The organism is Chryseobacterium tongliaonense, from assembly GCF_041224435.1.
GTDB classification, from domain to species: domain Bacteria; phylum Bacteroidota; class Bacteroidia; order Flavobacteriales; family Weeksellaceae; genus Chryseobacterium; species Chryseobacterium tongliaoense.
The window spans coordinates 115344-173014 of record NZ_JBGFFD010000007.1; the positions used below are offsets into that span (position 1 = coordinate 115344).

The following is a 57671-nucleotide window of genomic DNA, read 5'->3' on the forward strand; positions in this document are numbered from 1 at the left end:
TTCTGATAGATAAAGAATTTATCTTTGTAAGCTTGTATATCCTGTCGGTTCTGCGGAAATACAGAAGAAAATGCAATTAAAAAAACCAATACCGTTATTCTTTTCCACATCTGTTTTTCAGGCTAAAATTAACATTCTAATATACTTTAAACTTTTACAAAAATCAACAAAAAAATCCAACATCTGTTGAAAAGATAAAGAAACAAAAAAACCGCTTTTCAGCGGTTTTTTTAATATTAAATTTTGCTTTTTATAATTCTAAGAAACTGTGAGCCACTGCAGCACTTTTTACTCCTGAACCGGTAACAGTATCTGTTTTGGCAACTTCTCCGTCTATCCAGATCGTAACGATCAATTCAGAATCAGCATTTGGAAGTTCTGCATTCGCTGCAAGATTCAACTGAGACTGGCTTGAGTTAACGAAAAACTCTCCACTTGTCCAAGGATAAGTTATTGGCGTCTGAGGAGTGTTATACATTGTACTCTGGCTGGTTCCAACCTGGGTTACGATGGTTTTAGGAACTACATTCTGAGAACCTTTCACCTCAAATTGTACCATATGATCTGTAAATTCTTCCTCATCGTCATCCTTACAAGAATTAACTACAGAAATTACTGAAAATAATACGATGAATAAAAAAGAAAGTCTTAGTAAACTTTTAGATTTGTAAAATTGCTTCATTTCTCCAAATAGATTTTTAATGTTTCAAATATAGGTTTTTTATCAATATAAAAATAACTTTTATGAAAAATTTCCAACAAAAAATTCCAAATAATATCAAATCAACAAAACGCATATATTCCGGTTTTTATGAAAATAATATTTTGGTTAACCGGCTTATTTAGGGGAGATTAAAAACATTCATCTCCATTTCTTATTATAAAAAAATATTCGGATTTCTGAGATTTTAGAACCTGATTATTATTTATCTTTGCTCTATGAATTTAGATTATTTAGTCCGGGAACCCGAAAATATTACACCCGATACTCCTATACTTTTTATGCTTCACGGATACGGAAGTAATGAGCAGGACCTTTTCAGTTTCAGAGAAACACTTCCTGCCGACTGGATCCTTGTAAGTTTCAGAGCTCCGAGAGATACTCAATTTGAAGGCTATTCCTGGTTTGATATCGATTTCAATAATCCTGAAAAATTTATTGATATTGATCAGGCAAATGCATCTTTGAACGCCGTTCTGGAAAATATATTGAAAATCATTAATCATTACGGTTTAACGAATAGCAAGACCCATCTGTGCGGATTCAGCCAGGGCGGAATTCTGTGCTATGCACTCGCGTTGAAATATCCTGAATTATTCAATTATGTAGCGTGTTTAAGCAGTTATCCCGAACAAAAGATTCTGGGTGATATTGTGAAAGATAAAAAGAAACTGGAAAGACTTCGCTTTTTTGTCTCCCACGGAACAGATGATGCCGTTATCCCTTTAGAATGGGGAAGAAAGGCTGCTGACTTGCTATACGATCTGAGTTGTTACTTCACTTTCAGAGAGTATATGAGCGGACACGGAGTGAATCAAAAAAATTATATTGATCTGATGGAGTTTTTCGCGAAATAATCAAATTACGAAAAATAAAACATTAAAGCAAATTCTTTGTAAAATATTTAAACATTCTCAAATCAGAGAATGTTTTTTATTTTCCGTAACAATAATTTTACTAAATTCAGTAAATGAAATTAAGGTATTTTATAGGGTTTTTATTTTTAAGCATTTTTTTCAATGCCCAAAATTCCTTTGAAATAAAAGATGCTAAAAAAACAGTAATTCCCTTCAAATTTATCAACAACCTTATTTTCATTCCCGTGAATGTAAATGGTGCAGATTTAACCTTTTTGCTGGATACGGGTGTTGCAGAAACTTCAATTTTCAGTTTGGAGGATAAGGAAGTAAAGCTAAGCAACCTTGAAAAAATAAAATTTTCGGGCTTAGGAGGAAATGCCAGTATTGATGGTTTCCGTTCGGACAATAATATCGGGAAGATCGGAAAAGATTTCACCAACACATCATTCAGCATTTTTATTATCGTCAATCAGGAATTTAATATTTCTTCTCACGTTGGAATTCCTGTTAACGGAATTATCGGGTATCATTTTTTTAAAAATCATCCGGTAATCATTGATTATCTTTCAAAACGGATTACCATTTATAATGATACTGAATTATTCAGAAAAAAAATAAAAAAGTTTGAAGAGTTTCCCATATCCATTGAAAGAAATAAGCCTTATATGTATGCTGATGTAGAAATGACGAATGAAAAGAAAAGCTCAAAGCTACTGATAGATCTTGGAAACAGTGATCCTATCTGGCTCTTCCCTACTCTTATCAAAAACTTTGTATACAACCGCCCCAATATCGATGATTTTTTAGGAAGAGGTTTTAATGGTGATGTTTATGGTAAAAGGAGCAGGATTCATAATTTTTATATCGGGGACTTTAAGTTTGAAAAACCTCTTACGGCAATGCCTGATGAATTTTCCATTCAGCATGTCACGATTGTTGATGGCAGAAAAGGCTCTGTGGGTGGTGAGATTATGCGCCGGTTTACAGTAGCATTTGATTATCAGAATCAGAAGTTATATTTAAGAAAAAATAAAAACTATGATGATCCTTTCCATTTTAATATGAGCGGCCTCGATTTTAAGCAGGATGGTTTACAATGGGAAAAAGACGTATTCAGCATATCAACGGCTAAAAGTACGAATAAAGCTTCGGGTGAAGTAGAGGTTCTTAATAATAACCTGCAGTATAAGTTTGTGCTGAAACCCATATTTTCTATCGCAGGAGTGAGAAAAGATTCGCCGGCCGATAAAGCAGGCTTAAAAAAAGACGATCAGATCATTACCATCAACGGAAGAAAGACTTCCGATATGACGCTGGAACGCATCCTTGAATTGATGAAATCATCCGAAGGCAGAACCATTACAATGGTTGTTCACAGAAAAACCCAGGAATTAACATTAAGCTTTACATTAGAAGATCCAATCCCTTATCAGGAATAATATGCAAACCGAAGAAACCACATTAGACAAAATAAGAACGCGACCGAGATTTAAGATGTTTACCCATCTCACCAAGGAAGAGTATGCCGAAAATTTGAAGATTTATCTTAAAGAGCATAAAGATGAATTTTCCGGGAATATCAATAAAGAAGTCGCTACCATTTGTGTAGAAACAAAATATGATACTTACTGGAAACCCAGATTATCTTTACGCACCGAAGAGGAAGATGATCAGATTGTTATAAGAGGTGTATTCGGTCCCAGCTCAGCAGTATGGACTTTCTTTATGTTTTTGTACTTCTCTTTTTCTATTTTGTGGATGACTTTCTTCACTATGTATTATGTGGAAAAACAAATAAAAAGCAATGATTTCCCATGGGCTTTAAGCGCTTCATTTGTAATGATAGCCTGCATAGCAGCAACGTATGCAGCAGCAAGATTCGGGCAAAGCAAAGCCAAAGGAGAAATGCAAAAGCTAAGAAGATTCGCTGAAGAATCTACCTTACAGTTTGAAAAGAAAAATTAAGGAGCCGGAACTTCAGGCTTAATAGCCGGTTCCTGAATTTCCACTGCTTTTGCAGCTTTGATGGAATCTGCTACTTTATCTCTGTTATCCTGTTCTTTTAATATCTTTTCAATATTCGGTTCAATAAGCTTAGTCATTTCTTCTACAGAAATATTGTTTGCATTCGGATCATCCAGAAGTTTTCTCCAGGGTTTTCTACCACCCCATTTATAGTCTCCGAAAACCATTACCGGTGTTCCTTTTGCTTTTGTAGTTGCTCCACCCGGATTTAAAATCCATGTATCGGCATAAGAATAAAGCCACTGGGCATCTTTCATTAATAATCTTAGACATGAATGTGATGCAGGATAGCCCGGAAGGTCATACTGGTGCCATCCTATTCCGCCGCTGTTAAAAATATTGAAGTTATACGGCAGTTTCCATTCACTGCTTACCGTAGAAATCGATAATTTCTTTTTCCAGTTGGCAAATGTTAAGCCACGTGTTGTCTGTGCCGCTTTTTTCCCCATACTTGTTGGTCCCCATTTTACAAGGCTCCCGTTTGAATATACACCGTAAGCCTGAATAGGATATGAAAAGATTACAAACTTCTTCACCCCGCTTAGTACATCCAACTGCATCGGGAAAGGTGAATAAGACATCAGTGTAGTATCTATTTTAGCAGGAACCACCAAAGTGTCTGAGTTCCATTTATTTTTTGAATCCAGTCTGTTCAAAGCCAAGATTGCGTAACGTTCTTTTTCAGAATATTTTTTGCTGAACACCCCGTATAATGAATCTCTGAGTTTTTTATCCTTTGGAAGAACAAAAGCATTGTAAAAACCATTTTCCTGCATAGCCGGAGGTACAGATTCTTTTTTCACAACAGAATCTTTTTTGATAGAGTCAGTTTTGGTCGTTTCAGTCTCAGTTTGAGTAGGATCATTGTTTAAAGTATCATTTATTTTCTCAATCTCCTTCTTACATGAAACTAAAAATAATGCGATAATAAGAGTAAATAAAAAGTTTTTTCTCACAAGTATGTTATTCATAAATAAATTGGGCCATTTCGTTTGATTTGACAGTACAAATATCAGACCTAAAAATGAATAATAAAAGTGTTTAAGAAAAATACCGTGAAAATACGGTGGCATTAATTATTTATAGTAGTACTACCATATTACAAGAAATTATAAATAACATGATCAGTTTCGTAGTAAAAAACAATTGTTGGGTAAAAAATGGATTGAACAGAAATTTAACCGAAACTATCCTTTGACAGCAACAAAAAACCTCCAGTAATATTGAAGGGCTTAAAGTTTTGCGATCCGAGACTCAATCTTTTATAGAAAAAAAACCTATCCGTAAGCTTTATACTATTCTCTTGTTTTTCACGTCACCGAATAGGTCACTTTTTAAAACAAGATGCAAATGTATTAATTTTTCACAAAAACATGATATATTTATAAAAAAGTAATATAAATTGAAAATAAATTAAAGCGAATTATTCAGAGTAATTTAAGACCGCTCTTAATATAATCCATAAGTACATTACCTCCAATTAATTTTGATATATTACGTATTAATTATAAAGCAATTCTAATAGCTTAATAGTTAGTTGTTTCAATAGCAGCTGGATGTAAGTTTGTACTTCTAATATTTTTAGCTCAATTGTATAAAATTCTACAAAAAGAACTTTATACGGGATATGCAAAATCAAATACTTTAGTTATTTCATTGTCTTTTTAATAAAATTTTCCTATAAATTTCTTCTCGTAGGTCTAATAATTTCTCGAATAGAATGCATTTTGATTATATTTGTTACTTTAATAAACGATTATTCTCAATGATACGACATTTACTCCTAGTAATTTTCATCATCCAAACCTCCCAGGTAATATATTCGCAACAAATCGATGACAGCACTTGTTGGGAGTATTTTAAAATCACAGAAAGATTAAGAAGAGACGAACCGATTGATATAACTGAGTGGAAACATTTTATAGGAAGTAAAGCAATACAAGTTTATCTAAAAGATCAGGGGGTCGATAGTGTTTATGTAGATAATTATAGAAAGATAATGGAAACGGTCTACATGCCTAAAAATGACTCTACACTTCAAAAAAGGTTAAAAGATCCTTATAATAACTGGTGGACTTATATAATCAATGAGTATAAGATCAATGAGAATAATATGAAGGTATATCTTAAAGGTCTTGAACAAGAACCGGAGAAATACCTTGATCTTTCGTACCGTTACACGTATCAGATGCTCCCTACAAAGGAACACAAAAGAGCGCTGGAAAATAAAATCACGATTATACCAATTCATAACGATGCACACGTAGAAAATGGATGGATGATTTTCACTCTAATGGCTGCTTATTTTAATGACTACAATAAAAATGGTGTATTGGGTGGTCACGAATTTCATCATGTGTTGCGACCAAGGATGGATTTCGAGGTGAATAACGATGACATGGTAATCGTTAGCATGTTGCAAAGAATTTTAAATGAGGGTTCAGCAGACCTTATTGATAAGAGATATCAGGGTGAAGATGCTAAAAAACTACTGGAATTTCAACGCGGATATCCAGAAACTTTTCTTGCTGACGGTTACAAGACATTGAAAAATATTGACTCTCTGCTTTCAATTAAGCCTTTAGATCGATCGAAGCTCAAATTAAACAAATTATTTAAGGGATGGAATACAAGTGGACATATTCCTGGTTATTACATGGCCAACATCATTGAAAAAGGAGGATATAAGAAAAAACTGATCAGACATATAGAAGATCCATTTTACTTTGTTTATCTATATAATAGAGCAGCAAGAAAAGATCCGTCAGCCTATATAATTTCGGATTCTACCATTGGTATTATAGAAGAAATTGACAGAAAATACAGAAAGAACTCTCACGTGATCAGACATCAGTAAATATTCTGTCAATAATTTTTAATTTTCTCATAATTGCTTCCATAATGCAAAGTTCATTTTTTGTACGTTTTACATAATACTTTTTTATGGACCAAGCTACAGCTCCTGACTGTACTTCTTTTTTATGATGCCACGTCTATTGGTAAAGATTAATCAATTTTAGATAGTGAAGAATAATGTACTGTGATAAGTGATATTTAAGTAATTTTTTGATTTGATAAAAATAGCGTATTGTTAAGTCTTGATCTTGAGGATAATCGCTGAATTGACTAGCCTTTGTTTTTTCAAGACTATATTTCAAGTACATATCGATTGTAAATTTATTTTGGAGTAACTTTTCTCTGAAGTAATTATTAATGTAAGCCTATTTACATATTTGAGAATCCATTATTTAAATAGACTTTCTGCAATTTTAATACTGTTTTCATTTTAATTTTATTTATTAGTGACAGACATACAAGTTGATTTCAGGATTATATGTAAATCAAAACATCTTCGGCATCAATTAACCACGACTGCTATTCATTATTTCATTTCTCGAAATATCTACCAACACAACTGATAAGGAGAACTATAAATTATTTAAATCTTGATCAATAATATACATACTGATTCATATCCACAGTTATATATAATTAACGGAAAAGTGTATTTATAGTCAAAAATAACTTAACCTTTTTTTATATTTCTACCAATCATTTATTTTAGGTCACCAAATAGGTCATTTTTATTTTGTTAATTATTAGCCCTATTGAACCCACAGATATAAAACAAAAAAAGCTTTAAAACATACGTTTTAAAGCTTTATGAACTATTTTAATGTAATAGTTGCGATCCGGACGGGACTCGAACCCGCGACCTCCGCCGTGACAGGGCGGCATTCTAACCAGCTGAACTACCGGATCAGTAGTCCTGAAGTTTTCAATCAAATTTGATATGCGATCCGGACGGGACTCGAACCCGCGACCTCCGCCGTGACAGGGCGGCATTCTAACCAGCTGAACTACCGGATCAGTAGTCCTGAAGTTTTCAATCAAATTTGATATGCGATCCGGACGGGACTCGAACCCGCGACCTCCGCCGTGACAGGGCGGCATTCTAACCAGCTGAACTACCGGATCAGTAGTTCTGAAATTTCAAATAAAATTTGATTGCGATCCGGACGGGACTCGAACCCGCGACCTCCGCCGTGACAGGGCGGCATTCTAACCAACTGAACTACCGGATCAAATTTGTTAAAGAACTCGTTTCTTTTTTGTGTTTGCAAAATTACACCTTTTTTAATTCCCTGCAAATTATTTTATAAAAAAATGCCTCCCAAAGCTGGAAGGCATTCATTATCAAACTTGTTTTTTTATAAGTGAGCGCTTAATTTCTCGGCAATCACTTCTTTTGGAGCTACACCAACTAATTTATCAACCACTTCACCGTTCTTGAAAATAAGAACTGTAGGGATATTTCTGATACCATACTGCATAGAAATCTCCTGGTTGTTGTCTACGTCAACTTTTCCTACCAAAGCTTTTCCTTCAAAATCTGAAGCAACCTCTTCGATGATCGGTCCTAATGTTCTACAAGGTCCGCACCATACTGCCCAAAAGTCTACCAATACAGGTTTATCAGATTTTAAAACTGTGTCCTGAAATGAGCTATCCGTAATTTCTAAAGCCATTTTTATTTTTTTTATTTATTAATATTCTTTTTATTTTCAATCCTTAATTGAATATTCAAAATTACTACTTTTCAGTAATAAGACTATCTATGCTCAACATTTGTTTTTTCTATAACGAAATCTGCCGAAATTTCTTTCAGAGCATTGACTAAAGCATCGATATCCGCCTTAGTTGTCATATGACTGAATGAAATACGCAGCGGAGTACAATGATCCATTTCATCTTCAGATAAAACCATCATCATCACCATAGAAGGTTTTGAAGCTCCCGAAGAGCATGCGCTTCCCTGAGAGATTGCAATTCCTTTCATGTCAAGCTGCAATCCGATTAAAGGATTTTTATAAGGTAATAAAGCACTTAGTACCGTATAAAGACTTTCTTTCTCAGCACTTCTTCCGTTGAATTTAACCCCTGAAATTTCCGCTGACAGTCTTTCAATCGCATAATCTTTAATTTCCTGCATATGACCGGAATAGTCTGCCATATGATCAAGAGAAAGCTCCAACGCTTTACCAAGACCAACAATCCCTGCAACATTCTCAGTTCCCGCTCTGAGGCTTCTCTCCTGAGGTCCGCCGGTAATAATTCCTTTTAAGCCTGTGGCTTTTCTGATAAAAGCAAAACCTACTCCTTTCGGACCATGGAATTTATGGGCACTGCAAGATGCAAAATCTACACGGATGTCAGAAAAATCAAGATTCATATGAGCCATTGTCTGCACCGTATCCGAATGGAAAAGGGCATTGTGGGCTTTGCATAATTCTGCAATCTTTTTAATGTCTACGATATTTCCGATTTCATTATTGGCATGCATTAAGCTCACCAAAGTTTTTTTATCTGAAGCTTTTAAAAGCTCTTCAAGTTTATTAAGGTCGATATCCCCTTTTTCATTGGGGCGTATATAAGCCACTTCTACTCCTTTTCTGGCTTTCATATCCAGGATACTTTCGGAAACACATTTGTGCTCTAATGGAGAGCTGATGATTCTTTCTACTCCAAGATGCTCTACACTTGATTTGATAATCATGTTGTTAGATTCTGTTCCGCAAGAAGTAAAAATAATTTCAGCAGGAGTAACATGAAGATAATCAGCAACCTGTCTTCTTACATTTTCAATAAGAATTTTAGCTTCCTGTCCGAAGCTGTGTGTGGAAGAAGGGTTCCCGAAATTCATTTTCATCGTACCTACCATTGCATCAATTACTTCTTCTGAAAGAGGCGTTGTTGCTGCATTATCTAAATATACTTTATTCATTTTATTTTGAATATTTTAATTCTACTGAATTGAACTGATAGTTTGAAGGGGCTGTAAAGATCAGCCACGGGTGTGATATTACCTGTATTTCCATTCCTCCGGATTCTTTCAGGGGAACTTCTACATACAGTACATTGTCTTTTACTGAAAGACTTTTAATTTGAGTGATTGCATGATTCCCGGATCTGAATGTTCCGAGATTGTATAAGATTACTTTTCTATTTTTGGGAAATTGAGGATAGGTGACCGGTGGTATATCTTTACCCAAATCGATCAGTCCGGAATTTCCTTTGATTACTTTTTGAAGTTCTGCTTCATCTTTTATGATGGTAAATCCGGCTGTCTCTGTTCCTCCATGGGATTCAGACGCAAGAATATCACCGCTGTTTCCGGCGTTCTGAGAGGATTGTGAAGGTGTGGATGTACAACTCATGATGATTGCAAAAAGCAAAACAAACAGTTTATTCATTCTTACATTTTTATCACCCAAAATTAGTGAAAAAATTGGTAATGACCTTCATTTGCCCATTTCAGCATATACTTATCTCCGGAAGTATCCCCGAAAGCTATTATTTTATCGTATTTGGAGTTGGCAATTTCTTCTTTTATTCGCTCCAGTTTCTCTTTTCCGTTACAGTTTTTACCGATGAAATTTCCTGTAAAAATCCCGTTCTTAAACTCGGCACGTGTGGAAACAAGCTGCATCTGCAGTTCTTTGGCAAAAGGTTTTACCCAGATATCCAGTGAAGCGGTTACGAGCAGACTTTGTGTATTGTTTCTATCTATATTATTGATAAAATCTAAAGCATTTTCCCTTACGATTTTCGGGTAATGGTGATCAAAAAACTGCTGTGCCTTTCTTTCTATCTTTTCCTGTGACTGCCCTTTGAGTATGGATCCTATAAAGCTTTTCTTTACTTTTTCGGTTTCAGCCAATTTCAGTTTCAGTAAAACAAAAAGCGGAACATGTTTTAAAAATTGTATCCGGAATTTAATGGGATCGTAAAATTTAAGATACATAAACATTGTATCTTTATAGGTGATTGTACCATCAAAATCAAAACAATACAATTTTTTCATTTTACTAAAGCTTTAATTTTTTAAATATAAATTCAGGAATATTCCTGATAATCATCATAATAATCCCCCAAACAGGTAAAACATAAGCTACATTTTTCCCGTTTTTGTAGGCTTTATAAATGCAGGCAGCAGCCTGTTTCGGTGTTGCGGTCAATTTTGGGTTTAACGGCAAACCTTCTGTCATCTTTGTGGCCATAAATCCCGGTTTTATGGTAAGCACATGAACATTCTTATCGAAAAGATAATTCCTTAAACCGCTTAAATAGGCCGTGAAAGCCGCTTTTGCACTTCCATAAATAAAATTGCTCTGCCTTCCTCTGTCTCCTGCTACTGATGACAAGCCGATAATGGTTCCCGATCTTCTGCTTTCAAATTTGAGGGCAAAATAATTCATTACAGGAACCAGCTTTGAATAATTAATATCAATAATCCTTTCGGTATTCTTATTATCATACAAACCTTCTTCCGTACCTTCACCCAAATATCCCGTTGCACAAAATAATACATTTGAGCTGACAGTATCAAATTTATTGTAATCTATTTCTTTCGTCAGATCCAGCTCGATTACTTCGGATTGCTGAAAAAACTTCACATCAATATGCCTTGCAAATCTTTCGGTAGTTTCTTTATTGGAGGTGAAAAGGTAGATTTTTTCATACTTTTCTCCTTCTTCCAGAGCTTTTTCAACGAAAGCCTGCGCTACTTCAGATGTACTTCCCAGAACTATCATTTATGAATTATTATTTAAGATTCTTTTGTGCTGTAAAGACACAAATTTAGGATTTTGTATATTTTTAAGGTAATTGGTCAGAGACGATCTGCTCATGCTGTCTTTTGTAAGGTAAATTCTTCCGTCGAATTCCTGAACAATCGCATCTAAGTCTTCAACCAGTTTTTTCAGCTTTGAATTGACTTTAAAATCTAATGCCAATGTATAACCTTCTATCGGGAATGAATTGTAAGCGGATGGATTATTCTTTCCAAAAAGCTTTAAGACCGCAAGGAATGAGCCATTTCCGCTGTTGGCGATGGTTTCAAGTATTTTTTTCATTCCTTCTTTTCCGGCTTCTTTCGGAATGACCATCTGGTATTGGATAAAACCGGATTTCCCATAGATTTTATTCCACTCGTTGATGGCATCCAGCGGATAAAAGAAAGTTTCATAATCAATAAAATTCTTCACTTCTTTTTTAGTCTGCTTTTTGTAGTACAGCAGATTGAAAACCTTTACGGTCAGAGCATTCAGAATAAAATTCGGAAAATAAAAAGGAACGGTAGGCTGCAGTTTTTTCTTTAGCCTGAGTGGATTTTTGGTCAGATTTTGCGGAAGCTCATGTTGAAAGGCATGTTCTCCTCTCATCATAATGCTTCTTCCGATATTTTTTCCCTTCTGCAGACAGTCGATCCACGCTACGGTGTAGGTCCAGCTTTCACTTTCTTCAAACAGCCTGAAAATTTCATCCAGATTCTCCGCTTTTATGCTTTCCTGGCGAATGTAGGCAGTTTCTATATTTTTAAGCTTAAATTTAGCGGTCAGGATAATTCCTGTAAGTCCCATTCCACCAATAGTAGCCCAGAATTTATCTGCATTTTCTTCACGGGAACATTTAATAATTTCCCCGTTTTCGTTCATCAGTGTAAACTCGATTACATATTCTGAGAAGCAGCCTTCTGCATGATGGTTTTTACCGTGTACATCGGATGCAATGGCTCCGCCAATGGAAATAAATTTAGTTCCGGGTGTTACATATAAAAAATATCCCTGCGGAACAGAAATTTCCAGAACTTCGGAAAGCAATACTCCGGATTCACATTCTATAATTCCGTTTAGACGGTCGAAGCTGATAAACTTATTTAGTTTTTTTGTGGAAAATATATTTTCGCCTAACGAGGCATCTCCATAACATCTTCCGTTTCCTCTGGCAATAACTTCATTGTGATTAAGAACAAATTCCCTTATTTTCCTGAAGCTGTCCTCTGATCTCATCTCTTTTTCCACAACGGGGAAATTTCCCCAGTTGGTCACTTTCTGTATAAAATTAGGCTTCATTTTTTAAAATAAATTTGAATTAAAAATGCAGCAACCCATAATATCAGAGTCACCTGAATGTATCGGTCTCTATACACAATTTTAGTGGGAGACTCCGTTCTGTTGTAAACCAGTGTCTGCTGTAAGTATCTTAAAAATGCAAATACAACAAATATGACAGTATAAAAAACTCTTGCGTGAAATTTGGCCTGCACTTCGGGAGATAAGGTAAACATCAGATAACAGATGATCGCCAAAGTTACCGAAATGGAAAGCGCAATATCTGCAAACTGTACATTATACCCGTCTAAAGCACGTCTGGTTTTTCCGGAAACCTGAGCATTGATGAGCTCTCCTCTCCTTTTCCCGATCGCCAATACCAATGCCAGTACGAAAGTAAGCAGGGTTGCCCATTGTGAAATAAGAATTCCTGTGATATATCCTCCGGCCTGCACTCTTAAGACAAAACCGATGGCTATAATGAAAATATCAATGATGGGAACATGCTTTAGCTTGAACGTGTAAGCAAGATTCATGACAAAATAAAAGCCTATGATGGTTGCAAACTTCCAAAGACCCTGATGAAAATAATATTGGGCAAAAAGGATAAGCGCAATATCTATAATCACTAATCCGATAAGGATTCCGATGGCTTTTGATTTGGAGATAACTCCACTTGCCAGGGGCCGTCTCCGCTTTTCGGGATGCTGTCTGTCGGCTTCGATATCGTTATAATCATTTAAGATATACACCACACTTGCAGCCAGTGAGAAAATAATAAAGGCAAAAATGCTTTTGGTCAGTAAATCTACATTTTTAATGTTGCCTGAAAAAAAGAGGGGGACAAATACAAAAAGGTTCTTCACCCATTGTTCTACGCGCAGTAGCTTTAAATATTTCTTCATTTATGTTATTTCAATACAAAAATAATGATTTTCAATTTAAATATCATTTCATAAAAATACAAAAAAAAACCGCCGGAGCGGTTTTTAAGAAAATATTTATATGTTAAATTAATTACTGCCCTTTCTGAGCATCATTAATCATTTTTTCATTTGCGGTAATAGCAAATTCTACTCTTCTGTTTTTTGCTCTTCCTTCATCTGTATCGTTGGTAGCAACCGGCTGGCTTTCTCCTTCCCCTAAAGCAAACATTCTGCTTGATGCAATACCTTTGGATAATAAGTAAGATTTTACAGAGTTAGCTCTTCTTTCGGAAAGCCTCATATTGTAATCATCTGCTCCTTTACTATCTGTGTGACCGTAAATATTGATATTGGTATCCGGATTGTTTGCAAGAACCTGAGCTAATTTATCTAAGTTTGTTTTAGCCGGAGATGTTAAATCTGAAGAGTCAAATGCAAAGTTTACAATACTTTCATTCATCGTAATTTTGATACCGTCTCCTACTCTTTCTACTTCTGCACCCGGTAATGTTTCTTTGATCTCTTTAGCCTGCTTATCCATTTTATTACCGATAACGTTACCGGCAACACCACCAATAATACCTCCTAATACGGCACCTAACGCTGCATTTTTACCTTTACCTACATTGTTTCCTAAAATACCTCCGATTACAGCTCCTGAAGCTACCCCTACGGCAGTACCTCTCTGTTGGTGATTTGAATTCTGAACGGCTTCACAACTTGTCAAAAGCAATGCTGATGATAAGAAAAGAGCCCCGATATATGTTTTATTAAATTTCATCTTTTTATTCTTTAATAGTTAGTAAATTACTTCATTCCGGATCTTTCGAAGTTGTAAACAACTCTTACTGTACTTCCGTCGAAAGGAACATTTTGTTCCAGTGAAAACTGATCAGTAGTCTGATTAATGATATTCAATGAATATCCTACTGTATTTTGTTTTGCTTTTGTACCTGCAGCAATTTTTTTGAACATAAAGCTGCTTCCGTCTTTTATTTCAAATTTGATAGGCTGAGAGATACTCGGGCAAGATCCGCCTCCGTTTAAGGTATATGCTCCTGTATAATTATTTGGAATCAGTCTCCAATGACTTCCTACAAAACACTGCGCATCTGCTCCTTCATCAAAAGGTTTGATTTTATATTGTTTATCATAATCAATGCTTACGATTTCCCAATCTCCTTTTAATTTCAAAAACTCAGATCTCTGGTTTTGTGACGTTGCCGCTTTATTCACGGAGGAACAAGACACTGCAAAAAGTGATGTTCCCAACAATCCTGCAAGTAGTAACTTTTTCATTTTGATGTTTATTATTAAAATTAGTAATAAAGTTACAAAAAACCGTGCCAAAATTGAAAAATAAAAATAAAAAAAGTCCGAAAAATTCGGACTTTACATGTTTTATATTAAAAGACAGAAAGATATACTATTTTTTAGCTGCCTTTTTTAAAGATTTCGTAGCCTTTTTTACTGCCGAAGATTTACCGTTATAGAAATTGGTATATGCATATTCTGCTGCTTTTTCAAGATCTATCACTCCTCCCGCCTGTGAAAAGTCTGCAAATTGATTTTCAGTATTAGCGTTGCTGGATTTAACTAATGCTTCAATGATCTGATCCGGTTTTAAACCCGGCATATAAGCTAATAAAACCGCCGCTGCTCCTGCTACAACCGGAGAGGCCATTGAAGTTCCCTGTAAATATTTATATTCATTTTTCGGAACTGTAGAATAAATTTCTTCACCTGGCGCGAAAACGTTTACCATTTTCTTATTGAAGTTGGAGAAATCTGCTCTTAATGCATTGTTTTTATTGGTACTTGCTCCTACTACAATCACGTTATTTACAAAAGGTTTTTCGTCTGTAACGTTTTTGAAGTTGGTAGGATATGCAAGGTGCTCTGCAACATCTTCGTTTTCATTTCCTGCTGCTTTTACCAGAAGAACTCCTTTATCCTGTGCATATTTGAAAGCATCCCAAACTACGGTTTTACCCGGAGATACCGGTTTTCCAAAGCTCATATTCAAAACTTTGGCGCCATTGTCTACAGCATATCTGATGGCATTGGCAACATCTTTATCTCTTTCATCACCGTTAGGAACTGTTCTTACCGACATGATTTTAGCTACTTTTGAAGCTACCCCGTACTGGATCTCTTTTCCTTGCGGCAATCCGGCAATAATACCTGCCACGTGAGTTCCGTGTTCAGCATCAGGCCCTTCATAGTGATTGTTTCCATATTTTTTCTCAGAATAATCATCATAGTTATCTCCTACGATTTCTTTTCTCGGGTCATAGGTCAAATCATATTGTTTAGCCTGAGGACCGAAATAATCAAGAGCTTCTTTCATCTGATCTTTCATTGCTTTTTCAAACTCCGCAGATGATTTTCCTTTGAATTCGGGGCTTTGAGAAACCTGTGATAAAACCTGGGCAGCCATTGCCTCTTTTTGCTCAGCCGGCTTTATTGCTGCTACATTTTCAGGGGTAACAGGTTTTCCGTTAAGCAGTTTTACCATGGTAGGAATCGCATCGTTGATCATGGTATACATCTGGAAGCTTTGTCTTGATTCTACACTTTTCTTTGTAAAAATCTCTTTGGCTTTCATATACATAGCAAATTCTTCAGGCATTTTAGTCTGATTTGCTTTGTTTTTAGCAGAATCGTCACCTTCGAACATCGGCTTGTATTTGGCAACCACTCTGGTTACTTCCATGTTGTCGATATCGATATCACCGTTTTTACCACCTATGAAATTCCATCCGTGGATATCATCGATGTATCCGTTTCCGTCATCATCTTTACCATTATCGGGAACTTCGTTGGGATTACTCCATACATTTTTAATTAATCCCGGGTGATCAACCTGAACACCGCTGTCTAAAACTCCTACTACCACTGTAGTCGGCTTAAGACCTTTGGATTCTAAAAATTTATATGCATTTTCCGTATTTATACCGTATACTTTTGTAGTACCAAAATCTTTATGGTACCAAGTCATCAGATCTTTATCCTCTTTAGGATCAATGCTTTTTGCCTGTGCCTCCTGTGCAAAAGCAGAATTAAAGCCTGCTAAAAAAACAGCAGCTAACAATACCTTTTTCATGCTAGTATGATTGTTTAATATTTTTTATATAGGTCAAAGATTCCGGGCCTTTGTTACAAATTATGTCCAAAATCGATAAATCTTTTAAAAATCCCAGCTTATCTGTGAAAGTCTGATAATATTCTTCCATATCAAATTCGGAAGGTAATTTCGCTGAGAATTTTTCTCTGAAATTGATTTCCTCTGGATTTTTGATATATTCTTCATTCAAAGAGTGTGCCTTTTCCGTTTTAAGAATCTGCTGAAGAATTTCCAGGCTTTTGATATTAAAGTCCAACAGATATTTTTCTTTCAGATCAAATATTTTTCTGAATTTATCTTCATAAAATTCAAAATACGGAGAACTCTGATAGGCGGTTTTTATTGATTTCCAATGAAGATTCCTCCAGTCTTCCCTGTAAGAAATTTCAATATCTTTTAATTCTCTTTTCCCGTTATGGTTGATAGGAATAATCAGGGAAAGCTTTCCATTTGCCCCATAAATATTAGCTCTGTTTCTATAGGTCTGCTTCGGAAAATTTTCAAACTGCTCAAATATAATTTCATTTTCAGCGTCTAAAAAAACTGAAAACCATGAAACTGGCGGCAAATAAAATACCGGTAATAATACATTCTTCATATTCATAATACAAAAATGAAGTATTTTTTCAAATACTTCATTCTATTTCAAATTTATTTTATTTATAAATCTTCTTCTGTTTTTTTCTTTCTGAATAATTTCATGAAATATTCCCATCCGAAGAATAAGATAAGAATCATTGCTGCAATCCACCAGTACGATGTTTTATTGGCTTCCCCGGTGTTGGTTGCTTTAAACATTCTGTCCCAACGAACTTTGAACGGAGCCTGATAAGATGAACTTGCATCTGAGAACGCTCCCTGCAAACTCATCCAGGTAAACATCGGTTTTCCAACAATATTTTCTTCAGGAACAAAACCAAAGAATCTTGCATCTAAAGAGGCATCCCTGTTGTCCCCTACCATCATATAATAATCCTGCTGAATGGTATATTGATTGGTTTCTTTTCCGTTGATGAATATTTTTCCGTTTTTATTTTCAAGCTTGTTGTGCTCATATCTGGAAATAATCCACTGATATTCCGGTAAGGTTTCCTGATTGATGGTTACCACATCTCCTTTTTTAGGAATTTTAAGCGGGCCGTACCAATCCTGATTCCAAGGCTTGTTGATTGGGAAGATAGACTGGGTTGTATCAATACTTTTTGTATAAGCAGTTTTATCTGCATTCAGTTTATAAGAAATCGTAGCAGAATCTTTTGGGAAGATGTTTTCCTGCATATCGATCACACTGGGTAATGCTTTAATTTCCGCAGCAGTTTTATCTGTCAATCCCTGGAACATATAAACAAAGCCTTTATCCGACTGCATTTCTCTTACCGGTAAAAAACCATAGGTGTTGTACAATCCAGGAATATCTAGTTGTGCTCCTGTATTTACGGTGTAAGCATGCTGAACTTCCTGGTCTCCTAAAACGGTTTCCGGTTTTCCGTTCACAAAAAGCCTTCCGCCTCTCATTTCAAAGGTATCGCCGGCTACAGCAACACATCTTTTTACATAAGGGTCTTTTCTGTCAATTGCCGTGTGTACGGAATCCTGAGGATAGTTGAAAACAACCACATCATTTTTCTGGGGCTTATTGAATTGTAAAATTCTTGAATAGGGTAATTTTACGGCATCTACATAAGATTTCGGGTCATCTTTAGGATTTCCTTTTTCTCCGGAATCAAAAATAGTTCCCTGCAAGAAAGGGATTGCCAAAGGACGCATCGGTAATCTGTATCCGTAGCTCCATTTATTTACAAAAAGGAAGTCACCTACCAGTAATGTTCTCTCCATGGAACCTGTAGGAATTCCGAAAGGCTGCGTTACAAAAACGTGGATAATCGTTGCAAAAACTACGGCAAAGGTGATTGAACCTGCAAAAGTATCTTTCTTTTTTGCACTTTTCTCTTCGTCTGTTAAGAATAATTCATTTTCATCTTCCAACTCTACATCTTTGGAATAGTTGACACTTGCCATATAAATGAAAGGAAGAATCACGGTAAGAAACTGATGCTTGAAAAGTGTTTTTCCGAATTTTTTCATCAGATAGAGATGAAAAACAGACATCATAATCGGTCCTACAATTGGTAAATACGATAAAACAGCCCACCATTTCGGATGTTTTGTTTCTTTTAAAATGATGAAATAATTATAGAAAGGAATGAATGCAAATAACGGACTATAGCCCAGTTTTTTGAACAGCTTCCAAGTTGAAATTCCCATTAACACAGATAAAATGAGAACGTATACTGTATAAGTTAAAAAATAATTCATAGTTTTTTTGTGCCTATTCTAAATAATATAATACATGATGAGTGATAATTGATCATCTCTATTATTTGTTTACAATTTAAGGGTTTTGTTACAACAATTAAAGCCCTAAAACGTCATTCATAGTAAAATTTCCTTTTTTATCTTTAATCCACTCTGCAGCGACTACGGCTCCCAATGCAAATCCGTTTCTGTTGAAAGCGGTGTGCTTGATCTCAATCTCATCTACTTCACTTCTGTAGAACACGCTGTGAGTTCCCGGAACCTCATCTTCACGAACTGCAAAAATACCCAACTGGTTTTCCCGGGTTTCTTCCAATTTCCATGCGTCAAATTTAGGATTATGTTTAAAGATGCCTTCTGCCAGAGAAATCGCAGTACCGCTCGGCGCATCTTTTTTATGGATGTGATGAATTTCTTCCAGCTGACATGAATATTCAGCTACATTTTTCATCAGATCGGCTAACTTTTCGTTGAGAGCGAAGAATAAATTAACTCCCAAGCTGAAGTTTGAGCCATACAAGAACGCTGTTTGATTATCAACGGCAATTTTTTCCACTTTCTCTTTTTTCTCCAGCCAGCCTGTTGTTCCGCAGATTACAGGGATTTTATTTTCAAGACAGGCTTTTATGTTATCAAATGCTACTTCGGGTAATGAAAATTCGATAACAACATCAGGATTATTAAGGTTTTCAGCAGTTGGAGTTTCTTTAAGGCGGGCTACTACTTCATGGCCTCTTTTGGTTGCAATTTCATCAATGATCTTGCCCATTTTTCCGTACCCAACTAATGCTATTTTCATGCGATATTTTTTGTTCTTGCGTTGCCACATGTAACGTTAAAGTTCTATGTGATATTATTTTTTTATTTTATATTAAAACCGGTAACTTAAGCTCAATCCTGTTTTAGGAGGTGTTGTTCCAAATTCATCCTGGATAACTGCAGGACTGAAAGTTAAATCCGGATCATGGCGGCTTTCATAAAGGTGAGCATCTACCACGGCATCTACAATATTAAGGATATAGATCAATCCTGTAATGGCGATCGCATAATCTCTCTGTCTTTTTGCCCGGTCCTGAACATTTCCCAATGCTACTTTATCGAGCCATGGACGGTTGTCTATAAATTCATTCGGGGTACCGTTTAACTTGGCGATATAGTATTCCCTGTATTTTTTATACTGCTTGTCATTCCACATGGCAATTCCGACTCCTGTACCTACGGCACCCCATACGATAGGGATTTTCCAGTATTTTTTATTATAGTATTGTCCTAGTCCCGGCAGCACGGCAGAATATAAACCTGCTTTGGTAGGATTCAGCTTTAATGTTTTTACGGTTGGTCCGTTGGCTTTTTCAAGATCTGCTACGATTTTAGCTTCAGATTTCGTCGGTTTTTCTGCAGAGATACTGTCTTTCGGATGGTGTTCTACCCGAATAGTATCATTAGGATTTACTTGTGAATAAGTAATTGCAAACAGACACAAGAAAAAAGTGAAAAGTATTTTCTTCATTTATTTAATATGGGATAAAATATATTCCAGCTCATCTTCATTTTTGAAGTCAAGAACAATTTTACCTTTTTTACCATTTCCGGAGGTTTTAATCTCCACTTTTACTTCTAAAATATCAGAAATTGTTTTCTGAGCTCTTTTATAATTATTTGAAAGCTCAACCTTTGCTCTTTTGGCAGCCGGAGATTTCGGAGCTTTCAGAGCTGTAGCGGCCTGTTCAGCCTGGCGTACATTCAATTGTTCTTTAATGATCAGGTCAAATAAAATCTGCTGAAGCTCTTCATTTTCCATACTGATGATGGCTCTTCCGTGCCCGGCAGAAATTTCCCCGCTCCGGATCGCATTCTGAATGTCCGGATTCAATCTTAATAATCTGATAGAATTGGTAATTGTACTTCTGTCTTTCCCGACTCTCTGGCTCAGATTTTCCTGTGTCATCCCGATCTCATCCAAAAGCCTCTGATAGGTCAATGCAATTTCAATTGAATCAAGGTCTTCTCTCTGAATATTTTCAACAAGAGCCATCTCCAGCAGCTCCTGATCGTTTACTAAACGGATATAGGCCGGAATAGATGTTAAGCCTGCAATTTTACTTGCTCTGAAACGTCTTTCCCCGGATATAATTTCAAACTTTTCACCGTCTTTTCTTAAGGTAACCGGTTGAATTACACCTAAGTTTTTGATAGACTGTGCAAGTTCGTTTAATGCTTTTTCGTCAAAATAAGTTCTCGGTTGGGTTGGATTCGGATAAATATCTTCAATGGCTACTTCTACAATATTTCCAACAAATTTATCTGCACCTTCGTCGGTAGCAGAATTGATCGTCGCTTTGGATTCAGCACTTAAAATAGCTCCCAAACCACGTCCCATAGCTCTTTTTTTGTCCTTCATAAATATAATTGCTCAATGATGATTGATAGATTATTGCTGACAGATGATAAGTGATTAAATAATTTACTTATCCTCTATGATCTATTTGACCATTCACTATTTACTTTAATTCTTTACTAAATTTTCGTTTTTCAATAAAACTTCTTCCGCAAGTTGAATATACTGAATTGCTCCTTTACTTTCAGCATCATAATTCAGGATACTTTCTCCGAAACTTGGGGCCTCGCTCAATCTTACGTTTCTGCTGATAATGGTTTCAAAAACCATTTCAGGGAAGTGGGCATTCACTTCTTCCACTACCTGGTTTGATAGTCTTAATCTGCTGTCGTACATGGTAAGAAGCAAACCTTCGATATCCAGATCTTTATTATGAATTTTCTGAACGTTTTTAATGGTATTCAAAAGTTTCCCCAAACCTTCCAATGCAAAATATTCACATTGAATCGGGATAATCACAGAATCTGCAGCAGTAAGCGCATTTACTGTAATGAGACCTAAACTCGGCGCGCAATCGATGATAATGTAATCGTAGTCATCTCTTACACTCTGCAATGCTTTTTTAAGCATATATTCACGGTCTTCCTTGTCTACCAATTCAATTTCCGCTGCTACCAGATCGATATGGGACGGAACAATATCCAAATTGGGTGTAGCCGTCTTTTTGATGCAGCTTTTTGTATCTATGCTGTGCTCCAGGAGATTATAAGTGGAATACTGAACATCGTCAACTCCTAAACCGGATGTTGCATTAGCCTGAGGATCAGCATCAATGATTAATATTTTCTTTTCCAATACCCCTAATGCCGCGGCTAAATTTACAGCTGTTGTCGTTTTTCCAACTCCTCCTTTCTGATTAGCGATACCTATGATTTTTGCCATTATTAGAACTTTAAGCATCAAAAATACACTTTTTTCTTTGCTCTGAATGAATGCAGAAAACGAAAATTGAGTTAAAATATTGTTAATAAGGTTTTTAAGCCGAAAAAAAATTATCCACAAAAAACGGGTCTTTGTGGATAAGTATCAGGATTTGTTTGCTATAGATTATTCAAACTGCATAGAGATCGGAAATTTGAAATAACTTCTTACGGTTTCACCCTGTTTATTTTTTGCAGGCTTCCAGGTTCCTTTAATTAATTTGATAACTCTAAGAGCTTCATTATTAAAAGAAGCATCTTTGCCATCAGCTTTAATTCCGGAAATTGTTCCATCTTTTTCTACGATAAAAGTTACTGTTGTTCTAATAACTCCATCTGTATCTTCAAAACCGGAAGTATCAAATTTATTCATTACTTTATCTCTGAACGAATTGATTCCTCCATCATAGCTCGCTTCAACACTCAATTCCCCCCGCTCTGCAATATGATTATCAGGAACCTTAGGAAGTGTGGGTGGCACATAAGGAATTACAGGTCCTTTCCCTGTTTCAGAGGTTGTTGGATTATAATTGGTTTTTGCAATTTCTCCTTCTGAATTATTTTTGGTCCCTGAAATGGCGCCTTCAATTTTTTCAACAACCTTTTCATTAGTCACTTTAGCTTTAGGCTCCGGCAATCTATCATCTACCGTTTTAACATCTGGAGCCGGGGTAGCTTTAGGGGGTACAACAACTACCGGAGGAGCAACTTCTGTATCCGGAATATTAGGATCTATAAGATCAAAGATAACCGGAGGTTTTTCTGTAGGTGCTTCCGTTTTGAAAGCTGAAATTACAAAAGGTGTAATAGAAATTGCAGCCAATAAACTTACGCCTACAAAAAGAGCTTTGGTAAGTATTCTGTCTGATTCGTTTCTTAAAACATAAGCGCCATATTCTTTGTTCCGGTGCTCAAAAAGAACTTCGTTAAACCGAAATTCCTGGTTCGTGTTCAGGTGTTTCATCACTAGTAAAAATTTAAACTGTTAATAATATAGCGATTATTAGTTTTATGAGTTATTATCGATAATTATTGATTCAATATCAAAACATCTGCCAAAATTTTATTAAAACGATATCATTTTAAAAATTTTTATAACAATCTATAAAATTTAACTATGCAGATAATAATAATCTACTAGATATAAAGCACATACACTTTTTATTATTCAACAATAATTTCATTTTAATTACAAAAATCTAACAGAAAACGAAAAACAGTAAAAACCACATCTATAAATCGGAAAAATACTGAGATTTTCTTCTATGACCCGAAATACATTTGTACCATACAAAAACGGGGATGCTGAAAACCGAAAAGAGTAAGCAGGAAAAAAATATTAAAAACTTATAATTATGCCAACATTAACTCAAGAAGCAAAATCGAATTCTTTAATGAGTATGCTTTTAAAACAGGTTTATGACACTGTAACCAACGGAGGGAATCCTGATTCTCTGGGACCCAACGACTTTATCGCTTTTGATCCGGTAGGAGTCACACTTTCTGAAGATACTTTTGATTATGCTTTAAACGGGCTATTCGGAGATGCACCTTCTCCAAAACCAATGCTGGACGGAAAAGGAAACCCTATTCTGGATGCCAACGGAAACCCTAAAATCGATATGGACGCTTATCAGAATGCATTAACCAACAGTAAATTCAAAAAATACCTTCAGATGGAGCAGTTTGCCGCAATGGTAGATGTGATTCCATCTCAATTACCACCGCTTACGGAAAGCGGAAACGGAAGATCAATGACCATCATGAGCGTTATGAATGATTCTCAGAAAAGAGTTTCAAAAGTATATGAGGATCTTTTACAGTGGTCTGTAGTGGTAGACACACAATTTGATGAAAAGGTAGAAAAGAAACTTAATACTTTAAGAGACAAGCTGTTCAAAATCAAAAAAGTAAAAAATGGAGATTTTGATCCGAATTCACCGATTGACGACATGAACAAGCCTGAAATTTTTCACACTTTCGTTTCGCCGACTTATTCAAAATACATCGAGTATCAGATGAAATATTTTGATATCGTAGATGCCAACAACGAAATCAGATCTGCTGCTGATAACGGAGATGCCGAAGCTATGGCCAAACTTTCCATCGACGGGAAGAATATGAAAAAACGTGAAGATGCAGCTTTAAAAGCATGGCAATCTTTAGGGTATAAAGAAGCGGTAGAAAAAATCCAGAATTACCTGAGTGAAGTTGAGCAGAAAAACATGCTTGTCATTAAGAAAAGAATGGAATCTGAATTCAGAAACAGTCAGAGAACCAGAATTTTAGATTACACCAACTACTCACCTTCTATTCCGGTCGCTGCCAATGCACTGAAAGAATCTAAAGGATGGCCTACGGTAACAATTTCTGAGGGTGAATCTAATTATGATTATTCAAAATCTGTTCATAACTGGGGTGCTGCCGGAGGCTTCAGCATGGGAATTTTCTCTATCGGTGCAAAAGGTAGCGGAAAGCATGAAAAAACCAAAATCAACACTGATTATACGAATATGAAAATCTCTTTCAAATTAGGAAAAGTAAGAGTGGAAAGAGGTTGGTTTAATCAGCAATTCGTAGAATCCAAATACTGGAAATTACATGAGCAGTCTCCTCAGACCTTAAACGGAGATATGATCAGTGATGGTAACGGTAAAGGATTAATGCCTTCCATCATCACAGAACTGATCATCGCAAAAGATGTTTCCCTGGATTTCTCCGAAAGCAGCTCTGCTTATACTGATGTTAAAAATTCAGTGACTTCGGGAGCAGCGGTAGGAATCGGGCCTTTCGTTTTCGGAGGAAATTACAGCTATGACAACCAGGATGTACAATCTAATTCAAAATGGAAAAATAAAACACTGATGTCAGACGGAGTTTATATCATCGGCTACAAATGCCATGTTGTTCCGAAATCTCCAAATCCAAATCCTGAAATCAAGAAATGGACTGACGGAAAATCATAATATAATATCCTTCTCAATCTCAATAAGAGTAACCGGCAGAAGTTTCTTTTCTGTCGGTTATTTAAACTTTAACCCCTTCCTAAAAACAAAACTACCGCCATGAAATATTTTATTGCCGTTTACCAGAAGCTTAGAAATAAATATATGTCTCAAAGCTCGATGGAAAATGATTTACCGATGATTTGCCCTTCGCTCAGAATATATGAAAATGAAGACCTGGAGCTGTTAAAACCCCAAAGCCTGCTTAATGATGACCAGAAGAAAGCACTTTCCATCATTAAAAAGCAAAACATGGCTTATGAGCTTAACTCTGTTCCCATTTCTTCTGATTTCTGGGATCTGAATCCCAATAATTCCCTGTTTGATATTTACAGGGATATCCTTGACAAAAATAATTTAAAAAACCTTGAAGAGAATTTAGATAAAGTTCTGGCAATTAAAAGTACTGTTCTGTTTGATGCTAAAAACAGTGACACCAAAGAATTTAAAGCATATAAAAAATACAGAACGATCTATGAGGAAGCTGTTAATAAAGTTACCACTCACCTTGAACTATTTGACGGTCTGGATACGGATGAAGAAAAAAACAACTGGAACGACCAGTTAATCAGTGTTAATAAACTGAAAGAGCTCGCTTTCTCCGAATGGAAAGTAAAAGGCAATAAAGACTTTATTGACAGCGAACTGGCAAAAATCAATAAAGCATCTGATGCAGATCTGTATTTAGCCATGGCTCAAAATGCAAAAAATACTTTTGATGCCGCAGAAAAAACGGATGTGATCAGTAACGCATCCATTCATGATATTAATTTCATTCCTTATGATTTTATGGAGAATGAATCGGGATGGAATAATATGAGAATTGAAAAATCCGAGCTTGACAGTTTATTTCAGGAAGCCAAGAGTTCCAATGAAAATCTGCCTTCGGAAATTCTTTCCATTGATTATGACGAAAGCATCATTCAGGCTGTAGAACTCGATTATTCTTTTGTCCATCTTAAGAGAAGCTGGTTTAATAAAAACTTTATGATGTCTGATCTTTTTGAATGGAATGAGTCTAAAAAAATCTCCGACGGACAAACGATTTCGAATGATTTTAAACTTCCGGCATTTCCTAAAACAATGATCCTGATCAAAAACCTCAAAATAATTCTGGATCCGTCGATCACGAATGATACGGTTAACAATCCTGACCAGCTCATCTATTTCGGACCATTAATTATGAAGCAACAGCTTTTTGTAAATAAAAGCAATAATCAGAAGTTTCTTAAGGCGATCACGAATGTTAAGACTATAAAATCTGACCAATTAAATACTTTAACGAAGAAAACGATTACTGCAGAAGCTGCTGTAAAAATACCTGTCACTGATTTTGTTGCAAAGCCGGCCGCAGAACCGGTAACTGAAGCCGCAAAAGTAAATGCAACTCCTGTTTTTAATAACAAAATGAATATGAATATTTTAAACAGCATAAGGAATTTAAGACCTTATAACCCAGTGATTCCACCTCCTCAACCTGTACAGCCAGTAAAACCTGTTACCCCTGTAGTCACAGGACCTATAAAAATTCCCGGGATTTTTATTCCGATAAAATATCCGGTTCCTACACCTTCTGCCGGAGCAAACGTACAGTTCAAAGTTTTTGATAAAATCAATAATGACCCTATTTACAAATGTGCTATTTCGATTAAAGGAACGAACAACAGCCGGATTTATGAGATCGAAACGAATGAGATCGGAATAATCAACCAAATTATTCCGGACGGAGAATACAATATTGAACTGAGGATTGATGATTACGCTGTTTTAAATCAAAACTTCAGCATAACCAACAGCAATCCAATGACTTTGGAATATAAACTTCAAAGAGAGGAAGTGAAATTCAAATCATTCTTTCTGATCGGAATGATCTGTGAGAGAATGCCTAAAATACCTATGAACCAATAATTTTTGTAAAAAGTACGATGTATTAATGATTTAAGAAGTAAGAAATTAATATGAAAAAATATTTTAAACTCCTATGATCGAATCATAATTCATAACTCTTAACTTATAACTAAAACTAATTACCATGAAACTTTTAAAATACTACACCAAAGCACCGGAAGTTCTTACGCTTTGTGAGATACTTTACAAATTAGGATACAACATTAAAATTTCGGATTCATTCAATCTGGAAGTTGATGCAGCCGTAAAAGATTTTCAGAGGAAAAATTCTCTGGTCGTAGACGGCATTGTAGGAATGAAAACCTGGACCGTATTGTTACAGAAAAATTCAGCTCCGATAAATACTGCCGATAAATTCTTAAAAGAAAGCGATCTGATTACTTTTGCAGATCAATACAGACTGGAACTGGCAGCCGTAAAAGCCGTCAACGAAATTGAAAGCAGTGGAAAAGGCTTCCTGATCAACAACAAACCTAAAATTCTTTTTGAAGGACATATTTTCTGGAACGAACTCAGAAAGAGAGGAATTGATCCGAACACCTATTACAACGCTTCGAGTAAGGATATTTTATACCCGAAATGGGCCAAGATTTATTATCAGGGTGGTGTGAAAGAATATGACCGGTTAAATGAAGCCATCGGACTGGGAAGTAATCCGACATTCAAAGATGCTGCATTATCTTCCGCTTCCTGGGGAAGTTTCCAGATCATGGGTTTTCATGCGAAGAGCCTGGATTATACTGATGTGAATGATTTTGTTTCCAAAATGGAGATTAATGAAGGGGAACATTTGAAAGCATTCGGGAAATTCCTGGAGAAAAACGGGCTTTTGATTCACTTGAGGAATAAAAACTGGGCGAATTTTGCGAAAGGATATAATGGCGGAGGTTATAAGCTTAATAAGTATGATGAAAAACTGGCAAAGACTTATGCGAAATATTCCAGGAATTGATTTTATTCAATGTATTATTTGTGAAAATTTACGAATATGTGTAATGAATGATTTCTCAATACTTAGAAGAGATTGCTTCGTCGCTTTACTTCTCGCAATGACAGGATGGAAGTGAATTACTATAAAAAAAACCGTCAATTTTTTTTGACGGTCTTTCTATTTTATTTGATTATCTAATTTCTTAGAATAATTCTTTTCTGATGATATTCTGGCTTCTTTCAGGGCCTACAGAAACCAAATACACGTTGATTCCTAAATACTGCTCGATAAACTCGATGTATTTCTGAGCATTATCAGGAAGTTCGTCGTAGCTTCTTACTTTGGTAAGATCTTCGTTCCAGCCCGGTAAATCCTGGTAGATCGGCTCGTAGTTGTATAATTTCTCTGTTGAAGAAGTGAAATAATCGATGATTTTTCCGTCTTCGGTTTTGTAATGGGTAACAATCTTCAGGTTTTCAATTCCTGTAAGAACGTCAAGTTTAGTGATCACAAGATTATTGATCCCATTGATCATACAAGCATGCTTTAAAGAAACAAGGTCTAACCAACCTGTTCTTCTCGGTCTTCCTGTTGTAGCTCCGAATTCATGACCAACCTGTCTGATCTTTTCACCTAATTCGTTATCCAGTTCGGAAGGGAAAGGTCCGTTTCCTACTCTTGTACAGTATGCTTTAGCAACCCCGATCAGGTTTTGAAGTGAAGTCGGTGGAACTCCTGCTCCTGAACAAACTCCTCCTGTAGACGGAGAAGATGAAGTTACGTACGGATATGTTCCAAAGTCGATATCAAGCATTAAAGCCTGAGCCCCTTCAAACAATACATTTTTTCCTTCGTGGATGGCTTCGTTCAGTTCAAGCTCAGTATCTACGATTCTGTCCTGAAGCTGTTTTCCGATCTCTAAAAATTCGTTATAAATTTCTTCAACATCTAACGTCGGCTTTCCGTAATATTTTTCAAAAAGAGAATTTTTAACTTTTAGGTTTTTCTCGATTTTATCTCTTAAAATTTCCGGGTTCAAAAGATCTACCATTCTGATTCCCACTCTTGCGATTTTATCTTCGTAGCAAGGTCCGATTCCTTTTTTGGTCGTTCCGATCTGAGTACCGCCGTGCTCTTCTTCACGGTAAGTATCCAAAAGAATGTGGTAAGGCATGATCACATGCGCTCTTCTGCTGATAAAAATGTGGTCAGTTCTTAAGCCTTTGCTTTCGATCTGGCCAACCTCCTTAATGAAAGATTTAGGGTTTACCACTACTCCGTTTGCAATGATACATTTCCCTTTGCACTGTAGAACTCCTGAAGGAAGAAGGTGTAAAACAAATTTCTCATCACCCACATACACGGTGTGACCTGCGTTATCACCGCCCTGAAAACGTACAACGTAATCTGATTTTGCCGATAAAACATCTGTGATTTTTCCTTTACCTTCATCTCCATACTGAAGACCTACAACTACGTAAGTTGACATATTTTACTTTTATTTTAGATTCATGCAAAATTACTTTTAAAAAATTGGGTGCGCAAATTTGAAAGGAATTTTATTTTTGGATGGGGTGGAAATCATGTGGTTGAATAACTATATTTATAATGTTAAAATAGAATTTATTGAAAAAATTCATGAATCCAATTCAAACAAATACCAATTATTGGTATCTTTGATTTAAAATTAAAATAATGGCAAAAAACACATCCATACTATTAGGTGATTATTTCGATAATTTTATCAATCAACAGATCAAATCAGGGAAATTCTCAACTGCAAGTGAAGTTGTGAGAGCTGCTTTGCGAATGTTTGAATACGAAGAATCTAAAAAATCAGAATTAATTAATGAATTAAAAAAAGGTGAAAAATCAGGATTTGTTGAGAATTTTGACCGTAAAGAATTTCTGAAAAATCTTCATCAAAAACATTCCGCTGAGTTATGAATTACAAAATCAGTAAGGAAGCATCCAATGATTTAGAAAAAATATGGTTGTATACTTCTGAAACCTGGTCGAAAGAACAAGCAGACCATTATTTTGATTTACTTATGGATGAAATTGAATATTTATCCGAAAATCCAAAATCAGGAAAAGATTACAACGAAATCAGAAAAGGATATTTTCGTTCAAGGGTAAAATCACATTTCATCTTTTACAAAATCAATATTAAAAATGAAGAAATTGAAATTATTAGAATTCTTCATCAACAAATGGATATTTCATCGAGATTGGATGGATAAAATCAAACCTCATATGTTTTAAAAACGTATGAGGTTTATATCAATATTAATTATTCCAACAAAATCTCACTTATTACCTCAATCTCCTCCAAAAACACTGCATCATGCGAAATCACCACCAGCGTCCCATGATAATCCTTAATAGAATCCGTGAGAATTTCCACATTTTGAAGATCTAAATTATTTGTCGGCTCATCAAGAATGATCATATCCGGAGCTTTATTGCTGATTGAAAGTCCGCACAGAAGAAGCCGCAGACGTTCTCCTCCACTCAGCACTTCACATTTTTTATCCCAGGTTTCTTTTCCGAATAAAAATCTTGACAATAAAGTTTTCACTTCAGATTCCTGCAAGGCATTATCGTTAAACTGCTGGGCAAAATCATAAACCGTTGAATCCTTATCAATCAGAGAATATTCCTGATCAATATAAACAGAATTAAAATCTGACTTTGTAATATGACCAACCGATGGCTCCAAATCTCCCAGCAATAGCCTGATCAATGTCGTTTTTCCGGAGCCGTTTGAACCTTTGACAGAAACCCTGTCACCACTTCTGATTTCAAGATTGAGGTTTTCTTTCCAGAGATTGTCTTCACCATATTTAAAATTGATGTCTTCCGCTGAAACCAGATTCTTCCCGGAATGCAAATTGGAATCATCAAAATTCACTTTCATCTGATCTGAGTTTTTCAATGATGAACGCAGATTACGCAGGTCTCCCGAAATATTACTGATCTTTTCAGCGTGAATATCCTTCAGTTTAGAAGAGTTTTTCTCAGCGTTGTTCCGAAGGGTGTTCATCATTATTTTCGCCACACCGGATTTCTCCTGCTTCCCTTTTCCTCTTGCATCGAGCTTCTGCTTTCTTTCAATCGTTTCACCTTCTTTTTCTTTGGCTTTTTTCAGGGCACGCTCTTTTGCATGAATATCGTTATTTAAAGCTTCAGTCTCGATTTCCTTTTGTTCAGCATAGAAATCATAATTCCCTCCATAAGTGGAAATTCCCTGATTACTCAATTCAAATATCATGTCTACAAGATTCAGTAAACTTCGGTCATGACTGACAATCACTACCGTTGAATTCGTCTTTTCAATAAGATCGTAAAGCAGTTTTCTTCCTTCCAGATCGAGATGATTGGTGGGCTCGTCCAACAGTATAATATCCGGCTGATTGATCTGGATTCCGGCAAGGAAGACTTTGGTTTTCTGGCCACCGCTTAAACTTTCCAGTTTTTGATTCAGATCTGAAACCTCAATGTTCCAGTATTCTAAAGCACTCTGACAGCGTTCTTCGATGTCCCAGTCGTCATTTAAGATTTCAAAATATTCTTCATCAACTTCCCCGTTCGTAATCTTCTGAAGCGCATTGATTTTCCGGTCTACTTTTAAACATTCCGCAATCGTTAAATGATTAAAGTTTCCAAACATCTGCGGAACGTAGTACAGGTCGCCCTGAATATTGATATTGCCGTTCAAAGGCTGAATTTCGCCTGCGATAAGCTTAAGCAAGGTAGATTTCCCAACGCCGTTGCTTCCGACCAAGGCTGATTTTGTATGAACAGGTATCGTTAAATTGATAGCATTAAAAAGGAGGTCTCTGTTTGGAAACCTGTAGGATATATTGTGTAAAAAAAGCATGATTTCTTTCTTAATAAGGTTAAACTTCAACAACCAGTTTGGTTATTGTATAATTAAATCTGAAAGAAATGATATCCTACATGCCCGTATTTTAGATTTTGTGAGTACAAAGATATAAAAAAGAAAAGAATTTGAATTTAGAGCAATTTTACCTTGGATCAAAACCATAAAATTTAAAAGTCCTGTAAACCGTTTCGCATCAAGTATTTTCAATATATTTGAATCTCCATTATAAAAAAACTGTTCAATGAAAATTCATATTTTTGGAGCATCAGGCTCGGGAGTTACCACTCTGGGAAAGGCACTATCTGAAAAGCTGAATATGGAATACTTCGACAGTGATGATTTCTTCTGGCTCAAAACAAAAGTCCCATTCACGGAAAGACAAGCACCCGAAACCCGGAATGCCACGCTTTTCCAAAAGCTTAATGCAACTACCAACTGGATTTTAGGAGGCTCAATCATTCATTGGGATGAAAACATTTTCCCGGAATTTGACCTGGTAATTTTTCTTTATCTGCCACAGGATATACGTTTGGAAAGATTAAAGAAGAGAGAAATTGAAAGGTACGGTGACGAAATCACTTTGAACCCTGAAAGAAAGGAGAAGTTTGAAAAATTTATAAATTGGGCCAGAGATTATGATGAAGATACAGGAATAGCCAAAAGAACTTTTAATGCACACCGTGACTGGCTGTCAAAAATCAGTTGTCCGGTCGTGGAAATCAATGGTGATTATGAAATTGACAAAAAAATTAAAATCATTTTAGATAAAATACAATAAAAAACAGAAGGCTTTACCTGTTCCTTATTCTCAAACCTGATATTCAAAATTAAATCGGAATGATCTGATGATCTTTAACAGAAATCATTAAAAATCTTTACGTTTTATAAGTTTATTCTTTATTTTTCACCTTTTTCCTTTTATCAAAAATCCGTAACTTTGCCAACTACTAAAAAATTTTATGGAAAGCATTCAAGTTCACGACAAAACTTTTGTCCCTTATTTAAAGGACGCCGAAATTCAGGAGATTGTAAAAGCAACAGCTTTAAAAATTTATGAAGATTACAAGGATGAAGTTCCTGTTTTCATTGGGGTTTTGAACGGAGTGATCATGTTCTTCTCAGACCTTTTAAAACATTATCCGGGAAAATGTGAGATTGCTTTCATTCAGATGAGTTCTTATTCAGGAACGGAATCAACAGGCATCGTTTACCAGAAAATGGAGCTTACAAAAGACGTAAAAGACCGTCACATCATCCTTGTGGAAGATATTGTAGATACGGGAAATACGGTTGAAAGCCTGTTTAAATATTTCACGGAAACACAACGTCCGAAGTCTGTAAAACTGGCTTCTTTCCTGCTAAAGCCTGAAGTTTACAAAAAAGATTTCAAGCTTGATTACATCGGAAAGGAAATTCCAAACAAATTTGTACTTGGTTATGGATTAGATTATGATGAATTGGGAAGAAACCTTCCGAATTTATATCAGTTAGAAGAAGGTAAAATCAACGAATAATTTCAAAACGAAATTTAATTTTAATAATATCTAATAAGTAAAAATGATAAACATTGTTCTGTTCGGCCCTCCAGGAAGTGGAAAAGGAACACAAGCCCAGAATTTAATCGAAAAATTTAATTTAAAGCAAATCTCAACAGGTGACCTTTTCAGATTCAATATGAAAAATGATACCGAGCTTGGAAAACTGGCTAAATCTTACATCGATAAAGGGGAATTGGTTCCGGATCAGGTAACAATAGATATGTTGGTAGACGAATTGAGAAAACCGACCGATGCTGCAGGATTTATTTTCGACGGTTATCCGAGAACAGCTGTTCAGACAGAAGCTCTGGAAAAAATCGTTAAAGATGAGCTGGATGATGAGATCGACATCTGCCTTTCATTAATTGTAGAAGATAAAATTTTGGTTGAAAGACTGCTGAAAAGAGGTGAAACCAGTGGTAGAACTGATGACAGCAATGTAGAAATCATTGAAAACAGAATTAAAGAATACTACGCAAAAACTGCAGAAGTAGCAGAATTATACAAGCAGCAGGGAAAATATGTAGAGGTAAACGGAGTTGGTGAGATCACTGAAATCTCCGAAAAACTTTTTGCTGAAGTAGAAAAAATAAAATAATTAATAGTTATGAGTAATGGGTCATAGGTTCATTTTTAAATTCATAACTCATAATTCATAACTCATAACATTTATTAAATGTCAAATTTTGTAGATTACGTAAAGATTCATTGTAAAAGCGGCCATGGCGGTGCAGGTTCTGCGCATCTTCGCCGTGAAAAGTATATTCCCAAAGGTGGACCTGACGGTGGAGACGGAGGACGTGGCGGACACGTTATCATGAAAGGAAATGCTCAGGAATGGACTTTACTTCCACTTCGTTATACCCGTCACGTAAAAGCAGAACGTGGGGAAAACGGAGGAAAAAACCAGCTAACAGGAGCTTACGGAGCCGATGTTTATATAGAAGTTCCGATCGGGACCATCGCTAAAAATGAAGAAGGTGAAATCATCGGTGAAATTTTGGAAGACGGTCAGGAAATCATCCTGATGGAAGGTGGAAAAGGAGGTTTAGGAAACGAACACTTCAAATCTTCTACCAACCAGACGCCACGCTATGCCCAACCGGGAATGGATGGCCAGGAAGGTTATGTGGTTTTCGAGCTTAAAATCCTGGCTGATGTAGGATTGGTAGGATTTCCGAATGCAGGAAAATCTACCCTTTTAGCTTCTGTTTCTGCAGCCAAACCAAAAATTGCGAATTACGCGTTTACCACTTTAACGCCTAATCTTGGAATTGTAGATTACAGAAATTACAAATCTTTTGTAATGGCTGATATTCCGGGAATTATTGAAGGAGCAGCGGAAGGAAAAGGTCTTGGTCACCGTTTCTTAAGACATATTGAAAGAAATTCAATTCTGTTATTCCTTATTCCTGCAGATTCTGAAGATCATTTCCAGGAATTTAAGATTCTGGAAAACGAATTGAAAGAGTACAATCCGGAGCTTTTGGATAAGGATTTTATCGTTTCCGTTTCAAAATCGGACCTTTTGGATGACGAGCTGAAGAAAGAAATCTCAGCCGAATTTCCGGAACACAGACGGCCTTTGTTTTTCTCCGGAGTTACAGGAGAAGGTCTTATGGAACTAAAAGATGCGATCTGGAAGAAGCTTCATGGCTAAGAAATTATTCTTCTTCATAACCATTTTTATCTGTCAGTTTTACTTTTCACAAAGTAAAGCTTTATCGAAAATTGATAATCTCGAAACTGAATCTGAGGTTCAGAATTTCATAAGGTCATGTTCGAAAAGTAAAGATGACTGGTTATCTGAATTCACTTTAAAAACCATTAAAAGTTTTGATGATAACAATTTATCTCAAATCATTAAAAAAGCAGCAGACAGTTTAGGTATTGATAAAAGCTTTTATAAAGGCGATTTTGATCATAACGGAAAAACGGACTTACTGTTTATCGGAGATGATAACAGCTGTCAGTCTTCTACCAAAAATAAAGACGGTTCCAATAGCTGTGATACGAGTGTAAAAGTGATTTTTGATATGGGAAATACTTACCTCATTAAAAATCTGAAACCCAATCATCATGATTTTGTGATCCCTGAAATACTCAAAATCGATGATAAAGATTATATTTCGGTAACCTTCGAAAACGATCTCATATTTGAAACTGAAGAAAAGCCCGTACAAAATACCACTACAAAAATTCTGACCTATCAGTTTGATGATTTCATAGAATACAATCCTGAACCGAAAAAATATTCTGTCGAAAAAATTGTATTCGGCACAACCGGATGTTTCGGGACATGCCCGGTTTTTACGCTTGAACTCAATAAAGATGGCAGTTCTGAATTTTTTGCAAAGATGTTCAACTTTACAAAATCCCTGGAAAAAACTTCCAGAAAAGCAATAAAAAAAGGGGAAGGAAAATTTTCCAGAGAGATCAAATCCGAGGATTTTGAAAAAATTGAAAATGTCCTCAACTATATTGATTTTCCCAATCTTGAGAATGATTATGTGGTCTCCTGGACAGACAATCAATCTTCCTCCCTCATCATAACATACAATAACGGACAAATTAAAAAGATCGAGGATTATGATCTTGTGGGAACCTATGGACTGAAAACATTGTATAAAATGTTATTCGATCTCAGATTTAACCAGGATTGGAAGAAAAAAGAGTAATCTTCGATTTGCAATTATAATGTATCGTTAACAATACAATCTCTTTTATTTGGAACAGTTCTTGAAAAAATTCTTTCAAAATAGAAACGATGAAACATTTGTTAAGCCTTATTGCATTGATCTTATTATTTTCATGCACTTCACAGAAAACAGGTTCAAAATATTCTAAAATTGAATACGAAGCCGGACCCTGTTTCGGTTTCTGTCCGATTTTCAAGTTAACGATCAATCCTGACAGAACAGCTGTTTTAGAGGCCGAACGTTTCAATTTTTCAAAAGACGATTCTTCAAAACCGCGTGAAGGGACTTTTAAAACAACCATCAAAGAAGCTGATTATAATAGACTGGTTTCTTTACTCGACGGATTGGATGTGAAAAGTTTGAAAAACAACTACGGAAGCCATAATATCACCGATCTTTCCACCTCCTATCTCAGAGTAAATTTTACAGACGGAACTTCAAAAAACATAGAAGATTACGGTAAAAACGGAAGTGAAAAGCTTGCAGAAATTTACCATTTTTTTGATGATTTAAAACACAATCAGCAGTGGATAAAAGTTAAATAATCCGTTTAAAATATTTTAACCTATCTTTGCAATATATTTCGCGGCATTCTCAGCCCTTTCAGTAATTAATTTTACTTAAAAATTCTGTTAATAATTTTAGCAGATCTGCTAAAAATGATGAAGCATACTGCTTCACCCGCATTATTTTTAATACACATATATTTTGTTATTTACAGACTTAAAAATTATCAAGCCCATCTTAGATGCGCTTCAAAAAGAAGGTTATGAAAAACCTACACCTATTCAGCAAAAAGCCATTCCTTCTATTTTAGAAAGAAAAGATGTCCTTGGAACCGCACAGACAGGTACAGGAAAAACGGCAGCATTTGCGATCCCTATTTTACAAAACCTTACGGAAAGACCATTACCGAAAAATAATCACATAAAAGCACTGATTCTTACGCCTACAAGAGAATTAGCAATTCAGATTGAAGAAAGCTTTAATGCATACGGAAGAAACCTGCCTTTAAAAAAGCTGGTGATCTTCGGTGGTGTAAAGCAAGGCTCTCAGGAAGCTGCTTTAAGAAAAGGAATTGATATCCTGGTAGCAACACCGGGAAGACTGCTCGATTTTATCGCACAGGGAATTATCAGTTTGAAAAACCTTGAGATTTTCGTACTTGACGAGGCCGACAGAATGCTCGACATGGGTTTTGTGCATGATGTAAAGAGAATTATCAAACTTCTGCCTCCAAGAAGACAAACGTTATTTTTCTCTGCAACCATGCCGACTGAAATTCAGAAGCTTGCTGATTCTATTCTGAATAATCCTGTAAAAGTAGAGGTAACTCCGGTTTCTTCAACAGCGGAAACCATTCAGCAATCGGTTTATTTTGTACAGAAAGAAGATAAACTGGGCTTGCTTACGCATATTTTAAAAAATCATATTTCCGAATCGGTCTTGGTTTTTTCAAGAACAAAGCACGGTGCTGATAAAATAGCAAGAACGATTCATAAAAGCGGTATCTCAGCTGAGGCTATCCACGGAAACAAATCTCAGAATGCCCGTCAGAATGCTTTGAATAACTTCAAATCCGGGAAAACAAGAGTTTTGGTGGCAACCGATATTGCCGCAAGAGGAATTGATATTGATGAATTAAAATTCGTTATCAATTATGAGCTATCGGATGTTTCTGAAACTTATGTACACAGGATCGGAAGAACCGGAAGAGCCGGTGCGGAAGGAACTTCCATCTCTTTTGTGGATGGACTGGACCTACTGAATTTAAGAAATACGGAAAAGCTAATCGGAAAGAAAATCCCTGTGGTAAAAGATCATCCGTTCCATACTGATAATCTGGTAGCCCAGAAAAGAGATTCAAACAACAAACCCGCTCAGCCAAGAGAGCCAAGAGCTGACAACAAACCTAAGCCAGCCAATAAAGCTGACATCGGTTTTAAAAAGCCTAAGAATAAAAGCTTTTTCAGAAAGAAATAATAAAAAAGAAGCCTTCTCAGTTTGAGAAGGCTTCTTTTTTAGGTTTTGGCTAAAGCCTATTCCATAGATTTATTTGTATTATATCAAAACAGTTTTTGCAATAGTTTTATTTGATATTTTTCACAGAAGTTCTTCCATATTCAATAACAAAAATATATCCTATAATAGTGAATGGCAGACAAGCAGCAAGATAAGTTGTTGAAAAAAAATTATTCTGATAACCATATCCGGCGACAAAGTATTGCTCTAAAACAAAACTTAGCATTGATAAAAAAATGATATGGGATGAAAAATAAAAAACATCACTGATTTTTTTAACATAAAAAGATGCAACAATGGCTAGCAAAATAAAAAAAAACATAATAAACTTATTGCTCTGGCCTTGTAAAAGTACAGGGTTATAGTGCAGGATATATTTAAAATCTTTTGCAGGTAAAAGAACTGTGGCTAACAAGATGCTTACTGAAAACATACAACCTAAACAAAACTTTATTTTAGAACTCAGGTTTGCTGTAAGAAAAGGACGGAGAAGAAAAATAATCAGTGAAATAATAACAATACTTCTTGTAAGACATAAAGCACCGATGCAAAGGCCCAACAGAAAAGGTTTTGCAAAATAATTCTCTTTAAATATGTTATGCCATAAGCTCAAAAATGAAGCGGTAATCAAAAATGAAGAAATAAAATCACTTTTACATACAACCTCATAAACAAAAGCTAAAGAAACACCTAATAAAAGTATGCCTTGGAGTCTCAAAAAATTATTTTTGAAGTTGTATAAAATACTGTATGAAAATAATAAAAAAGCTCCTACCTGAAAATAGCCTACATTCCCGAGCCAATAGAAAAGAACAGTTAAAAGCAGTTGACCAGGAAGATAAGAGGAAAAATTACCCATAAAATTAGGCGTATCATAAATATATTTTCCTTTAAGCCAATATTCTAATGAATATTCCAATGTCTGCCATCTGTCTATATTTAATTGATAAGGGTCGTTCAACAAGTGGCATAGGATAAGGTATAAAACTGTTATTACGCTAATAGCAAGATATACAGTTTTCACATTCAATCTATCAGTTAGTAGCCTATTATTTCTAAAGCAAAAAAAGCAAATATTCACAACAAAAAAAGCAAATACTAATAATTCGATCGGAATTATAGATTGCCGTATTCCATATTTTGTTAGAAATAAAAAGTTAATAATAAAATAAGTAAAAAATAACATCACTTCATTGAAGTTGATATTTTTTACAAGTTCCATTATATTTTTTAATGTCTGTATCATTTATTCACAAATATGTTTTTTGCATTTTCCGTTGTGATTCTATCAATTTCAGCAAAGTCTTTCTGATAGATATTCACGAGTTTTCCGGCAACAAGATCCAGATATGAACTTTCATTTCTCTTTCCTCTGTGCGGAACCGGAGCTAAATAAGGAGAATCGGTTTCCAGAACAATTTTATCTAATGGAATTTCATGCAGAAACTGATCTATTTTCCCGTTTTTAAAGGTGACTACCCCGCCGATTCCTAAAATAAAATTCAGATCGATAGCGTGCTTTGCCTGTTCAATATTTCCGGAAAAGCAATGGAAAATTCCACGGAGTTTGGGATGTTTCTTTCTTTCCAGAACTTCAAATGTTTCATCAAAGCTTTCTCTGGTATGAATTACAATCGGCAAATCTTTTTCAATTGCCCAGTCAATTTGCTGTTCAAAAGCTTTTACCTGAATATCCAGTGTGGTTTTATCCCAGTATAAATCAATCCCGATCTCACCGATGGCAGGAAAAGCTCTCTGATCAAGATAATTTTTCACAATGTCAAGCTCTTTTTCCCATGATTCCGGTTTTACATAGCAAGGATGTAAACCCATCATTGAAAAAATCTGGCCGGGATATTCTGTTTCCAGCTGAAGCATTTTTTCGTGGGACTCAGCATCAATCGCCGGGAGATAAAATTCTGTTATTCCTTTATCTAAAGCCCTTTGAATAGCTTCTTTTCTGTCTTCATCAAATTCTTCTGCGTATAAATGGGTATGTGTATCAATCATTGTTTTTAGGAGAATATTTTATGCTTTACTTTTTTACGCTGATCCTCTATCCTGAGATTAAGCTTCTCTTTAAACTCAATATATTTCGGATCTTTATCATCTTTTGTTTTATGCTCCAAAGCTTTACTGATCTTAAAATTTTCTTTAATAAAATCTTTAGTTTCTTCTGCAAAATAGGCTTCCCCGAATTTTTCAAAAATATAATGTACCGCCTGGTTATTCGGATGGATCATATCTTCTTTGTAAAACCGGTAATCACGCAAATCATCCATCACAATCTCATAAACCGGCAGATAATGACAGTTTTCAAAGAGGGAAATAGTTTCGTGAACGGCTGTGATCAGTTTAGATTTACTTAACTGGTTCTCAATCATTCCGTCTTTTGTGTGACGTACCGGAGAAACCGTAAATAAGATCTGAACATCGTCTTTACAGATATCTTTGAGATTCAAAATTGTATTGTAAATGGATTCTGTAATTTCCTGATGGCTTAAAAGCCTTTTCTCAAAATATTTCTGCGGAATCTTGTGACAGTTGGCCACCAGTTTTTTCTTCGGGATAAATTCATAGATAAATGAAGTTCCGTAGGTAATAATTACCCAGTTGGTATCCTGAAGAAAATGATTTCCGTTTTCTAATCCTGTATTGATTTTCTCTAAGGTCTGATGAATATACCTCGTATCAAACCGGGTATGGTGATCCAGAGAAATAAATTCATCATTAAAGGTAATTAAATCCTCTTCTGTATACAATTCTGAATCATGGAGCCTTTTTATCGCCTGATCAATCGAAAACGGGTTAAAAATCGTTCCAAACGGATTATTAATCGTCTGAAGCTGGCCTTCATGCAGCAGATCAGACATCTCGGAAGCAAAACAGGAACCTATTGAAAATATTTTATCTTCAATCCCGATCTTCTTTTCCGATATGCGGATATCTACTTCTGTCCTGAATTTCATATTTTATGAGTTAGATTAGGATTCAGAATTTAATTTCGACCAGGGAAAACCTGACTCCTAAGCCCTAAATCCTCTTACCCAAAATTAACTTTCTCTGCTCAAAAGGTAGTTTGCCAGTTCAGCAAAAGGTTTTTTCTTTTCTTCGGGAATATTGATTTTCTTAAGATAGCTTTGACCGATTTCGTTATGCTTTTCAATTAAACGCAACGCCTTTTCATCCACTTTGGTTCTTCTGAAAATTTTTTCTACTCCGTATACTTTATCAATATTGTCCGTCTTTTTAGAATACCAGTAATCCAGTTCTTTTCTTTCTTCGTCCGTTGCATGCTCTCTTGCCATCAGGTAAAGAACCGTTTTTTTATTTTCATAGATATCTCCGGCATGTTTTTTACCAAACTGAGCCTGATCTCCGAATACATCGAGATAATCATCCATAATCTGGAAGGCAATTCCGATATGTTTTCCGAAGTTGAAAATCGCTTTGGCATCTTTGAAGTTTGCTCTTGCGATCAAAGCTCCGATCTCAAAAGAGGAAGCACTTAATACCCCGGTTTTATAGGTAATCATTCTGATATAATCATCGAACGTTACTTTTTCCTGGGTTTCAAAATTGATGTCATATTGCTGGCCTTCGCATAAAAGAAGCCCGGTATGGGTAAAGATCCTGATACAGGCTTTGAATATTTCAGGTTCAAGATCTTCAAAAAATTTGTAAGCTTTCAGCATAAGTCCGTCTCCTGAAAGAATTCCTACGTTGATCCCGTGCAAAGTATGAATGGTAGGCTTATTTCTTCTTAAGGGAGCTTCATCCATAATATCATCATGGATCAGGGTAAAATTATGGAAGAATTCTATTGCTAAAGCAGGTTTGATCGCTTCTTTCATATCACCGCCAAATAAATCGCAGGCCATTAAAACCATAATCGGACGAAGACGTTTCCCGCCATGGGAAATAATGTAGTTCATCGGATCATATAATTCCGTGGGTTTGTCTTTAAAAGTGTATTTAGTAATGGCATCAGCAACGATCTGTTGGTACTTGTCTAAAAATTCCATAAAATCCTATAATTTCAACAAAAATACAATTTTTCAGGGCTTTATAAAACAAAAAACTTTGCCCATTTGGACAAAGTTTGGTATTGTTATTTTAATTTCTGTTCTAAGAAAATAAAGTTACTAAAAGATAAGTAATTCCCGCAACAATAGCTGAAATAGGAATTGTAAGTACCCACGCCCAAAGTAAGCTTACCGTAATTCCCCATCTTACTGCAGAAACTCTTTTCGTTAAACCAACCCCGATAATAGAACCTGTAATCGTGTGTGTTGTAGATACAGGAATACCAAAATGATCGGTAATAAATAAAGTAATGGCTCCTGCTGTTTCTGCGCTCACCCCTTCTAGTGGAGTAACTTTGGTAATTTTGGTTCCCATTGTCTTGATGATCTTCCATCCGCCGCTCATCGTTCCTAGACCAATGGCAAGGAATGACACTAAAGGCACCCAAAGATAATGCTGGGCAAAGTAATCAAAACGTCCTGCAGAAGGAATATTAAGATAAACCGGGTCATGAAGGATTTCCACGTGATAATAAATCAATGCTGCTCCAATAATACCCATAACTTTCTGGGCATCATTCAAACCGTGTCCTAAACTGAATAATGCTGAAGACGCCAGCTGCAATCTTTTGAATGATTGATCTGCTTTATGTGGATTTGATTTTTTGTAAAGATGAACAATAATTAAGGTAATGATAATTGAGATCACCATTCCTATAATCGGTGCCATGAAAATGAACAGGAAGATAGGAATTACCTTATCAAACTTCACTACACTTTGCGTGGTCACCTGATGAAAGGCGTTCTTAAAGGTATCTATAAAACCTAATCCGGGTTGTGCAACTGCCACATCATGATAATCCATCATAAAAGCATGCATTAATGCTGCCCCCAGAAAGCCTCCAATTAAGGTATGTGACGATGATGAAGGAATACCAAACCACCATGTTAAAAGATTCCAGGCAATTGCAGCTACAAGACCTGAAAATATAACTTCAAGGGTGATAAAATTTTCATTGACTGTCTTGGCAATTGTATTACCAATTTTAAATTCTCCAATAATATAAGCTGCAATAAAGAAGGCTGCAAAATTCCAAAGAGCCGCCCAAAGTACGGCCTGAAAAGGAGTTAAAACCTTTGTAGAAACAATTGTCGCAATTGAGTTGGCTGCATCATGAAAGCCATTGATATAATCGAAGATTAAAGCTAAAGCAATAATAACCGTAAGTAAAATCGGAAACTCCATTTTTTGTTATCTTGTTTATGCGTATTTAATCATGATGTTCTCAATAGTATTGGCAACATCTTCTGCTTTGTCTGTTACTATTTCAAGATAATTAAGTACCGATGAAATTTTGATAATATTGATAGCATCGTTTGTTTCAAACAATTCTACCATTGAATTGGATAGCAGGTCGTCTGCAATATTTTCAATAGAATTTACCTTAATACAAGCTTCTTTTACCTGCTCCATATTTTTAAACCCTTTCAGGTTTTTCATTGCATTCTGGATTTCAAGACATGCTTTGTGGATCAATAAAGAAAAGTCTGCATATGCCTTCATTAAAGGCGATTTATATAGGAAAATATATTTTGTAGAAGCATAGATATAATCAGCAATATCATCTAAACCTGTTGCCAATGTATGAATATCTTCACGATCAAAAGGAGTGATGAAGTTTTTCCCAAGTTCTATGAAGATCTCGTGGGTAAGTTCATCATTTTTATGCTCATAGTCGCTCATTTTCTTTAACATTGTATCATCATTAAGATCGAAATCCTTGATTCCGTTGTTAAAGTCCTCAGACATTGCAACTAGGTTCTCAGTTACTTTTTCGAAAAGCACGAAGAAGATTTTATCCTTTGGTTGAAAAGCGTGGAAAATATTACCAATTCCCATTTTTAAGTATTTATAATTTGAGTGCAAATTTCCTAAAAAAGGACCTTACCTGAAACTATCTGACATTAAGTTTTGTTAACATTACGTTAGCACTTGATTATCAAACAAAAAAACCGGCTGTAGTGCCGGTTTAATATTGTTAGGAATAAGATTAATTTGCTTCTTCAGCTCTCATATCTTTACCTCTGAATTTCATTGATGAAATGTTATTTAAAAGCTCTCCTTTAAATGATTTTTCAATTTCAAAGAATGAGAATTTCTCTAAAATTTCAATATCCCCAATTTCGGCTCTTTTTTTACCGCCTCCAACGGCTGTAGCTTTATTAATAATATCTAAAACATCAAGCTTTTTCAACTGGTCTTTTTTACCAAGATTGAAGAAAAACCTTACCATGTTTTCATTCTTTCTTCTGGGTTTTCCACCACGGTCTCTTCCTCTGCTGTCTCCTCTCTCACCACGATCACGGTCTCTACTACTTCTGTCTCTGTCACGTCCTCTGTCTCTTCTTGAGTAATCGTCATCTCTGCTGTTGAATTTCTGCTCGGCAAGATCATGTTTATCTTTGTAGTACAACGCAAGATCCTTTAACTGGAATTGCAATAACTGATGTACAAGCTCTTCTTTTGTGAAGTTACTTAAGTCCGGGATTAATTTATCATCAAATGTAAATATATCTTCGTGCTCTGTAAACAATTTCTCGAAAACCCCTCCTACCTGAGCTTTGATAATCTCATCTCCTGTCGGAATTATTTTTTCGTTGATATCGATTTTAGTTGCAGATTTGATCTGTTTCAGCTTTCTGCTTTCTTCCGGCTTTATTAATGCCATTGAAATTCCGTCTTTTCCGGCTCTACCTGTTCTTCCGCTTCTGTGTACGAATACTTCCGGATCATCCGGTAAAGAATAATGAATAACGTGAGTCAGGGAATTTACATCCAGTCCTCTGGCCGCTACATCTGTTGCTACCAGAATATCGATGTTCTTCAATCTGAATTTTTTCATTACGGTATCTCTCTGCGCCTGAGAAAGATCTCCGTGAAGGGCATCAGCTGCGTATCCGTTTTGCATTAAGAAATCAGCAACCTCCTGAGTTTCCATTCTTGTTCTGCAGAAAATAATGGAATACTGGTTCGGGTTGGCATCAATTAATCTTTTAAGCGCTTCTTTTTTCTGACGGTATCCTACAACGTAATATTCGTGAGTAATGTTCTTTTTAACCTCGTTAATAGAACCTACCGAAATACGGTGTGGCTTTGTAAGATAATTTTTAGAAATTCTTTCCACCTCTTTATTCATCGTTGCCGAGAATAAGAAGGTTTGCTTTGTTTCAGGCGTTTCGCTCAAAATTGTTTCCAATTCGTCTTTGAAACCCATTGAAAGCATTTCATCGGCCTCGTCTAAAACCAGCCAGTGAATCGCAGAAAAATCAAGAGCTTTTCTGTTGATAAGGTCGATTACTCTTCCCGGAGTACCTACAATAATCTGAGGCTTATCCTTCAGAGATCGGATTTGTTCCATAATACTACTTCCACCATAAACCGCAGTAGTTTTGATGTCTTTCATGTATTTAGAATAATTTTTTATGTCTTTTGCAATCTGAAGACATAATTCTCGTGTCGGACAAAGCACCAAAAGTTGGATTTTGCGACTCGTATCGTCAATCATATCCAAAATCGGAAGCGAAAACGCTGCTGTTTTGCCTGTCCCTGTCTGCGCAAGTGCGATAAGATCGCGTATATCTGAAAGAATAAAAGGGATAGTCTGTTTTTGGATTTCTGTCGGGCTTTCATAACCCATTTCGCCAATTGCCTTAAGGATGTCAGGACTTAAATTGGTCTCCGTAAATAAATTCATTAAATATTTTAAAATTTTTGCAAAGATACAATTATTATTTGACTTTTTTTTGAATAAAGTGTTAAATAACTAAACTTAATTTCAGAATCCTTTAATATTTTTTTGATTTTTAAAAAATTAAATGCAAAAAAAAGCCTCTAAAATTAAAAACCTATCAAACAATATTTTTTTTTATTAAATTGGTTTGATTTTTTCTGTTATATTAATGAATTTTCAAAAATAAAACCCTGGAAAGCAAATTTTTCTTTTTGATATTCTTTTTCAAAATACTTGAATTTTTTTCACAAAACCATCTTTTATCCGGCTTGACAGCACTATCCAATATTGCAGCCGTATTCTAAAGATTAAAGTTTTAAAAGCTTATAGTTTTTAAAAAACTATAAGCTTTGAGTCTCATTTGAAAGCTTCAAAGCTTAACCCTCTGGGGCATTGAGATATGAATAGTTTTATGTAAATTTGGTTAACAGTTGACCTTTCATCCAAACCGAAAAGTCTCAACGATAATTTTAAACTAAAAAATATGTCAGCCACCATTTCTGCTAAAACTTTTGATTTTCTAAAAAAGCTAAATAAAAACAACAACCGTGAATGGTTCACAGAAAACAAAAACCTGTATACGGAATCCCAGGAAAATGTCATTTCTTTTCTTGAAGACCTGATTAAAGAAATGAGTGGTTTTGATGAAGAACTGGCCAAAATAGATGCTAAGAAAGCATTATTCAGAATTTACAGGGATACGCGGTTTTCAAAAGATAAGATTCCGTATAAAACCAACTTCGGGGCTTCTCTTGGAATGGGAAAAGGCAGCCAGAAAGGAGGATATTATCTTCATCTGGAACCTGGAAAATCATTTTTAGCCGGTGGAATTTACATGCCTGAATCTTCAGTGTTGAAAGAAGTACGAAAAGAAATTTCATTGTATGGCGATGATTTCCTGAAAATCTTAAACCATAAAGATTTCAAAAAACATTTTCCGGAACTTGATCAGGATGATAAACTAAAAAAAATACCACAGGGCTTCGAAAAGGAAGATCCTATGGGAGAATACTTAAAACTGAAAAATTTCATTGTGATTTACAATCTGAAAGATGAGGAGGTTCTGGATAAAAATGCAGTAAAAAATCTCACAAAGATTTTCAAACTGATCAAGCCATTTAATGATTTTCTGAATACTCCGTTTCAATAATTTTAATTAATTGCAGGGACATCATTTTCTTACCTGAATATTTTAATGTAAATGTTCATGTTTTTTAACACCTGAATTTTTTTCTCGCAGATTTTGCTGATGTGGCAGATTTTTTTCTAAATTACACTTTTCCGTATCACCTATTAAGTATTTGATACGCAAATGTTACATATCATATTTTAGATTAAATATCCTGAAAATAAAGGTCATAAGTTTATGAGGATAATCAGCACCAATAATTTTATTGCAGCTGAAAATCCATACATTTTAAACAATTTAGCAGGAAAAATCCAGTGGCTTTGCGATTAACTTCTATGTTCACAATAATGTACTAAATTTCAATTCTATAAGAAAATCTTCAGCAGAACTAAATACTGATAATCAACCTATTACATTCATTTAATTTTAACACCCATTTAACATTTTTGCTTATCTTTGCTAACTGTCAAAAAAACAAGAATGTCTTTATACCAAAGAATTGCAGAAAACCTACAATACATCAGCCCCGGATTTTATAAAAAAAGATTCTTTAAGAGCTTAAACCATCTTTCAAAAAATAATTTTTCGGCACGGAATGTAGAACCGGAATTGGTCTGGATAAAGGAATATTTGCCTCAAAACGCTGTAATTTTTGACATTGGAGCCAACGTCGGAACTTTTTTATATCAACTGGAAAATAAACTGAATCATCAGAATATTTATGCTTTTGAGCCAAATAAAAAACTTCACGACCGTTTAAAACGACTGTTTCCCACGATGAGAGTCCTTCCTTTAGCTCTTTCTGATGAAAATACGATTGCAGAATTTAAAGTTCCCATTATTAACGGAAAAATGATTGCATCAAGGGGTACGCTGAATACCTCGTATAAAGAAAAAGGTGAAGAAAAAAGCTATACAGAAAAAGTACAGGTTATTAAGCTGGACGACTGGGCACCCACAGTTTCTTTAAACAAACTCGATTTTATCAAGATAGATGTTGAGGGCAATGAAATGAAGACCCTTTTTGGAGCTAAAAAAACAATACAGCAGTTTCTACCGACCTTAATGGTTGAAATGGAACAGCGGCACCATAACACCCCAATCTGGAATGAGATTGCCGAAGTGGAAAACTGGGGATATGAAGCCCGGTACTTAAACAGAAATACTTTTGAACTTGACAAACTTACAGAAGAAATCATTGCAGAAAATACCAACGACGAAAAAAACAAAACGGAGTATATCAACAATATTATTTTCATTCCTAAAAACCAATAAAACAGCATTATGAGTGTAGTAGCAAGGCAAGGCTTTAAATATTCCATCATTGGTTATATCGGTTTTCTGCTGGGAACTATTTCCGCGATTTTCATTTTTCCGAATAATTTTGAATTTTACGGAAAGCTTCGTTATATCCTTCCCAGTGCGGAGCTTCTCGTTCCTTTTGTTGTTATGGGAATTTCCTATTCCAATGTGAAATTTTTTCATACTGTAGAAAAAGACGGAAAAGAACAAAATATGCTTTCTCTATCTTTACTGGCAGTTTTTGTCAATTTTCTTATCTTCCTGATCCTGTTTTTTATACTCCCCTATCTGTTTCCGCAATTCAGAAATACGGAAGCCTGGAAGATCAAGGAAATCATTCTTCCGTTGGTTCTGATTCTTTCTTTTTGTGCTATTTTCAATAAATATACTTCCAATTACAAAAGAATCGTTGTATCCAATATTTTTGATAATCTTTTCCCGAAAATAGCAAACTTAGGGGCTTTTCTGCTGTTCTTTTTTATTTCTTCCCAGTCTGCCTATCTGTTTTTCTTCGGAGTATTTGTTATGATGCTGCTCGGCTACGTTTATTACACCAATAAGCTGAATAAGATACAGCTGGATTTCAGCACCGATTATTTTAAAAAGAATAATTTCTGGAAAGAGTTTTTTAATTACAGCTTTTTTGGTTTCCTGGGAACATTCGGAAATTATCTGGCCATTAACAGTATTATGATCGGTGAATTTATGGGAATGGAAGAAAACGGAATTTATGCTGTTTTGTATGCTTTGATTTCTCTTATTTCTATTCCTCAGTTGGGGCTTTTCAACGTTTCAGCACCGATTATCAGTAAAACGCTTGCAGACGGCGATATGACAGAATTGGATCGTTTCCATAAAAAAACCTCTCTGACACTCTATTTTTTAGGTGCTGTTCTGTTCTCCTGCATTATGGTCGGATTTCCTTATCTGACTCATTTTATGCCCAAAAACGGCGTCATGCTAAGAGAATACGAGCCTGTAGTCTGGATCTGGGGATCGGCAGTTTTAGTTGATCTGGCAACAGGATTTAACGGCAATATTATTTCCCTTTCAAAATATTACAAATTCAATATTATCGTCATGCTCCTATTGGCGGGATTAACAGTTGGATTAAATCTTTATTTTCTTAAGAATACGGATCTTAAGTTAATCGGAATCGCCTTGTCTACAGCGATTTCGTTAACAACTTATAATGTGATTAAAATCCTTTTCAATTACTTTATGTTTAAAGTTTCGCCGTTATCGATTGAGATGATTTTCGTGTCAATTATCTGTACTTTGGCGATTACAGTGGCGATTGTTTTGCCTACTTTCAGCAATAATCTCATTAATTTGATTTACAAACCGACTGTAGTATTGGTATTGATTTATATTGGAAATTATTTCACAAAAATATTTCCGATTGAAGATTATATGAACATGAGATTCATTAAAAGTATTCTGAAATTTAAGTAAGAATTATAAGCTGTTTAGCACCTGTTCCAGGTTTGCAAGAACTGCAGTCTTACTAAACTTTTCATTGAAATCGAATGCCGTGTTTTTAACCGTTTTAAACTGTTCAATTATATTTTCCGTTTCAGGAATAATAAATTCTGATTTTGAGGGATAATTCTTTGGGAAAACGGCTATTTTCCCGTACTTGATGGCGTCTCCAAGATTTCCGGTCATCTTTGTGACTCCATATATTTCCGGCTGGCTGAAAAATTCAGTCTGCTGTTGAACAGGGCACCACAAAACATCTGCTTTAGACATCCAGTGTTCAAAATCATCTGATGAAACCCGCTCTGTGAAATATTTAACCGTGATATTTTCCGGTACATTTTCAGATAATTTTTCAAGCTCTTTCAGTTCGCGGTTTTGAGCTTTCCCAAGAAATATAAAGCTGTAAGGTTCTGAAACACTGCTATTCCGGATCATGTTAAAAATATACTGGTAATCTCTTCTTTTTTGAGAAACACTACCGGGAATCACGACAATCAATTCATTATCTTCCTTTTTTTCAAAATTTCCTGTATAAAAAAGAGGCAGGAATTTATAGGTATCTGAAGATAATTCCGGATCTAAAACCATGAGGTTCTTTGCCTGTTTATAGGGTTTTGACACATAAAAAAGTCCTTCTTTCCACCACAATTTAAGCCGGTAAATCACATCTTCTTTAAAAATGCTTTTTATTAAACCCCATTTTGATGTTTGAGGAAAATTCAGATTATGTACAATAACAGCGGTATTGTATTTTTGTGTGATGGCAAGGAAAGTATTAAAATAGCGGTGAACCGTTCCGATGATCACCATATCATAGTCTTTATTTTTCAGCTGATCTGTGATCATTGAGCTATCGGATAAAAAAACAGCTTCCTGATCTTCCCGGATCTGATCTCTGATCTTTTTCGAAAAATAATAATCTACCGTAAATTCACGGGAATCGTGCATAATATCCATGAAAGCCCGGGCAATTTCCGCATGGGTGTCTATTTCTATGTAGGCTATTTTTTTCACTGTTTTATGAATCAATTTAACTGATCTTTTTCTAAACACAAAGATCGCAAAGTTTTATTTAAAATAATTGTATCTTTCAAACTCACAAGGAGTCAGCATTTAGCAATGTTTAAAAGGCATTACCCAGAAAATCCTTTGATCAATTTTTCAAACATTCATTTTACGGTTTTACAATTTTACGATTTTGCCCTTTAGCAATTTACCTATTCAGCCACTTCTTTTTCAGAGTTTTCCAACGGTAATCATTAATAACTTTCTGTTCTTCTTTGGTAATTTTCAATTCAAGATTTTGAGATCTACAGTGCTCGTATGCTTTAATGATTTTAAAGAAAAATGACACCGACTTACTTTTCGTAGCCTCTTTGAATGCCGCAATATAGGCCAGGGATCTTTCCAATCCCAGGAAATAAAAATACCTTCCGTAATAATCGGATTCCCGTACCGTATAATCGGCACCCTTGACCTTAATTAATTTAACATGAAGTTCCGGCAATACGATTTCTTTCCAACCAGAATTTTTCAGTAAAACAGAGTCTATATTATCCCAGCCCAGCGTTTCTCTCAAACCGCCAATCTGAAGAAAACATTCTTTACGGTAAGATTTCACAGGGCCTCTTACGTGCTGTTTATTTGAATTCCCTTCATACACCCAATTTCCGTTTTTCTCGATGTAGAGTAAACCGCCAATCAAACCGTAGTCAGGGTTTCTCCGGAAAGAATCTTCTATGGTTTTCAGGTAATTCGGGGATAGAATAATGTCTGCATCAAACTTACAGATAATATCAAAATCATCAAGAGATTGGGTTTCTAAACCTTTTTTAAAGGCATTGACAACCTTTGAGCCCGGCTGATGAGCCGATTTCTGAAGGTCAACCGTTTCAAAACGCGGGTCTTTATCCGTATAATTCCTGATGATTTCAGGGGTTTTATCCGTAGACCCATCATTCACCACCACTACTTTAAAATCTTTAAAGTTTTGTTGCAGTAAAGAGTCTAAAGTAAAGGCAAGATGATCTTCTTCGTTATGGGCAGGGATGATAATTAGAAATCTCAACTTATTTTTTTATTTTCAAATTTACTTCAAATAAAAATTCCGGCTCCTGCAATGTTTGGAAAGGTTTCGTTTTGAAATCACCTTTGATGAAAACAGCGCACATCGAATTGGCTACATGATACAGATTCTGATGAAAAGCTTTTGGTAACCCGTCTAAAATTCCCATAAAAACTTCATATCTTATTTTTTCGGGATTAAAAGCGTAATCATGCCATACGACTACCGAATTTTCATGTACAAGATTTTGAAAAACCTGCTGTGTATCGTTTTTTACCATTTCATAAGAATGGTCTCCATCGATAAAAACAAGATCATATTTCCGGTTTAAGCCTTTAAAGTCAAATGTTTTTGAATTTCCTTCAAGGTGAAGGATTTTCGGGTTTTTCTTTGAAATAATTCCGTGCAGTTCAGCGTACTTTTTATTGAGTCCGAGCGTGATAATTTCTTCTTTGGAAAGGTTGAATGTTGTACAGTCATCAATAACTTTAGCTACATTCCAGACACTTTCACCTCGCCAGGTCCCGATTTCAAAAAAGTTTTTTTTTCCTTTTGCCAGAGTTTTCAGTAAAGCCAGATCTGTAGGAAGTGAACCGCCATCTAAAAAGCAAAGATCAACGGTTTCATCGAAATCTTCACTCAGATCGGAAAGCCTGATCTGAGGAAGAGTTTCCAGATGTGGATATTTTTTCAGGAATTCTTTTTTCCTTGCTTCATTGTCATTCAATATCAAATTAAGCAGGCTTGGTTCCTGGGCTATATTTTGAAATGCCTGAACGGTTTTTTTGATTTTACTCACCGAAAATACTATTTGTTATGAGGTTTAAGCATGTTTTTAGGATCAAGTATTTCATCCAGTTTTTCCTGGGAAAGGATTCCTTTTTCCAGAACTAAATTGTAAACGCTTTTTCCTGTTTCAAGAGCTTCTTTGGCAATTTGTGTTGATTGCTTGTATCCGATATAAGGGTTAAGAGCCGTTACGATACCAATGCTGTGTTTCACCATGTTCAGGCAAACTTCTTTATTGGCAGTAATTCCGACAACGCATTTTTCACGAAGGGTATCAAGGGCATTGCAAAGGAAATTAATGTTTTCCATGATAGCATGAGAAAGTACCGGTTCCATTACGTTAAGCTGTAATTGACCTGCTTCTGCAGCAAAAGTTACCGTTAAATCATTTCCGATTACTTTAAAGCATACCTGGTTAACGACTTCCGGGATTACAGGATTTACTTTTCCCGGCATGATGGATGATCCCGGCTGCATCGGAGGTAAATTAATTTCGAAAAGCCCGGCTCTCGGTCCTGAAGAAAGCAGCCTTAAATCGTTACAGATTTTTGACAATTTAACCGCAAGGCGTTTGGTTGCTGAAGAATAGATTACGTAAGAACCTGTATCAGGTGTTGCTTCCACCAGATCCGGTGCGGAAACTACAGGAAAGCCGGTTACCTGAGCTAAGTTTTTAGCACAAAGTGAGGCATACCCCACAGGAGCATTCAGCCCTGTTCCGATAGCCGTAGCGCCCATATTAACTTCTACAAAAAGGCTGGCATTGTTATTCAGCTTTGAAATATCTTCTTCAAGATTGGCTGCAAACGCTTCAAACTCCTGCCCTAAAGTCATAGGAACGGCATCCTGAAGCTGGGTTCTGCCCATTTTGATGACATCCTGAAATTCCTGGCCCTTAGCTCTGAAAGCATCCACTATTTTCTGAAGCCTGTCAGCCAATCCTGCATTCATCTGCAACAGTCCCATTTTTATTGCTGTAGGATAAGCATCATTGGTAGACTGAGACAGGTTGATATGGTCATTCGGAGAACAGAATTCATATTCTCCTTTATTTTTCCCTAATTTTTCTAAAACCCTGTTGGCGATCACTTCATTGGCGTTCATATTGATTGAGGTTCCTGCCCCACCCTGGATCATATCTACAGGGAACTGGTCATGAAGCTGGCCCGCAATGATTTCGTCACAGGTTTCCGCAATTTTGAAATACAGGTTTTCTTCAAGTAGGCCTAATTCATAATTGGTTTTAGCGGCAGCTTTTTTCACAAAGGCTAATCCTCTGATAAATGCCGGATAAGATGAAAGAAGCTGTCCCGAAATTTTGAAGTTATTGATTGCCCTTTGAGTCTGAACGCCATAATAAGCATTAATGGGTACGTTAAGTTCGCCCAACAGATCGCTCTCTTGTCTGAAATTTTCCATTACAGATTTTTTAAGTGTTTTATAGGTTTTAAATATAGCAAAAACGCACCTTAACCGATGCGCTTTAAATTTATTTTACTGGATATTTTTGATTCAAAGCCTGTAGTATTGCCCATGTTTCGGCATCCATGATCCCGTCATAGTTTTGTGGACGGAAATGATATTGAAAAGCTTCTATTGTTTTTTTGGTTGCATCGTCCCAGTTTCCGCTCGGTTCTATACCATATCCGAATTTTTGTAATTGGGACTGTACATTAAAGATAAATGAGGGTTCATTGTACTTCATCGGAAGTTCTGTGGAAACTGCCAGCTCATAAAAACTCTGCTTTATGGCTTCATCATACCACATTCCTATCTGGTATTCATCATATAATTTTTTCCATGGAAACATCGGACCGGGATCCTGTTTTCTTGTAGGAGCAATGTCAGAATGTGCCAGTACATTAGTTGGCGGAATCTGGTATCTTGTTACAATATCTTTGGCTAATGCTGCTACCTTTTTTACCTGATCATCACTGAAAGGAGCGAAAATTCTTTTTCCTGTTGTATCAGCAGTATATCCGGTATTTACAATTTCAACACCGATGGAATTGTCATTGAGATTTTTATCATTCCTCCAGGTGCTTATTCCTGCATGATAGGCGCGTTTATTCTCGTCCACCAACTGATAAATTTCGTTATCTCCGGTATTGTTTACCAGATAATGTGCACTTACCGATTGTTGGGTAAGTACGGTGATGGATTTATCATCCGGCAATGCTGTATAATGCAATATTAAATACCGCTGTCTGAAATTTTGGGCAACTGCAGGAAAATAGGTCTTTACCACTTTGTATCCTGCAGGTTTTGCAGAAACGATTGAACCGTAACTTGCAGTATTATCATTTTTTGTAATATCGCCCACATTGGTAGTAAAAAATTCCACTCCATGTTCATTGGAAATTTGTGGTTTCTGTTTTTCCTGAACCGGTGTTTTTACCACTGTTTTAGGCTGTGTTACTGGACTTTTAGGTTTGTAAGTAGTGTTTTTCACGTTCTGCTGTGAGGTGCATGAAAAAACGAAAGCGCTTAATCCGATGATATATAATGTTTTACGCATTAGTGTATTTTTTTAACCGATTATTAGCTCAAAAATACGGAAATTTTTCTTGAAAAATATTTGGTAAATAAAGAAATCTATTCTATATTTGCACTCGCAATAACGGAATAACGATCATTAAAAAATCAAGATAAAAGGAGGGTTGCCGGAGTGGTTAACGGAGCAGTTTGCTAAACTGTCGACGCGAAAGTGTCGCAAGGGTTCGAATCCCTTACCCTCCGCTTTCTTTATATATTCGGGGCGTAGCGTAGTCCGGTCATCGCGCCTGGTTTGGGACCAGGAGGTCGCAGGTTCGAATCCTGCCGCCCCGACTTTTTTAACGCGCTTATTTAACTAGGCGAGAATCAACTTTTAAGGGTGCGTAGCTCAGCTGGATAGAGCATCTGCCTTCTAAGCAGACGGTCAAAGGTTCGAATCCTTTCGCGCTCACAAAAAACTCACAATTTACTTGTGAGTTTTTTTGTTTTTACCGGTTTCCACTATTCAAAAATAAAAACTTTTTGTGATCGGGGCATTAAGCTAAAGTTAATTATCTGTAAAATATTGCCCAAACCATTGATCAAAACGTTCTTTATGTTTTTCCTGTGCAGCTTTAATCAGCGGATCCGGTTTTTCAATACGGTTTAGGCTGTAATCATCCTTCATCCATTTTAAATATTCGTTTAAATCTTCACTTTCTTCATATTCCTCTTCATCTTTATAAAAATAGACTTCACCAAACTCCACCGAAATTTCAGTATCATAAGTCAGCTGATGTAAAAGCTGTAAAATGTTTTCAGCAACAATATGGACTCCGCCTTCATCTCCAAAGACCGCAACAGGCATCTGGTTTAAGAGTTGATCTGTCCCGTCATTCCAGATTGCATAAAATGAACCCGAACCATTGGCCTGGCCAAAGGGTAACAGTCGACTTAAAAAGTTTTCATTGTCGCTCCAACTTTTCAACCCGGATTTTTCGTCGATTAAAACTCCAAAACCCTGTGAATAGTTTTCAAAAGAAGAAATATGGTTTTGGAAATAGATTAGTTTTTCCAGCTCAGCCGGGATCTCTGTCAGTCCTAAATTTTCTTTAAATTCTGAGATATCGATCATAATTTAGTTTAGATTTTATTTGAACAAAAATAAAGGAAGTTTTTTCTTTTTTATAATTTCACTAACTACAAAAAAATCTACACCATTTAAATAAAAGAACTATAATATATCTACAATGCTTTTACCAGAAACAACAATTCCAAAACTGAATAAATTTGTGATAAGCTCAGATTTTACCGAAAATACTTTTTTAAACTCACTATTTTATTTTAAAACAGAAATACTTAAAATTCAGCCCAGTAAACTTCATTAGTCTTATTGTATATTTTTACACTCTGATAAAAAATGCATTTTTTTCAATTATTTGTTTTTTTTATCAAAAAAAGTATATATCTTTGCAGCCGCAAAAACAACGTAATATACGTCGTTTATGATGACCAATCGGGGCGTAGCGTAGTCCGGTCATCGCGCCTGGTTTGGGACCAGGAGGTCGCAGGTTCGAATCCTGCCGCCCCGACTTTTTTTAAATAAAGATTCCGATATGGGTGCGTAGCTCAGCTGGATAGAGCATCTGCCTTCTAAGCAGACGGTCAAAGGTTCGAATCCTTTCGCGCTCACTTAATGACACCATTAGGACAATTTAGGTCAAATGGTGTCATTTTATTTATAAATCCTTGTAATTCAGTCTATTTAGAATATTTTTCACCCTTTTACCTTATTTTTTAAAGCAAAAATTTTTTCTTAAAAAACAAATGTTTTATCTTTTTTAGAGGATTTTTCGATTAAAGCTCCATATTGTTGCTACGAACCTGACAGGATTCGAACCTTTTCAAAAATATTAAATAGCTGAAAATCAATCAAATACTAAAAATGGTTTTTTTATGTAGAACAAAAAGTTCGAAAAGACAAGCCCATCAAGTTATCTATACAGGATCTCGAACACTTTAAAAGCTCCGCAAAAAAACTGTTTTTCAGCGTTTTATATAAATACAATTTAAAATATCAGCTTTACTCTGAAAAATCAAAAACTAATCAATCAATTTTTAGATATTTTTTAAGTTTTGTTCATACCCTAAAAAATATAATTCTTTAAAAAATTCAACTATTGCTTGCTCTGTCTGCTGACCATGGATTTCTTTTATTCTAGAAAATGAAGGAGTTAATCCAAATATGTTCTTAACACTTTCTGATAACATTTTTTCAATATTCCCTTTTATTACTTTTACTTTCTCCGGAAAAAACAACCTGATAATTCTCTGTTTGGTTATAGTATCTGAATTTTCATAAAACTCCCCTAAGTGGTTAATTATGTAATCAGTCCCCTTTTCTATATGTTTTTCAGCCACTATTTTTAAAGCC

Annotated in this window: 56 protein-coding genes and 9 tRNA genes (2 of these 65 cut by a window edge); 24 read left to right on the plus strand and 41 right to left on the minus strand. The window is 35.6% G+C overall.

Annotation, left to right across the window (positions count from 1 at the left end; genetic code table 11):
- A protein-coding gene (locus AB8P06_RS15080) for a helix-turn-helix domain-containing protein (RefSeq protein WP_369842987.1) crosses the window boundary here: on the minus strand, positions 1-110 show its start. The gene continues 1576 nt to the left of window position 1, outside the view; only the first 110 of its 1686 coding nucleotides appear in the window; its start codon is at positions 108-110; its stop codon lies beyond the left edge, outside the window.
- A 140-nt stretch (positions 111-250) separates the two neighbouring features.
- Positions 251-682: a hypothetical protein gene (locus tag AB8P06_RS15085; protein WP_369842989.1), complete on the minus strand. Its 432-nt coding sequence runs from the start codon at positions 680-682 to the stop codon at positions 251-253.
- Between the two features lie 257 nt (positions 683-939).
- On the opposite strand from AB8P06_RS15085, the gene AB8P06_RS15090 reads away from it, so the two are divergent.
- The 3 genes from AB8P06_RS15090 to AB8P06_RS15100 all read left to right on the plus strand — a co-directional run bounded on the left by AB8P06_RS15090 (position 940) and on the right by AB8P06_RS15100 (position 3546).
- On the plus strand, positions 940-1578 hold the full coding sequence (locus AB8P06_RS15090; protein ID WP_369842991.1) for an alpha/beta hydrolase: 639 nt from the start codon (positions 940-942) through the stop codon (positions 1576-1578).
- 113 nt (positions 1579-1691) lie between these two features.
- Positions 1692-3020 (plus strand): PDZ domain-containing protein, encoded by a 1329-nt coding sequence (locus AB8P06_RS15095; RefSeq protein ID WP_369842993.1) that lies wholly within the window; start codon positions 1692-1694, stop codon positions 3018-3020.
- Position 3021: 1 nt separating this feature from the next.
- On the plus strand, positions 3022-3546 hold the full coding sequence (locus tag AB8P06_RS15100) for a hypothetical protein (protein ID WP_369842994.1): 525 nt from the start codon (positions 3022-3024) through the stop codon (positions 3544-3546).
- On the opposite strand, the gene AB8P06_RS15105 is transcribed toward AB8P06_RS15100, so the two are convergent.
- Positions 3543-4577, minus strand: a complete 1035-nt coding sequence (locus tag AB8P06_RS15105) for a L,D-transpeptidase (protein WP_369842996.1) — start codon at positions 4575-4577, stop codon at positions 3543-3545. The two genes, AB8P06_RS15100 and AB8P06_RS15105, sit on opposite strands and share 4 nt — an antisense overlap.
- Positions 4578-5371: 794 nt before the next feature.
- On the opposite strand from AB8P06_RS15105, the gene AB8P06_RS15110 reads away from it, so the two are divergent.
- The gene (locus AB8P06_RS15110; protein ID WP_369842997.1) at positions 5372-6463 is read left to right on the plus strand and encodes a DUF5700 domain-containing putative Zn-dependent protease; all 1092 of its coding nucleotides are present in this window, start codon (positions 5372-5374) and stop codon (positions 6461-6463) included.
- Between the two features lie 831 nt (positions 6464-7294).
- Here the strand turns inward: AB8P06_RS15110 and AB8P06_RS15115 are convergent.
- From AB8P06_RS15115 to AB8P06_RS15215, 21 genes are all read right to left on the minus strand, one after another.
- Positions 7295-7368 (minus strand) — tRNA-Asp (locus tag AB8P06_RS15115).
- A gap of 34 nt (positions 7369-7402) precedes the next feature.
- Positions 7403-7476: transfer RNA gene (locus AB8P06_RS15120), tRNA-Asp, on the minus strand.
- Between the two features lie 34 nt (positions 7477-7510).
- Positions 7511-7584 (minus strand) — tRNA-Asp (locus AB8P06_RS15125).
- A 33-nt stretch (positions 7585-7617) separates the two neighbouring features.
- Positions 7618-7691, minus strand: a tRNA-Asp gene (locus AB8P06_RS15130).
- 126 nt (positions 7692-7817) lie between these two features.
- Positions 7818-8135 (minus strand): thioredoxin, encoded by a 318-nt coding sequence (trxA, locus tag AB8P06_RS15135; protein WP_007841388.1) that lies wholly within the window; start codon positions 8133-8135, stop codon positions 7818-7820.
- Positions 8136-8218: 83 nt separating this feature from the next.
- Complete coding sequence (locus AB8P06_RS15140; RefSeq protein WP_369843000.1) at positions 8219-9391, minus strand: cysteine desulfurase family protein; 1173 nt, start codon at positions 9389-9391, stop codon at positions 8219-8221.
- A 1-nt stretch (position 9392) separates the two neighbouring features.
- Positions 9393-9860: a hypothetical protein gene (locus tag AB8P06_RS15145; protein WP_369843002.1), complete on the minus strand. Its 468-nt coding sequence runs from the start codon at positions 9858-9860 to the stop codon at positions 9393-9395.
- 23 nt (positions 9861-9883) lie between these two features.
- Positions 9884-10471: an HAD family hydrolase gene (locus tag AB8P06_RS15150; RefSeq protein ID WP_369843004.1), complete on the minus strand. Its 588-nt coding sequence runs from the start codon at positions 10469-10471 to the stop codon at positions 9884-9886.
- 4 nt (positions 10472-10475) lie between these two features.
- Positions 10476-11201 (minus strand): SDR family NAD(P)-dependent oxidoreductase, encoded by a 726-nt coding sequence (locus AB8P06_RS15155; protein ID WP_369843005.1) that lies wholly within the window; start codon positions 11199-11201, stop codon positions 10476-10478.
- Positions 11202-12521, minus strand: a complete 1320-nt coding sequence (locus AB8P06_RS15160; protein ID WP_369843007.1) for an FAD-binding oxidoreductase — start codon at positions 12519-12521, stop codon at positions 11202-11204.
- Positions 12518-13405 carry a decaprenyl-phosphate phosphoribosyltransferase gene (locus AB8P06_RS15165; protein ID WP_369843008.1) on the minus strand — a complete coding sequence of 296 codons (888 nt, stop codon included), beginning with the start codon at positions 13403-13405 and terminating at the stop codon, positions 12518-12520. Before AB8P06_RS15165 ends, AB8P06_RS15160 begins: the two co-directional genes overlap by 4 nt.
- A gap of 112 nt (positions 13406-13517) precedes the next feature.
- Positions 13518-14207, minus strand: coding sequence for a YiaD family glycine zipper/OmpA-like lipoprotein (locus tag AB8P06_RS15170; RefSeq protein WP_007841376.1), 690 nt, complete (start codon positions 14205-14207; stop codon positions 13518-13520).
- A gap of 26 nt (positions 14208-14233) precedes the next feature.
- The gene (locus AB8P06_RS15175; protein ID WP_369843010.1) at positions 14234-14725 is read right to left on the minus strand and encodes a lipocalin family protein; all 492 of its coding nucleotides are present in this window, start codon (positions 14723-14725) and stop codon (positions 14234-14236) included.
- A 127-nt stretch (positions 14726-14852) separates the two neighbouring features.
- Complete coding sequence (locus tag AB8P06_RS15180) at positions 14853-16532, minus strand: S8 family serine peptidase (protein WP_369843011.1); 1680 nt, start codon at positions 16530-16532, stop codon at positions 14853-14855.
- A 1-nt stretch (position 16533) separates the two neighbouring features.
- Positions 16534-17157 (minus strand): WbqC family protein, encoded by a 624-nt coding sequence (locus tag AB8P06_RS15185; protein ID WP_369843013.1) that lies wholly within the window; start codon positions 17155-17157, stop codon positions 16534-16536.
- 56 nt (positions 17158-17213) lie between these two features.
- The gene (gene lepB / locus AB8P06_RS15190) at positions 17214-18869 is read right to left on the minus strand and encodes a signal peptidase I (RefSeq protein ID WP_369843015.1); all 1656 of its coding nucleotides are present in this window, start codon (positions 18867-18869) and stop codon (positions 17214-17216) included.
- Positions 18870-18966: 97 nt separating this feature from the next.
- Complete coding sequence (gene dapB, locus AB8P06_RS15195) at positions 18967-19668, minus strand: 4-hydroxy-tetrahydrodipicolinate reductase (protein ID WP_369843017.1); 702 nt, start codon at positions 19666-19668, stop codon at positions 18967-18969.
- 72 nt (positions 19669-19740) lie between these two features.
- A complete protein-coding gene (locus AB8P06_RS15200) occupies positions 19741-20379 on the minus strand; it encodes a DUF5683 domain-containing protein (RefSeq protein ID WP_369843019.1) in 639 nt (212 codons plus the stop codon).
- Positions 20380-21270, minus strand: a complete 891-nt coding sequence (locus AB8P06_RS15205; protein ID WP_369843020.1) for a ParB/RepB/Spo0J family partition protein — start codon at positions 21268-21270, stop codon at positions 20380-20382.
- A 105-nt stretch (positions 21271-21375) separates the two neighbouring features.
- Complete coding sequence (locus AB8P06_RS15210) at positions 21376-22149, minus strand: ParA family protein (protein WP_369843022.1); 774 nt, start codon at positions 22147-22149, stop codon at positions 21376-21378.
- Between the two features lie 165 nt (positions 22150-22314).
- Positions 22315-23151: an energy transducer TonB gene (locus AB8P06_RS15215; RefSeq protein ID WP_369843024.1), complete on the minus strand. Its 837-nt coding sequence runs from the start codon at positions 23149-23151 to the stop codon at positions 22315-22317.
- Between the two features lie 391 nt (positions 23152-23542).
- Between AB8P06_RS15215 and AB8P06_RS15220 the strand changes: the two genes are divergently transcribed.
- The 3 genes from AB8P06_RS15220 (at position 23543) to AB8P06_RS15230 (ending at position 28052) form a co-directional block, all read left to right on the plus strand.
- Positions 23543-25153 (plus strand): hypothetical protein, encoded by a 1611-nt coding sequence (locus AB8P06_RS15220; RefSeq protein WP_369843025.1) that lies wholly within the window; start codon positions 23543-23545, stop codon positions 25151-25153.
- Between the two features lie 99 nt (positions 25154-25252).
- The gene (locus AB8P06_RS15225; protein WP_369843026.1) at positions 25253-27100 is read left to right on the plus strand and encodes a hypothetical protein; all 1848 of its coding nucleotides are present in this window, start codon (positions 25253-25255) and stop codon (positions 27098-27100) included.
- 124 nt (positions 27101-27224) lie between these two features.
- On the plus strand, positions 27225-28052 hold the full coding sequence (locus tag AB8P06_RS15230; RefSeq protein WP_369843028.1) for an N-acetylmuramidase domain-containing protein: 828 nt from the start codon (positions 27225-27227) through the stop codon (positions 28050-28052).
- Positions 28053-28233: 181 nt separating this feature from the next.
- On the opposite strand, the gene AB8P06_RS15235 is transcribed toward AB8P06_RS15230, so the two are convergent.
- The gene (locus tag AB8P06_RS15235; protein ID WP_369843030.1) at positions 28234-29520 is read right to left on the minus strand and encodes an adenylosuccinate synthase; all 1287 of its coding nucleotides are present in this window, start codon (positions 29518-29520) and stop codon (positions 28234-28236) included.
- Between the two features lie 206 nt (positions 29521-29726).
- Between AB8P06_RS15235 and AB8P06_RS15240 the strand changes: the two genes are divergently transcribed.
- On the plus strand, positions 29727-29978 hold the full coding sequence (locus tag AB8P06_RS15240; protein ID WP_369843031.1) for a type II toxin-antitoxin system ParD family antitoxin: 252 nt from the start codon (positions 29727-29729) through the stop codon (positions 29976-29978).
- Entirely contained in the window at positions 29975-30274 is a 300-nt protein-coding gene (locus tag AB8P06_RS15245; RefSeq protein ID WP_369843033.1) for a type II toxin-antitoxin system RelE/ParE family toxin, read from the plus strand. The genes AB8P06_RS15240 and AB8P06_RS15245 overlap by 4 nt, the downstream gene beginning before the upstream one ends.
- Before the next feature lie 50 nt (positions 30275-30324).
- On the opposite strand, the gene AB8P06_RS15250 is transcribed toward AB8P06_RS15245, so the two are convergent.
- A complete protein-coding gene (locus AB8P06_RS15250) occupies positions 30325-31914 on the minus strand; it encodes an ABC-F family ATP-binding cassette domain-containing protein (RefSeq protein WP_369843035.1) in 1590 nt (529 codons plus the stop codon).
- Between the two features lie 247 nt (positions 31915-32161).
- Here AB8P06_RS15250 and AB8P06_RS15255 point away from each other — a divergent pair, with 247 nt between their 5' ends.
- The 7 genes from AB8P06_RS15255 to AB8P06_RS15285 all read left to right on the plus strand — a co-directional run bounded on the left by AB8P06_RS15255 (position 32162) and on the right by AB8P06_RS15285 (position 38140).
- Entirely contained in the window at positions 32162-32698 is a 537-nt protein-coding gene (locus tag AB8P06_RS15255; protein WP_369843037.1) for an AAA family ATPase, read from the plus strand.
- Positions 32699-32879: 181 nt separating this feature from the next.
- Complete coding sequence (locus tag AB8P06_RS15260; protein ID WP_369843038.1) at positions 32880-33434, plus strand: phosphoribosyltransferase; 555 nt, start codon at positions 32880-32882, stop codon at positions 33432-33434.
- Between the two features lie 43 nt (positions 33435-33477).
- The gene (locus tag AB8P06_RS15265; protein ID WP_369843040.1) at positions 33478-34056 is read left to right on the plus strand and encodes an adenylate kinase; all 579 of its coding nucleotides are present in this window, start codon (positions 33478-33480) and stop codon (positions 34054-34056) included.
- A gap of 78 nt (positions 34057-34134) precedes the next feature.
- Positions 34135-35118 (plus strand): GTPase ObgE, encoded by a 984-nt coding sequence (gene obgE, locus AB8P06_RS15270; protein ID WP_369843042.1) that lies wholly within the window; start codon positions 34135-34137, stop codon positions 35116-35118.
- Positions 35111-36136 carry a DUF6438 domain-containing protein gene (locus tag AB8P06_RS15275; RefSeq protein WP_369843044.1) on the plus strand — a complete coding sequence of 342 codons (1026 nt, stop codon included), beginning with the start codon at positions 35111-35113 and terminating at the stop codon, positions 36134-36136. Before obgE ends, AB8P06_RS15275 begins: the two co-directional genes overlap by 8 nt.
- An 89-nt stretch (positions 36137-36225) precedes the next feature.
- Positions 36226-36702, plus strand: a complete 477-nt coding sequence (locus AB8P06_RS15280; protein ID WP_369843046.1) for a DUF6438 domain-containing protein — start codon at positions 36226-36228, stop codon at positions 36700-36702.
- Between the two features lie 163 nt (positions 36703-36865).
- Positions 36866-38140, plus strand: a complete 1275-nt coding sequence (locus tag AB8P06_RS15285) for a DEAD/DEAH box helicase (RefSeq protein ID WP_369843048.1) — start codon at positions 36866-36868, stop codon at positions 38138-38140.
- 106 nt (positions 38141-38246) lie between these two features.
- On the opposite strand, the gene AB8P06_RS15290 is transcribed toward AB8P06_RS15285, so the two are convergent.
- The 7 genes from AB8P06_RS15290 to AB8P06_RS15320 all read right to left on the minus strand — a co-directional run bounded on the left by AB8P06_RS15290 (position 38247) and on the right by AB8P06_RS15320 (position 45959).
- Positions 38247-39401 carry a hypothetical protein gene (locus tag AB8P06_RS15290; RefSeq protein ID WP_369843049.1) on the minus strand — a complete coding sequence of 385 codons (1155 nt, stop codon included), beginning with the start codon at positions 39399-39401 and terminating at the stop codon, positions 38247-38249.
- A gap of 20 nt (positions 39402-39421) precedes the next feature.
- Positions 39422-40189: a TatD family hydrolase gene (locus tag AB8P06_RS15295; protein WP_369843050.1), complete on the minus strand. Its 768-nt coding sequence runs from the start codon at positions 40187-40189 to the stop codon at positions 39422-39424.
- Between the two features lie 5 nt (positions 40190-40194).
- On the minus strand, positions 40195-41148 hold the full coding sequence (locus AB8P06_RS15300) for a GSCFA domain-containing protein (RefSeq protein WP_369843051.1): 954 nt from the start codon (positions 41146-41148) through the stop codon (positions 40195-40197).
- 84 nt (positions 41149-41232) lie between these two features.
- Entirely contained in the window at positions 41233-42204 is a 972-nt protein-coding gene (locus AB8P06_RS15305; RefSeq protein WP_369843052.1) for a polyprenyl synthetase family protein, read from the minus strand.
- Between the two features lie 103 nt (positions 42205-42307).
- Positions 42308-43450: an inorganic phosphate transporter gene (locus AB8P06_RS15310; RefSeq protein WP_369843054.1), complete on the minus strand. Its 1143-nt coding sequence runs from the start codon at positions 43448-43450 to the stop codon at positions 42308-42310.
- Positions 43451-43465: 15 nt separating this feature from the next.
- The gene (locus AB8P06_RS15315) at positions 43466-44104 is read right to left on the minus strand and encodes a DUF47 domain-containing protein (RefSeq protein ID WP_369843056.1); all 639 of its coding nucleotides are present in this window, start codon (positions 44102-44104) and stop codon (positions 43466-43468) included.
- Between the two features lie 151 nt (positions 44105-44255).
- Positions 44256-45959: a DEAD/DEAH box helicase gene (locus AB8P06_RS15320; protein WP_369843057.1), complete on the minus strand. Its 1704-nt coding sequence runs from the start codon at positions 45957-45959 to the stop codon at positions 44256-44258.
- Positions 45960-46479: 520 nt separating this feature from the next.
- Between AB8P06_RS15320 and AB8P06_RS15325 the strand changes: the two genes are divergently transcribed.
- The 3 genes from AB8P06_RS15325 (at position 46480) to AB8P06_RS15335 (ending at position 49881) form a co-directional block, all read left to right on the plus strand.
- Positions 46480-47145, plus strand: coding sequence for a DUF2461 domain-containing protein (locus tag AB8P06_RS15325; RefSeq protein WP_369843059.1), 666 nt, complete (start codon positions 46480-46482; stop codon positions 47143-47145).
- A 459-nt stretch (positions 47146-47604) separates the two neighbouring features.
- The gene (locus tag AB8P06_RS15330) at positions 47605-48399 is read left to right on the plus strand and encodes an FkbM family methyltransferase (protein WP_369843061.1); all 795 of its coding nucleotides are present in this window, start codon (positions 47605-47607) and stop codon (positions 48397-48399) included.
- Positions 48400-48408: 9 nt separating this feature from the next.
- Positions 48409-49881, plus strand: a complete 1473-nt coding sequence (locus AB8P06_RS15335; protein ID WP_369843062.1) for a lipopolysaccharide biosynthesis protein — start codon at positions 48409-48411, stop codon at positions 49879-49881.
- A 3-nt stretch (positions 49882-49884) separates the two neighbouring features.
- Here AB8P06_RS15335 and AB8P06_RS15340 read toward each other — a convergent pair whose 3' ends face one another.
- From AB8P06_RS15340 to AB8P06_RS15360, 5 genes are all read right to left on the minus strand, one after another.
- Positions 49885-50922, minus strand: a complete 1038-nt coding sequence (locus AB8P06_RS15340; protein WP_369843064.1) for a hypothetical protein — start codon at positions 50920-50922, stop codon at positions 49885-49887.
- 199 nt (positions 50923-51121) lie between these two features.
- Entirely contained in the window at positions 51122-51976 is an 855-nt protein-coding gene (locus tag AB8P06_RS15345) for a glycosyltransferase family 2 protein (protein ID WP_369843066.1), read from the minus strand.
- A gap of 1 nt (position 51977) precedes the next feature.
- Positions 51978-52772 carry a class I SAM-dependent methyltransferase gene (locus tag AB8P06_RS15350; RefSeq protein WP_369843068.1) on the minus strand — a complete coding sequence of 265 codons (795 nt, stop codon included), beginning with the start codon at positions 52770-52772 and terminating at the stop codon, positions 51978-51980.
- 8 nt (positions 52773-52780) lie between these two features.
- Positions 52781-54181, minus strand: a complete 1401-nt coding sequence (gene aspA, locus AB8P06_RS15355) for an aspartate ammonia-lyase (protein WP_369843070.1) — start codon at positions 54179-54181, stop codon at positions 52781-52783.
- Positions 54182-54251: 70 nt separating this feature from the next.
- Positions 54252-55280 (minus strand): N-acetylmuramoyl-L-alanine amidase, encoded by a 1029-nt coding sequence (locus AB8P06_RS15360; protein ID WP_369843072.1) that lies wholly within the window; start codon positions 55278-55280, stop codon positions 54252-54254.
- 136 nt (positions 55281-55416) lie between these two features.
- Here AB8P06_RS15360 and AB8P06_RS15365 point away from each other — a divergent pair.
- The 3 genes from AB8P06_RS15365 (at position 55417) to AB8P06_RS15375 (ending at position 55709) form a co-directional block, all read left to right on the plus strand.
- Positions 55417-55501 (plus strand) — tRNA-Ser (locus AB8P06_RS15365).
- Positions 55502-55516: 15 nt separating this feature from the next.
- Positions 55517-55591 (plus strand) — tRNA-Pro (locus AB8P06_RS15370).
- A 44-nt stretch (positions 55592-55635) separates the two neighbouring features.
- Positions 55636-55709 (plus strand) — tRNA-Arg (locus AB8P06_RS15375).
- Positions 55710-55805: 96 nt separating this feature from the next.
- On the opposite strand, the gene AB8P06_RS15380 is transcribed toward AB8P06_RS15375, so the two are convergent.
- Positions 55806-56372 (minus strand): hypothetical protein, encoded by a 567-nt coding sequence (locus AB8P06_RS15380; protein WP_369843074.1) that lies wholly within the window; start codon positions 56370-56372, stop codon positions 55806-55808.
- A 382-nt stretch (positions 56373-56754) separates the two neighbouring features.
- Between AB8P06_RS15380 and AB8P06_RS15385 the strand changes: the two genes are divergently transcribed.
- Positions 56755-56829, plus strand: a tRNA-Pro gene (locus AB8P06_RS15385).
- Between the two features lie 26 nt (positions 56830-56855).
- Positions 56856-56929: transfer RNA gene (locus tag AB8P06_RS15390), tRNA-Arg, on the plus strand.
- A 426-nt stretch (positions 56930-57355) separates the two neighbouring features.
- On the opposite strand, the gene AB8P06_RS15395 is transcribed toward AB8P06_RS15390, so the two are convergent.
- Both AB8P06_RS15395 and AB8P06_RS15400 read right to left on the minus strand, forming a co-directional pair.
- Positions 57356-57658 carry a hypothetical protein gene (locus AB8P06_RS15395; protein WP_369843075.1) on the minus strand — a complete coding sequence of 101 codons (303 nt, stop codon included), beginning with the start codon at positions 57656-57658 and terminating at the stop codon, positions 57356-57358.
- A gap of 12 nt (positions 57659-57670) precedes the next feature.
- Position 57671, minus strand: a 1-nt sliver of a protein-coding gene (locus AB8P06_RS15400) for a recombinase zinc beta ribbon domain-containing protein (RefSeq protein ID WP_369843077.1). Its footprint extends 692 nt past the window's final position; a 1-nt sliver of its 693-nt coding sequence is all that appears in the window; the start codon falls outside the window, past its right edge; the stop codon is cut by the window's right edge — 1 of its three bases falls inside, at position 57671.

Excerpts from the sequence above, each read along its gene's own strand:
- AB8P06_RS15140 (WP_369843000.1), bottom strand. The coding sequence starts at position 9,391 with ATGAATAAAGTATATTTAGATAATGCAGCAACAACGCCTCTTTCAGAA.
- dapB (WP_369843017.1), bottom strand. The coding sequence starts at position 19,668 with ATGAAAATAGCATTAGTTGGGTACGGAAAAATGGGCAAGATCATTGAT.
- AB8P06_RS15200 (WP_369843019.1), bottom strand. The coding sequence starts at position 20,379 with ATGAAGAAAATACTTTTCACTTTTTTCTTGTGTCTGTTTGCAATTACT.
- AB8P06_RS15105 (WP_369842996.1), bottom strand. The coding sequence starts at position 4,577 with ATGAATAACATACTTGTGAGAAAAAACTTTTTATTTACTCTTATTATC.
- AB8P06_RS15335 (WP_369843062.1), top strand. The coding sequence starts at position 48,409 with ATGAGTGTAGTAGCAAGGCAAGGCTTTAAATATTCCATCATTGGTTAT.
- AB8P06_RS15090 (WP_369842991.1), top strand. The coding sequence starts at position 940 with ATGAATTTAGATTATTTAGTCCGGGAACCCGAAAATATTACACCCGAT.
- AB8P06_RS15205 (WP_369843020.1), bottom strand. The coding sequence starts at position 21,270 with ATGAAGGACAAAAAAAGAGCTATGGGACGTGGTTTGGGAGCTATTTTA.
- AB8P06_RS15110 (WP_369842997.1), top strand. The coding sequence starts at position 5,372 with ATGATACGACATTTACTCCTAGTAATTTTCATCATCCAAACCTCCCAG.
- AB8P06_RS15085 (WP_369842989.1), bottom strand. The coding sequence starts at position 682 with ATGAAGCAATTTTACAAATCTAAAAGTTTACTAAGACTTTCTTTTTTA.
- AB8P06_RS15160 (WP_369843007.1), bottom strand. The coding sequence starts at position 12,521 with ATGAAGCCTAATTTTATACAGAAAGTGACCAACTGGGGAAATTTCCCC.
- AB8P06_RS15255 (WP_369843037.1), top strand. The coding sequence starts at position 32,162 with ATGAAAATTCATATTTTTGGAGCATCAGGCTCGGGAGTTACCACTCTG.
- aspA (WP_369843070.1), bottom strand. The coding sequence starts at position 54,181 with ATGGAAAATTTCAGACAAGAGAGCGATCTGTTGGGCGAACTTAACGTA.
- AB8P06_RS15170 (WP_007841376.1), bottom strand. The coding sequence starts at position 14,207 with ATGAAATTTAATAAAACATATATCGGGGCTCTTTTCTTATCATCAGCA.
- AB8P06_RS15295 (WP_369843050.1), bottom strand. The coding sequence starts at position 40,189 with ATGATTGATACACATACCCATTTATACGCAGAAGAATTTGATGAAGAC.
- AB8P06_RS15220 (WP_369843025.1), top strand. The coding sequence starts at position 23,543 with ATGCCAACATTAACTCAAGAAGCAAAATCGAATTCTTTAATGAGTATG.
- AB8P06_RS15265 (WP_369843040.1), top strand. The coding sequence starts at position 33,478 with ATGATAAACATTGTTCTGTTCGGCCCTCCAGGAAGTGGAAAAGGAACA.
- AB8P06_RS15185 (WP_369843013.1), bottom strand. The coding sequence starts at position 17,157 with ATGAATATGAAGAATGTATTATTACCGGTATTTTATTTGCCGCCAGTT.
- AB8P06_RS15330 (WP_369843061.1), top strand. The coding sequence starts at position 47,605 with ATGTCTTTATACCAAAGAATTGCAGAAAACCTACAATACATCAGCCCC.
- AB8P06_RS15380 (WP_369843074.1), bottom strand. The coding sequence starts at position 56,372 with ATGATCGATATCTCAGAATTTAAAGAAAATTTAGGACTGACAGAGATC.
- AB8P06_RS15175 (WP_369843010.1), bottom strand. The coding sequence starts at position 14,725 with ATGAAAAAGTTACTACTTGCAGGATTGTTGGGAACATCACTTTTTGCA.
- AB8P06_RS15310 (WP_369843054.1), bottom strand. The coding sequence starts at position 43,450 with ATGGAGTTTCCGATTTTACTTACGGTTATTATTGCTTTAGCTTTAATC.
- AB8P06_RS15145 (WP_369843002.1), bottom strand. The coding sequence starts at position 9,860 with ATGAATAAACTGTTTGTTTTGCTTTTTGCAATCATCATGAGTTGTACA.
- AB8P06_RS15150 (WP_369843004.1), bottom strand. The coding sequence starts at position 10,471 with ATGAAAAAATTGTATTGTTTTGATTTTGATGGTACAATCACCTATAAA.
- AB8P06_RS15210 (WP_369843022.1), bottom strand. The coding sequence starts at position 22,149 with ATGGCAAAAATCATAGGTATCGCTAATCAGAAAGGAGGAGTTGGAAAA.
- AB8P06_RS15180 (WP_369843011.1), bottom strand. The coding sequence starts at position 16,532 with ATGAAAAAGGTATTGTTAGCTGCTGTTTTTTTAGCAGGCTTTAATTCT.
- AB8P06_RS15360 (WP_369843072.1), bottom strand. The coding sequence starts at position 55,280 with ATGCGTAAAACATTATATATCATCGGATTAAGCGCTTTCGTTTTTTCA.
- lepB (WP_369843015.1), bottom strand. The coding sequence starts at position 18,869 with ATGAATTATTTTTTAACTTATACAGTATACGTTCTCATTTTATCTGTG.
- AB8P06_RS15250 (WP_369843035.1), bottom strand. The coding sequence starts at position 31,914 with ATGCTTTTTTTACACAATATATCCTACAGGTTTCCAAACAGAGACCTC.
- AB8P06_RS15100 (WP_369842994.1), top strand. The coding sequence starts at position 3,022 with ATGCAAACCGAAGAAACCACATTAGACAAAATAAGAACGCGACCGAGA.
- AB8P06_RS15290 (WP_369843049.1), bottom strand. The coding sequence starts at position 39,401 with ATGGAACTTGTAAAAAATATCAACTTCAATGAAGTGATGTTATTTTTT.
- AB8P06_RS15165 (WP_369843008.1), bottom strand. The coding sequence starts at position 13,405 with ATGAAGAAATATTTAAAGCTACTGCGCGTAGAACAATGGGTGAAGAAC.
- AB8P06_RS15275 (WP_369843044.1), top strand. The coding sequence starts at position 35,111 with ATGGCTAAGAAATTATTCTTCTTCATAACCATTTTTATCTGTCAGTTT.
- trxA (WP_007841388.1), bottom strand. The coding sequence starts at position 8,135 with ATGGCTTTAGAAATTACGGATAGCTCATTTCAGGACACAGTTTTAAAA.
- AB8P06_RS15320 (WP_369843057.1), bottom strand. The coding sequence starts at position 45,959 with ATGAATTTATTTACGGAGACCAATTTAAGTCCTGACATCCTTAAGGCA.
- AB8P06_RS15240 (WP_369843031.1), top strand. The coding sequence starts at position 29,727 with ATGGCAAAAAACACATCCATACTATTAGGTGATTATTTCGATAATTTT.
- AB8P06_RS15095 (WP_369842993.1), top strand. The coding sequence starts at position 1,692 with ATGAAATTAAGGTATTTTATAGGGTTTTTATTTTTAAGCATTTTTTTC.
- AB8P06_RS15155 (WP_369843005.1), bottom strand. The coding sequence starts at position 11,201 with ATGATAGTTCTGGGAAGTACATCTGAAGTAGCGCAGGCTTTCGTTGAA.
- obgE (WP_369843042.1), top strand. The coding sequence starts at position 34,135 with ATGTCAAATTTTGTAGATTACGTAAAGATTCATTGTAAAAGCGGCCAT.
- AB8P06_RS15325 (WP_369843059.1), top strand. The coding sequence starts at position 46,480 with ATGTCAGCCACCATTTCTGCTAAAACTTTTGATTTTCTAAAAAAGCTA.
- AB8P06_RS15235 (WP_369843030.1), bottom strand. The coding sequence starts at position 29,520 with ATGTCAACTTACGTAGTTGTAGGTCTTCAGTATGGAGATGAAGGTAAA.
- AB8P06_RS15300 (WP_369843051.1), bottom strand. The coding sequence starts at position 41,148 with ATGAAATTCAGGACAGAAGTAGATATCCGCATATCGGAAAAGAAGATC.
- AB8P06_RS15245 (WP_369843033.1), top strand. The coding sequence starts at position 29,975 with ATGAATTACAAAATCAGTAAGGAAGCATCCAATGATTTAGAAAAAATA.
- AB8P06_RS15260 (WP_369843038.1), top strand. The coding sequence starts at position 32,880 with ATGGAAAGCATTCAAGTTCACGACAAAACTTTTGTCCCTTATTTAAAG.
- AB8P06_RS15230 (WP_369843028.1), top strand. The coding sequence starts at position 27,225 with ATGAAACTTTTAAAATACTACACCAAAGCACCGGAAGTTCTTACGCTT.
- AB8P06_RS15315 (WP_369843056.1), bottom strand. The coding sequence starts at position 44,104 with ATGGGAATTGGTAATATTTTCCACGCTTTTCAACCAAAGGATAAAATC.
- AB8P06_RS15225 (WP_369843026.1), top strand. The coding sequence starts at position 25,253 with ATGAAATATTTTATTGCCGTTTACCAGAAGCTTAGAAATAAATATATG.
- AB8P06_RS15305 (WP_369843052.1), bottom strand. The coding sequence starts at position 42,204 with ATGGAATTTTTAGACAAGTACCAACAGATCGTTGCTGATGCCATTACT.
- AB8P06_RS15215 (WP_369843024.1), bottom strand. The coding sequence starts at position 23,151 with ATGAAACACCTGAACACGAACCAGGAATTTCGGTTTAACGAAGTTCTT.
- AB8P06_RS15280 (WP_369843046.1), top strand. The coding sequence starts at position 36,226 with ATGAAACATTTGTTAAGCCTTATTGCATTGATCTTATTATTTTCATGC.